The 55,433-nt window shown below is 63.7% G+C and carries 57 protein-coding genes (2 of these 57 running past the window's edge); 34 read left to right on the top strand and 23 right to left on the bottom strand.

What is annotated here, in order from left to right; all coding sequences use genetic code 11:
* The 6 genes in view from Har1129_RS06970 to Har1129_RS06945 are tightly spaced (each overlapping or abutting the next) and all read right to left on the bottom strand, a layout consistent with a single transcriptional unit that may run on beyond the window.
* A protein-coding gene (locus Har1129_RS06970) for a 4Fe-4S dicluster domain-containing protein (protein ID WP_151100005.1) crosses the window boundary here: on the bottom strand, positions 1-285 show its 5' end (the start). The gene continues 789 nt to the left of window position 1, outside the view; only the first 285 of its 1,074 coding nucleotides appear in the window; its start codon is at positions 283-285; its stop codon lies off the left edge, out of view.
* Positions 282-3,140, bottom strand: coding sequence for a molybdopterin-dependent oxidoreductase (locus Har1129_RS06965; RefSeq protein WP_151100004.1), 2,859 nt, complete (start codon positions 3,138-3,140; stop codon positions 282-284). The genes Har1129_RS06970 and Har1129_RS06965 overlap by 4 nt, the downstream gene beginning before the upstream one ends.
* Positions 3,133-3,315: a hypothetical protein gene (locus Har1129_RS06960; protein WP_151100003.1), complete on the bottom strand. Its 183-nt coding sequence runs from the start codon at positions 3,313-3,315 to the stop codon at positions 3,133-3,135. Before Har1129_RS06960 ends, Har1129_RS06965 begins: the two co-directional genes overlap by 8 nt.
* Positions 3,312-4,697 carry a cytochrome bc complex cytochrome b subunit gene (locus tag Har1129_RS06955; RefSeq protein WP_151100002.1) on the bottom strand — a complete coding sequence of 462 codons (1,386 nt, stop codon included), beginning with the start codon at positions 4,695-4,697 and terminating at the stop codon, positions 3,312-3,314. Before Har1129_RS06955 ends, Har1129_RS06960 begins: the two co-directional genes overlap by 4 nt.
* The gene (locus tag Har1129_RS06950; protein WP_151100001.1) at positions 4,697-5,350 is read right to left on the bottom strand and encodes a ubiquinol-cytochrome c reductase iron-sulfur subunit; all 654 of its coding nucleotides are present in this window, start codon (positions 5,348-5,350) and stop codon (positions 4,697-4,699) included. Before Har1129_RS06950 ends, Har1129_RS06955 begins: the two co-directional genes overlap by 1 nt.
* Positions 5,347-5,922, bottom strand: coding sequence for a hypothetical protein (locus Har1129_RS06945; protein WP_151100000.1), 576 nt, complete (start codon positions 5,920-5,922; stop codon positions 5,347-5,349). The genes Har1129_RS06950 and Har1129_RS06945 overlap by 4 nt, the downstream gene beginning before the upstream one ends.
* Before the next feature lie 180 nt (positions 5,923-6,102).
* Here Har1129_RS06945 and Har1129_RS06940 point away from each other — a divergent pair, with 180 nt between their 5' ends.
* The 6 genes from Har1129_RS06940 to Har1129_RS06915 all read left to right on the top strand — a co-directional run bounded on the left by Har1129_RS06940 (position 6,103) and on the right by Har1129_RS06915 (position 9,926).
* Positions 6,103-6,762: a helix-turn-helix domain-containing protein gene (locus Har1129_RS06940; RefSeq protein ID WP_151099999.1), complete on the top strand. Its 660-nt coding sequence runs from the start codon at positions 6,103-6,105 to the stop codon at positions 6,760-6,762.
* Between the two features lie 98 nt (positions 6,763-6,860).
* Entirely contained in the window at positions 6,861-7,178 is a 318-nt protein-coding gene (locus Har1129_RS06935; protein ID WP_151099998.1) for a DUF5783 family protein, read from the top strand.
* Between the two features lie 139 nt (positions 7,179-7,317).
* The gene (locus tag Har1129_RS06930) at positions 7,318-7,806 is read left to right on the top strand and encodes a TRAM domain-containing protein (RefSeq protein ID WP_151099997.1); all 489 of its coding nucleotides are present in this window, start codon (positions 7,318-7,320) and stop codon (positions 7,804-7,806) included.
* Positions 7,807-7,913: 107 nt separating this feature from the next.
* Positions 7,914-8,504, top strand: a complete 591-nt coding sequence (locus Har1129_RS06925) for a molybdenum cofactor biosynthesis protein B (protein ID WP_151099996.1) — start codon at positions 7,914-7,916, stop codon at positions 8,502-8,504.
* Between the two features lie 44 nt (positions 8,505-8,548).
* The gene (gene moaC, locus Har1129_RS06920) at positions 8,549-9,022 is read left to right on the top strand and encodes a cyclic pyranopterin monophosphate synthase MoaC (protein ID WP_151099995.1); all 474 of its coding nucleotides are present in this window, start codon (positions 8,549-8,551) and stop codon (positions 9,020-9,022) included.
* A gap of 73 nt (positions 9,023-9,095) precedes the next feature.
* Complete coding sequence (locus Har1129_RS06915) at positions 9,096-9,926, top strand: molybdopterin synthase (RefSeq protein ID WP_151099994.1); 831 nt, start codon at positions 9,096-9,098, stop codon at positions 9,924-9,926.
* 22 nt (positions 9,927-9,948) lie between these two features.
* Here the strand turns inward: Har1129_RS06915 and Har1129_RS06910 are convergent, their stop codons facing one another.
* Positions 9,949-10,749 (bottom strand): ABC transporter permease, encoded by an 801-nt coding sequence (locus tag Har1129_RS06910; RefSeq protein WP_151099993.1) that lies wholly within the window; start codon positions 10,747-10,749, stop codon positions 9,949-9,951.
* Entirely contained in the window at positions 10,724-11,605 is an 882-nt protein-coding gene (locus Har1129_RS06905; RefSeq protein WP_151099992.1) for an extracellular solute-binding protein, read from the bottom strand. The genes Har1129_RS06910 and Har1129_RS06905 overlap by 26 nt, the downstream gene beginning before the upstream one ends.
* 118 nt (positions 11,606-11,723) lie before the next feature.
* On the opposite strand from Har1129_RS06905, the gene thiC reads away from it, so the two are divergent.
* On the top strand, positions 11,724-13,166 hold the full coding sequence (gene thiC / locus Har1129_RS06900) for a phosphomethylpyrimidine synthase ThiC (protein ID WP_151099991.1): 1,443 nt from the start codon (positions 11,724-11,726) through the stop codon (positions 13,164-13,166).
* Between the two features lie 297 nt (positions 13,167-13,463).
* Positions 13,464-14,288 carry a hypothetical protein gene (locus Har1129_RS06895; protein ID WP_151099990.1) on the top strand — a complete coding sequence of 275 codons (825 nt, stop codon included), beginning with the start codon at positions 13,464-13,466 and terminating at the stop codon, positions 14,286-14,288.
* Between the two features lie 19 nt (positions 14,289-14,307).
* Here the strand turns inward: Har1129_RS06895 and Har1129_RS06890 are convergent, their stop codons facing one another.
* Entirely contained in the window at positions 14,308-14,877 is a 570-nt protein-coding gene (locus Har1129_RS06890) for an NUDIX hydrolase (RefSeq protein WP_151099989.1), read from the bottom strand.
* A 153-nt stretch (positions 14,878-15,030) separates the two neighbouring features.
* Here Har1129_RS06890 and Har1129_RS06885 point away from each other — a divergent pair, with 153 nt between their 5' ends.
* From Har1129_RS06885 to Har1129_RS06860, 6 genes are all read left to right on the top strand, one after another.
* A complete protein-coding gene (locus tag Har1129_RS06885; protein WP_004515500.1) occupies positions 15,031-15,216 on the top strand; it encodes a hypothetical protein in 186 nt (61 codons plus the stop codon).
* Between the two features lie 7 nt (positions 15,217-15,223).
* Positions 15,224-15,649, top strand: a complete 426-nt coding sequence (locus tag Har1129_RS06880; RefSeq protein WP_151099988.1) for an RNA-binding protein — start codon at positions 15,224-15,226, stop codon at positions 15,647-15,649.
* Complete coding sequence (locus Har1129_RS06875; RefSeq protein WP_151099987.1) at positions 15,649-16,356, top strand: RNase P subunit p30 family protein; 708 nt, start codon at positions 15,649-15,651, stop codon at positions 16,354-16,356. Before Har1129_RS06880 ends, Har1129_RS06875 begins: the two co-directional genes overlap by 1 nt.
* A 424-nt stretch (positions 16,357-16,780) precedes the next feature.
* Positions 16,781-17,266, top strand: a complete 486-nt coding sequence (locus Har1129_RS06870) for an Rpp14/Pop5 family protein (RefSeq protein ID WP_151099986.1) — start codon at positions 16,781-16,783, stop codon at positions 17,264-17,266.
* 2 nt (positions 17,267-17,268) lie between these two features.
* Entirely contained in the window at positions 17,269-18,054 is a 786-nt protein-coding gene (gene psmA / locus Har1129_RS06865; protein ID WP_151099985.1) for an archaeal proteasome endopeptidase complex subunit alpha, read from the top strand.
* Between the two features lie 88 nt (positions 18,055-18,142).
* Positions 18,143-18,871, top strand: coding sequence for a ribosome assembly factor SBDS (locus tag Har1129_RS06860; RefSeq protein WP_151099984.1), 729 nt, complete (start codon positions 18,143-18,145; stop codon positions 18,869-18,871).
* A 15-nt stretch (positions 18,872-18,886) separates the two neighbouring features.
* Here Har1129_RS06860 and Har1129_RS06855 read toward each other — a convergent pair whose 3' ends face one another.
* Entirely contained in the window at positions 18,887-19,234 is a 348-nt protein-coding gene (locus Har1129_RS06855; protein WP_151099983.1) for an FUN14 domain-containing protein, read from the bottom strand.
* 204 nt (positions 19,235-19,438) lie between these two features.
* Here Har1129_RS06855 and katG point away from each other — a divergent pair, with 204 nt between their 5' ends.
* Together katG and hflX are read left to right on the top strand one after the other, a co-directional pair.
* Positions 19,439-21,634 carry a catalase/peroxidase HPI gene (gene katG / locus Har1129_RS06850; RefSeq protein ID WP_151099982.1) on the top strand — a complete coding sequence of 732 codons (2,196 nt, stop codon included), beginning with the start codon at positions 19,439-19,441 and terminating at the stop codon, positions 21,632-21,634.
* A 182-nt stretch (positions 21,635-21,816) separates the two neighbouring features.
* Positions 21,817-23,127 (top strand): GTPase HflX, encoded by a 1,311-nt coding sequence (hflX, locus tag Har1129_RS06845; protein ID WP_151099981.1) that lies wholly within the window; start codon positions 21,817-21,819, stop codon positions 23,125-23,127.
* Between the two features lie 9 nt (positions 23,128-23,136).
* Here the strand turns inward: hflX and Har1129_RS06840 are convergent, their stop codons facing one another.
* From Har1129_RS06840 to Har1129_RS06830, 3 genes are read right to left on the bottom strand one after another with little or no spacing between them, the layout of a single operon-like run.
* Entirely contained in the window at positions 23,137-24,579 is a 1,443-nt protein-coding gene (locus Har1129_RS06840) for an NAD(P)H-hydrate dehydratase (protein WP_151099980.1), read from the bottom strand.
* 46 nt (positions 24,580-24,625) lie between these two features.
* Positions 24,626-24,949 carry an acylphosphatase gene (locus Har1129_RS06835; protein WP_151099979.1) on the bottom strand — a complete coding sequence of 108 codons (324 nt, stop codon included), beginning with the start codon at positions 24,947-24,949 and terminating at the stop codon, positions 24,626-24,628.
* Positions 24,950-24,954: 5 nt separating this feature from the next.
* A complete protein-coding gene (locus tag Har1129_RS06830) occupies positions 24,955-25,863 on the bottom strand; it encodes a DNA-3-methyladenine glycosylase (RefSeq protein ID WP_151099978.1) in 909 nt (302 codons plus the stop codon).
* Between the two features lie 249 nt (positions 25,864-26,112).
* Between Har1129_RS06830 and Har1129_RS06825 the strand changes: the two genes are divergently transcribed.
* Positions 26,113-26,586 (top strand): DUF555 domain-containing protein, encoded by a 474-nt coding sequence (locus tag Har1129_RS06825; protein ID WP_151099977.1) that lies wholly within the window; start codon positions 26,113-26,115, stop codon positions 26,584-26,586.
* A 136-nt stretch (positions 26,587-26,722) separates the two neighbouring features.
* Here Har1129_RS06825 and Har1129_RS06820 read toward each other — a convergent pair whose 3' ends face one another.
* Positions 26,723-26,959 (bottom strand): UPF0058 family protein, encoded by a 237-nt coding sequence (locus Har1129_RS06820; protein ID WP_004592453.1) that lies wholly within the window; start codon positions 26,957-26,959, stop codon positions 26,723-26,725.
* Positions 26,960-27,244: 285 nt separating this feature from the next.
* Between Har1129_RS06820 and Har1129_RS06815 the strand changes: the two genes are divergently transcribed.
* The 9 genes from Har1129_RS06815 (at position 27,245) to Har1129_RS06775 (ending at position 37,023) form a co-directional block, all read left to right on the top strand.
* A complete protein-coding gene (locus tag Har1129_RS06815; protein WP_151099976.1) occupies positions 27,245-28,078 on the top strand; it encodes a VOC family protein in 834 nt (277 codons plus the stop codon).
* 166 nt (positions 28,079-28,244) lie between these two features.
* A complete protein-coding gene (locus Har1129_RS06810) occupies positions 28,245-28,883 on the top strand; it encodes an alpha/beta hydrolase (RefSeq protein ID WP_151099975.1) in 639 nt (212 codons plus the stop codon).
* A 109-nt stretch (positions 28,884-28,992) separates the two neighbouring features.
* On the top strand, positions 28,993-30,108 hold the full coding sequence (locus Har1129_RS06805) for a DUF3179 domain-containing protein (protein ID WP_191906192.1): 1,116 nt from the start codon (positions 28,993-28,995) through the stop codon (positions 30,106-30,108).
* On the top strand, positions 30,098-30,700 hold the full coding sequence (locus Har1129_RS06800) for a hypothetical protein (protein WP_151099974.1): 603 nt from the start codon (positions 30,098-30,100) through the stop codon (positions 30,698-30,700). The genes Har1129_RS06805 and Har1129_RS06800 overlap by 11 nt, the downstream gene beginning before the upstream one ends.
* 132 nt (positions 30,701-30,832) lie before the next feature.
* Positions 30,833-32,017, top strand: coding sequence for a VWA domain-containing protein (locus Har1129_RS06795; protein WP_151099973.1), 1,185 nt, complete (start codon positions 30,833-30,835; stop codon positions 32,015-32,017).
* A 56-nt stretch (positions 32,018-32,073) separates the two neighbouring features.
* Positions 32,074-33,312 carry an FHA domain-containing serine/threonine-protein kinase gene (locus Har1129_RS06790; protein ID WP_151099972.1) on the top strand — a complete coding sequence of 413 codons (1,239 nt, stop codon included), beginning with the start codon at positions 32,074-32,076 and terminating at the stop codon, positions 33,310-33,312.
* On the top strand, positions 33,309-34,517 hold the full coding sequence (locus Har1129_RS06785) for a PP2C family serine/threonine-protein phosphatase (RefSeq protein ID WP_151099971.1): 1,209 nt from the start codon (positions 33,309-33,311) through the stop codon (positions 34,515-34,517). The genes Har1129_RS06790 and Har1129_RS06785 overlap by 4 nt, the downstream gene beginning before the upstream one ends.
* A 60-nt stretch (positions 34,518-34,577) precedes the next feature.
* Positions 34,578-35,720, top strand: coding sequence for a zinc ribbon domain-containing protein (locus Har1129_RS06780; protein ID WP_151099970.1), 1,143 nt, complete (start codon positions 34,578-34,580; stop codon positions 35,718-35,720).
* A 40-nt stretch (positions 35,721-35,760) separates the two neighbouring features.
* A complete protein-coding gene (locus Har1129_RS06775; protein WP_151099969.1) occupies positions 35,761-37,023 on the top strand; it encodes a zinc ribbon domain-containing protein in 1,263 nt (420 codons plus the stop codon).
* Between the two features lie 5 nt (positions 37,024-37,028).
* Here the strand turns inward: Har1129_RS06775 and Har1129_RS06770 are convergent, their stop codons facing one another.
* The 4 genes from Har1129_RS06770 to Har1129_RS06755 are packed head-to-tail and all read right to left on the bottom strand — an operon-like array spanning position 37,029 to position 41,089.
* Positions 37,029-37,577, bottom strand: coding sequence for a hypothetical protein (locus tag Har1129_RS06770; RefSeq protein WP_151099968.1), 549 nt, complete (start codon positions 37,575-37,577; stop codon positions 37,029-37,031).
* 23 nt (positions 37,578-37,600) lie between these two features.
* On the bottom strand, positions 37,601-39,289 hold the full coding sequence (locus Har1129_RS06765) for a b(o/a)3-type cytochrome-c oxidase subunit 1 (RefSeq protein WP_151099967.1): 1,689 nt from the start codon (positions 39,287-39,289) through the stop codon (positions 37,601-37,603).
* Positions 39,289-39,858 carry a cytochrome c oxidase subunit II gene (locus tag Har1129_RS06760; protein ID WP_151099966.1) on the bottom strand — a complete coding sequence of 190 codons (570 nt, stop codon included), beginning with the start codon at positions 39,856-39,858 and terminating at the stop codon, positions 39,289-39,291. Before Har1129_RS06760 ends, Har1129_RS06765 begins: the two co-directional genes overlap by 1 nt.
* A gap of 4 nt (positions 39,859-39,862) precedes the next feature.
* Complete coding sequence (locus tag Har1129_RS06755) at positions 39,863-41,089, bottom strand: halocyanin domain-containing protein (RefSeq protein WP_151099965.1); 1,227 nt, start codon at positions 41,087-41,089, stop codon at positions 39,863-39,865.
* Positions 41,090-41,256: 167 nt separating this feature from the next.
* Between Har1129_RS06755 and Har1129_RS20495 the strand changes: the two genes are divergently transcribed.
* The 5 genes from Har1129_RS20495 (at position 41,257) to Har1129_RS06740 (ending at position 45,557) form a co-directional block, all read left to right on the top strand.
* Positions 41,257-41,433, top strand: a complete 177-nt coding sequence (locus Har1129_RS20495) for a hypothetical protein (protein ID WP_191906131.1) — start codon at positions 41,257-41,259, stop codon at positions 41,431-41,433.
* Between the two features lies 1 nt (position 41,434).
* Positions 41,435-42,208, top strand: a complete 774-nt coding sequence (locus Har1129_RS06750) for a sulfite exporter TauE/SafE family protein (protein ID WP_151099964.1) — start codon at positions 41,435-41,437, stop codon at positions 42,206-42,208.
* Entirely contained in the window at positions 42,205-44,586 is a 2,382-nt protein-coding gene (locus Har1129_RS06745) for a cation-translocating P-type ATPase (RefSeq protein ID WP_151102105.1), read from the top strand. The genes Har1129_RS06750 and Har1129_RS06745 overlap by 4 nt, the downstream gene beginning before the upstream one ends.
* 130 nt (positions 44,587-44,716) lie before the next feature.
* Positions 44,717-44,887: a hypothetical protein gene (locus Har1129_RS20490; RefSeq protein ID WP_191906132.1), complete on the top strand. Its 171-nt coding sequence runs from the start codon at positions 44,717-44,719 to the stop codon at positions 44,885-44,887.
* A 358-nt stretch (positions 44,888-45,245) separates the two neighbouring features.
* Positions 45,246-45,557 (top strand): hypothetical protein, encoded by a 312-nt coding sequence (locus Har1129_RS06740; protein WP_151102104.1) that lies wholly within the window; start codon positions 45,246-45,248, stop codon positions 45,555-45,557.
* 147 nt (positions 45,558-45,704) lie between these two features.
* Here Har1129_RS06740 and Har1129_RS06735 read toward each other — a convergent pair whose 3' ends face one another.
* Positions 45,705-47,462 (bottom strand): DNA mismatch repair protein, encoded by a 1,758-nt coding sequence (locus Har1129_RS06735; protein WP_151099963.1) that lies wholly within the window; start codon positions 47,460-47,462, stop codon positions 45,705-45,707.
* A 35-nt stretch (positions 47,463-47,497) separates the two neighbouring features.
* Positions 47,498-48,106: a zinc ribbon domain-containing protein gene (locus tag Har1129_RS06730; RefSeq protein ID WP_151099962.1), complete on the bottom strand. Its 609-nt coding sequence runs from the start codon at positions 48,104-48,106 to the stop codon at positions 47,498-47,500.
* Between the two features lie 200 nt (positions 48,107-48,306).
* Between Har1129_RS06730 and Har1129_RS06725 the strand changes: the two genes are divergently transcribed.
* Together Har1129_RS06725 and Har1129_RS06720 are read left to right on the top strand one after the other, a co-directional pair.
* Positions 48,307-49,443: a PAS domain-containing protein gene (locus Har1129_RS06725; RefSeq protein WP_151099961.1), complete on the top strand. Its 1,137-nt coding sequence runs from the start codon at positions 48,307-48,309 to the stop codon at positions 49,441-49,443.
* A gap of 174 nt (positions 49,444-49,617) precedes the next feature.
* Positions 49,618-50,355 carry a sporulation protein gene (locus Har1129_RS06720; protein WP_151099960.1) on the top strand — a complete coding sequence of 246 codons (738 nt, stop codon included), beginning with the start codon at positions 49,618-49,620 and terminating at the stop codon, positions 50,353-50,355.
* A 23-nt stretch (positions 50,356-50,378) separates the two neighbouring features.
* Here the strand turns inward: Har1129_RS06720 and Har1129_RS06715 are convergent, their stop codons facing one another.
* Complete coding sequence (locus Har1129_RS06715) at positions 50,379-53,213, bottom strand: DEAD/DEAH box helicase (protein ID WP_151099959.1); 2,835 nt, start codon at positions 53,211-53,213, stop codon at positions 50,379-50,381.
* A 174-nt stretch (positions 53,214-53,387) separates the two neighbouring features.
* Here Har1129_RS06715 and Har1129_RS06710 point away from each other — a divergent pair, with 174 nt between their 5' ends.
* On the top strand, positions 53,388-54,236 hold the full coding sequence (locus Har1129_RS06710) for a class 1 fructose-bisphosphatase (protein WP_151099958.1): 849 nt from the start codon (positions 53,388-53,390) through the stop codon (positions 54,234-54,236).
* A gap of 19 nt (positions 54,237-54,255) precedes the next feature.
* On the opposite strand, the gene Har1129_RS06705 is transcribed toward Har1129_RS06710, so the two are convergent.
* Positions 54,256-55,005, bottom strand: coding sequence for a metallophosphoesterase (locus tag Har1129_RS06705; RefSeq protein ID WP_151099957.1), 750 nt, complete (start codon positions 55,003-55,005; stop codon positions 54,256-54,258).
* Positions 55,006-55,091: 86 nt separating this feature from the next.
* Positions 55,092-55,433: the 3' portion of a hypothetical protein gene (locus Har1129_RS06700; protein ID WP_151099956.1), read on the bottom strand. 1,389 nt of this gene lie beyond the right edge of the window; 342 of the gene's 1,731 nt are visible here — the last part of the coding sequence; its start codon lies off the right edge, out of view; its stop codon occupies positions 55,092-55,094.

Genomic DNA, 55,433 nt, shown 5'->3' with positions numbered 1-55,433 from the left:
GGGAATTTCGCCGGGCGAGCGCTCTTTGTGTTCGCCCGACTCCCAGCCGCCGCCGGAGTCCTCCCAGCCGCGGGGATAGCCCTCGCCGGGCTTGGTCTCGACGTTGTTCCAGTACATATACTCCGACCCGCCGTCCTCCGTCCAGAGGTTCTTGCAGGCGATCGTACACGTCTGGCAGCCGATGCATTTGTTCAGGTCCATCACCATCGCGACCTGATGGTCAACGCCGTCCGCGACGTTGACCAGCGTGTCCTCGTCTTGCTCGTCCTGTTGGTCAGTACTCATTCGCTGTCACCTCCGCTCGGTCGAACGTCGACGCGCACGTCGCTGTTGACCCCCGTCGGCCCCCAGTAGTTCGGGAAGAAGTGCAGGTGCTCCCCGGTGTCCTCGGGGTACTGCACCAACTGCGTCGGCTTCATGTACATCGGGACGAGCGTGTTGAAGTTGTCCCGGTCGGGGTACTGGAACTTCTCCCAAGAGAAGAAATGCCGGACAGTCCCCGGTTCGCCCGAGGGGTAGATTTTGGCCTGCACCTCGACGGCCCCGAGGTCGTTGTACACCTCGACGGTGTCACCGTCCTCGATGCCGCGCTCTTCGGCGTCCTCGGGATTGATGTACACCACCGGCTCGCCGCGTTGGAGCCTGAGCATCTTGGTGTCATCACGCCACGTCGAGTGGATGGACCACCGGCCGTGAGGCGTATTGTACGACAGTGGGTAGTCACCGCCGGTGTTCTCGGGGCCCTCCTTGTGGGTTGGCAGTTCCTCGCCGAGTTCGAGATACCAGTCGTGGTCGATGTAGTACTGCTGGCGACCGGTGAACGTCGGCCAAGGGTTCTTGTCGTGGACGTAGTCCTGCCACGGGACGTAGGCCTCGCCGTCCTTGATATCCGAACTCCAGTGGTCGCCAGCTTCGAGGAACCGCTGTGGCTGCTCGTCGATGTCGTCGAAGGTTATCTGCTCGTCGCTGCCCTCGGGGTTGGTCTCCTCGGAGTGTTCGAGGATGAACTCCGCCGCGGCTTTGTCTTCGACGAGGCCTTCCTCTTCGCCGGTTTCCCAGTCACGGACGTAGTCGTCGTAGATGGTGGTGAGGTCGATGGTCCGGTCGAATTTCCGGTCCTCGACCGGCTCGACGCCGCGTTCCCGGGCGCGCTCCTGTATCTTCTCGGCGAGCAGGCGGAATATCTCCCAGTCGGTCTTGGCCTCGCCGAGTGGTTCGACGGCCGGCGTGAACGGGTGCACGTAGGTGTGCATGTCCGTCTCCGAGAGGTCGTGTTTCTCGTAATGGCTGGCCGCCGGCAGGACGATGTCTGAGTACATCGCGGTCGAGTCCATCCGGAAGTTGATGTCGACCACGAGGTCGAGCTTGGGCCACAGTTGCTCCTCGACGGCGACGTTGCCCTTTGCTTGGTTGAAGTAGTTGCCACGCCAGACGAACATCGTAGACGGGTCCGGCCGGCTCCCGTCCTCGCGCTCACTGGGGTAGACCGGCATCCAGCCCTCGTCGATGGACTCGCGTATCTTCTCGGCGGTGTCCGGGTCGGTGTTGTCGAGGATGCCCGCGTGGAAGTAGGTCCACAGCGTCGTCGGCACGCCGCGGACGTTCCCGGTCGGGAACGACAGGACCTTCCAGCCGTGGAACGACCAGATCTTCTCTTGGCCGACGTAGTGGTCCAGTCCGGTTCCGGGGTCGCCGAGATTGCCCGTCAGCGTCACGAGCAACTGGATGGCGCGGTTGCCCAGGTCGTTGTGGTACCAGTCGTTGACGCCCTTGCCATGGATGATTTTGGCGGCGTCAGCCTCGGCGAACTCGCGGGCGACACGCTGGTAGGTGTTCTCGCCGACGCCGGTCTCCTCGTGGACGACCGCCGGCGTGTACTGACTGAGCTCGTCGGTCAGGTTCTCCCAGACCGACCGGACCGCGACGCTGCCTTCGTCGGTGTCGACACTCCGGTCGACGCTCAACTGCGGGTCGAAGTCGAGTTCGATGCTCACCGAGTGGTCGTGCTGCCCGTCACGCTCGCCCAGCGAACCGGGCGCGCGACGGAGATTGCCGTCGGCGTCGACCATGACGAACACTTTCTCGGGGTCGTCGGCGTCCTCGGCGAGGCCGACCTCGCTCGCCCGGAGGAACTTCCCGGTGTCTTCCCGGACGAGAAGCGGCATATCGGTCTGCTCTTTGAGGTGTTCCTCGTCGTGCAGCCCCTCGTCGACGATGGTCTGGGCCATGCCCAGCGCGAGCGCGGTGTCGCTGCCGCCGTGGGGTGAGAGCCACTCGTCGGTGTGAATCGCCGTCTGGGAGTAATCCGTGAAGATACCGACCCGTTTCGCGCCCTCGTAGCCGGCGTCGAGGAAGTACTTCGCGTCCGGGATGCGCGTGACGTTGATGTTCGACCCCCAAGCGATGATGTAATCCGAGTTGTGCCAGTCGGCGGATTCGGCGTTGTCCGTCTGGGTACCCCACGTAATCGGCTGGCCCGGCGGCAGGTCCGAGTACCAGTCATAGAAGCTATGGGAGACGCCGCCGAGCAGATTGACGAGTCGAGAGCCGCTGGCGAAGCTCACCGGGCTCATCGCCGGAATCGGCGTGAATCCCGAGATAGCGTCGTAGCGGCCCGCCTGCACCTCGTCGATGACGTGGTCGGCGATTTCGGTGAGCGCCTCGTCCCAACTGATCCGCTCCCACTGGCCCTCGCCGCGCTCGCCGGTGCGCCGAAGCGGGTGGAGAACGCGCTGGTCGGCGTTGACGTAGTCCGTGTAGCAGGCCCCCTTCTGACAGCCCCGTGGATTGGGGTCCGGAAGGCTCTCGTCGAAGGTCGGGTAGTCGCCGGCCTGTTCCTCGCGCCAGACTTGGCCGTCCTTGACGTAGACGTTCCACGAGCAGGAGCCGGTGCAGTTGACGCTGTGGGTCGAGCGGGCGACGGAGTCCCAGTCCCACTCGTCGCGGTAGAGGTCCTCCCAGTCCCGATACGGATACGACCCGATGGGGTCGTCGACCGCTTCGAGGCCGTCCATGCCGTTGTCGGCGAATGACAGCCCCGTCGCGCCCAGCAGTGACGCCGCTCCGAGGCCGCGCACGAAGTCGCGGCGACTGATTCCAGCACTGTCCGCCTCGTCGTCGGTCAGGTCGTTTCTACTCATTGGTGATGAACACTGTCGCAGTCGCACAGGCAGTGCCGACCACGGCTAGTGCGATGCCGGCCAGCGTGCTGCCGCCGACGTCGAGGCCGGCGGCGACTAGCACGAGGCCGACCAGCTTGCTCGTCGTATCCAACAGGCGATACTGTCGCTCGGTCAGTTCGACGCTCGTAGTCATTCTCCGGCCTCCTGTTCCCCGTCGGTCGTGTCTGTTCCGCCGTCCGCAGCTACGTCTCCCTCCTGCGCCGGCGTCGGCTCACCGTCGCGCAACAGCAGGTACGTGATACCGCCGAAGATTGGCGGGACGACGAGCAGCGCGGCCGTCAGGATGGGATTGACGACGCCCGTCGTCGTTCCCAGCACCTGATCGGCGAGGATGTTGTTCATCCCCGCAATCGAGGCGATCATGATGAACGCGACGGCGGCCACGCCGACGCCGGTCTGCCAGGGCCTATCCAGCGGGTCTGCGGTGAAGTGGATCGGGTCTGTCCGGTCGATGAACGGCCAGACGGCGACGGCGGCAAACACCAGTCCCGGGAGGACGATGCCGCCGACGAACTCGCCGTTGATGTGGGCCGGGCCGATGTTGAAGCTGATCTGTGGCAGGAGCTTCAGGAAGCCGTACACCCACATCAGGAACCAGTCCGGCATGATGAGTTCCGGCGTGGCCGCGGGGTCGTTCGGGCCGTACTCGGCGACGTTGTGGACCGGGAGCAGGCCCGAAAGCGCCGACAGCGTCGCTGCCGTGACGAAGAACACGACGGCCGAAACCGCGGTCTGGTTCGGGAACGCAGGCAGGCCGATGATGACGCTGTCGTCGTCCTCGTCGACGGACTGGCGGCCGGCGGTCACGTCCCCATCTCGCGGGGCCTCAGTGTGTTTCTGCCGGATGAGTATCGCCATGTGGACGGCCAACCCCACGGCGATGGCCGCCGGTATCACGAGGACGTGCAGGAAGTACAGCCGCGGGATGGTGGCGCTTGAGGGGAACTCACCCCCGAACACCACTTGGCCGAGGAAATCACCTGCCAGCGGGATTGATATTGTGAGGTTGTACCCGATGCTCGTGGCCGTGGCGGCGAACTCGTCGAATGGCAAAGCGTAGCCGGTGTAGGCCGCGCCCATCGCCAGCGCCGCGAGCCCGGTTCCCACTATCCAGTTTGGCTCCCGCGGGTTCCGGTACGCACCGGTGAAAAACACCCGTAACATGTGCAACCCGATTGAGGCGACAAAGAGGTGAGCCGCCCAGTGGTGGAGCCGGCGGATGAACATCCCGAAGGGCACGTCGTAGGTGATGTGCAGTACCGAGACGAACGCTTCGGGCATCTCCTCGCCTTGGAACTTCTGGACACTGCCCTCGTACTCCACGTCAGAGGTCGAGGGCTCGAAGAAGAACCCGAGGAAGATTCCCGATAGAATCAGGAGGAGGAAACAGAACAGCGCCACCTCGCCCAGCAGGAACGAGTCCTCGGCCGGGAACGCCTTGCCGAGGAACTTCTGGCCGTTCTCCAGATCCAGCCGGGTGTCGAACCAGTCGTAGACGGCTTTCGAGCGGGACATCATTCACCTCCGGGGCCGACTGGCCCCTCGAAGTCACCGGTGGCGACGAGCTGGCCGTCGCTAGTCATCGTAATCGGGAGTTGCGGTAGCGCCCGTCCCGGCGGGCCGCCGCTGACCGCCGCCCCTTCCAGAACGTTGAATTTCCCGAAGTGACACGGACAGACGACGAGGTCTTCCTCCCGGTCCGAGACCATACAGCCGGCGTGGGTACACACCTTCGAGAAGGCAGCGTAGCCGCTGACAGTGAACCCCTCCGCGATGTCGCTGCCGTAGTCGGACTCGGCGTAGCGCACCAGCAGCGTCGGGGCGTCCTCGATGCCGGGCCGGGGCTCCGGGAACACGGTCATATGCTCGCCCTCGGAGAGCCGTCCCTCCGTGATGCGCTCGCCCTCGCTGTCGACGAGGTGGATCCCGTCGGAGTACACCGGCCCCTCGTATCCTCGCTCGAAGACCTGTGTGGTGCTGGCAAGCGGTGCGGTGAGGCTGGCAACGGCAGTCAGGCCGCCGACGGTCGCGAGGAACTTCGCGAAGTCACGGCGGCGGAGTTCCGCGCGAGCGTCCCCATACAGCGTCGGGGACTTTCCGGTGTCCCCGTCACACGAGCAGTCGTCGCCCTGTTCCTCGTCGTCATCGGGTTTCGGATACTCTATCATTTGTGCCCCCTGAGTTCCGCGACTTCGACGTGTGGCATGAACCAAGCGTAGTACGCGACCGTCGAGAGCGCGAGCGAGAGGAACATCCCGGTCGCGTACAGCCCGAAGTACTGGGTGCGGGCAAGCGTGAGGTACTCGCCGGTGAACAGCGCCGCGAAGACGATAGAGAGGACCGTCAGCCCGCTCATGGCGACGAGTCCTTCGATGGCGTCTGAGGCGTCGTGGTACTCGACGACCCAGCGGTGCTCCGTGTCGAGCCACGGTAGCGAGACGCTGCCGCCGTCAGTGACCGGTTCGGCCTCGTCGGGCGGCCGGACCGCCCTGTTCATGAACTGGTGGGCGGCCGTCAGCACACCCACGAGACCGAACAGGGCGACCCAGACGACGACACCGACTTGGCTCGGTGACAGCTTGTTCGGCGTCTCTACTATGCTATCGAGCGGGCGGATGTCGCTGACGCTTTCGTCGATAGCGATTTCTTCCGACGGTGGCTCGCCGTGCAAGGCGACGTACCACATCGGCAGCAACACCGCTGTTATCAACAGACCGATGAGTATCGTGTTGCGTCTCATAATCTTGTAATATCTCGGTTCGCGGGCGATTCAAGCGGCCGCGCCACGTCGCTGTGTTCGGGGTTTGACCCAGAACCCCGATGAACTGGTAGCCCGACATCTTAGGCCCATTATATGGCGGTTTTTTATACGAACATGTTCGCAATCCCTTTTTTATGTAAGCCAAGTCATCCGTGAGACATGTCGGGCCGAATGCTCGCCGAGATCGAAGTGTTCGGTCCTCGGTCCTGTCAGGTACAGCCACACGCTGACGAGGACTGGTCAGTGGCGTCGGTCTCTCGGAGCGCAACGAGTGGCGGTGCCGACCGTGTCGTCGAAGAATTCACTCTCAAAGGCGGTGATGAGCCGCCGAGAGCGCTACAGACCGACTCCTCGAATGTGGACCGTGTCTTCGCGTACGACCAGCGACACGTCTTCCAACTGTCTCGGGCGGCCGAACAGGGCTGTGTCTGTGAACGTATCGAAGCGGCCGGCTGTGTTGTCCAGAAGTTCACGGCGGATACCGAATCCGTCGTCGTCACGTTTCTCGTCGAGGATATGCCGACCCTGCGGGAGATTGTTGCCGACCTCCAGTCGGAAGGCGAGACGGTCAAACTTCGGCGACTGCTCGAAGATACGTCTACAGAGACAGACCGGCCGGTCGTGCTCGACCGCGCGAAACTGACCGGCCGCCAGCGCGAGGTGCTGACCCGTGCCCACGAGATGGGGTACTTCGAGCACCCGCGCGACGCGACTGCTGGCGACGTGGCCGATGCGCTTGACATCTCCACCTCGACGTTTACCGAGCACCTCGCCGCCGCCCAGCGGAAACTCCTCGACGACCTGCTTGACGCCCGGTGAGACGGACCTGATTACGACTGAGACCGGGTCGATGACCGCCGGGCTGGCCGTCCGCCAGTCACAGAACCCTTTACTCTCGCCCCGGCGACACTGCATCTATGACCGAGTTCGACGCCGAGAAGTTCGACGAGAAATACGTCCACTACTTCGAGGAACTCGAAACGGCGTACTCGAACGCCTATCAGGAACTGCACGGCCAGTACGATTCTGAGGTCCTTCGCGGAATTGACAGACAGATTCTCAGCGAGAGCGAGCCGGTGTACGAGGGTGACGGGACGTTCAGCATCCGGTTACCCGACGACACTGCGGCGCGTGCGCAGTCCTTGCCGGGCGATCAAGAGACGTTCGACACAGTGCTGTCGGCGTTCACTGACGCCATCGAGCGCGAACTCCGTCGGCTGTTCGAGTTCGAGTAGTCGCCGCTTTCTGCTCGATGGCGCACTCAGTAGTGGAGGGGCACCGCCTGTTTGCCACCCCTATCAGTAGCGGTCGGACCGGCGAATCAAAAACACCAGAATCAATGCAGTTCCGGTGCTAGCTAAACCAATTATACGCATGGCGACCGACTCAGATCTTCACTGTCTCTTTACCGCACCCGTCGAGGAGCAGAACGACTCATACGTGATCGAGATTCCGAAACAAGAGGTCGAACTGGGAACGCTAGCCCCCGAGACACTGTACCGGATCGCACTGTTCCAGTCGGCGGCTGAAGCACCCACACCCCGGTCACAGTCCCAATCCGGGCCTGAGTCTCAGTCCAGTTCCGAATCCGGGCCAGAGCCGCAGTCCGACTCCCGCTCCGACGAGTCGCGCAGGGAACCGGAGTTCGCACCGTCATCCCCGCCCGTTACCGAGGGCGAGACGCGCGTGGTCGAAATCGACAATATCGGCGACAAGGGTGACGGTGTCGCGCGTATCGACGGCGGGTACGTCGTCATCGTCTCCGACGCGGATGTCGGCGAGCGCCTCCGCGTCGAGATGGATCAGGTCCGCGAGAACGTCGCCTTCGCGGAGGTCGTCGAACGTCTCCCGTACTACGAGTAAGCCGCCGGTTCTGTCGACTCGCTCCTGCCTTCGCACTCTGCCGGAATTGGTCTAACCGCCGGCCTCGCAGCCGAGGCTATATTTCGTCGCCGCCAGTCATTCCCGGTATGGGACACGAACACGACGACTCGACCAGCCATGACGAGGCGGATCACAGCCATGGAGAGCATGGACATGACAGTGACCACGGCCACGGTCACGGCGAGGACGACCATCACGCCCACGACGCTGAAGTGGTCGACATAGGGGTCCTCACTGTCTCGACCTCGCGAACGCTGGCGGACGACCCGGCGGGCGACATCATCACCGCGGCCTGCGAAGACGCGGGACACAGAATCGCTGAGCGTCGCCTCGTCGCCGACGAGATGGACGCTATCGAGGATGCCGTCGCCGCCCTGCTGGACGACGGTGTCGATGTGGTTCTGACGACCGGCGGGACTGGTCTCACACCCGACGATGTGACCGTCGACGCCATCGAACCGCTGTTCGACCGCCCGATTCCCGGGTTCGGCGAACTGTTCCGCTGGCGCTCCTACGAGGAGGTCGGGCCGATGGCGATGGCCTCGCGCGCGACCGCCGGCGTCGTCGACGACCGTCTGGTGTTCTGTCTACCCGGGAGCGAGAACGCTGCCCGTACCGGTGTGGAGGAACTGGTCGCGCCGGCAGTGGGCCACCTGCTGGGGCTCGTTCGCCGATAATCCGGACCCGCACGGTTTTGGGCCAGCGTCAGCTACGCTAGACCATGCCCGAGGAGTTCACGCACGTCGACGAGGCGGGGGATGCACAGATGGTCGATGTCGGCGACAAGGCCGAGAGCCAGCGCCGTGCAGTCGCACGTGGTCAGATTCGTCTCACTGAATCCACGCTGGCGGCCATCGACGCCGACGAGGTGGAGAAAGGCGATGTGCTGACGACGGCCCGCATCGGCGCGATTCAGGCGGTGAAACACACGTGGGAAACGGTGCCGATGTGCCATCAGATCCCCATCACGAACGTCGAAGTCGAGTTCACCGTCGGCGAGGAGGCCGTCGAAATCACAGTTGCAGTCGAGACGGTCGGCAAGACCGGGTGCGAGATGGAGGCGCTGGAGGGTGTAACGACCGGCCTTAACGTCGTCTGGGACATGGTGAAGGCAAACGAGAAAGACGAAAACGGCGAGTACCCCGCGACGGCTATCGAGGATATCCGCGTGGTCGAGAAGACGGTCGACCGCTGAGGAAGGGCTGTTGACAGTGTCTGTGCCGCTGCTATGAAAAAGGTCTATCTACGTTGCCCTGCTACTGGCGTGCATGCAAGTCCTCGGTATCGTCGGCCACTCCGAGTCGGGGAAGACCACGCTGGTCGAGCGGCTGACCCAGCGGCTCTCCGAGAGCGGACGTGTCGCGACGGTCAAACACTGCACGCACGCGCCGGACGTCGACACCGCCGGGAAGGACACGGCCCGCCACCGCGACGCTGGGGCGGCCGAGACGGTTGCGCTCACCGACGATGGCGAGTGGTACGCGACGGGCCAGTCGCGGACGCTGGAGGAGACGCTGGACGCCCTTGCGCCCGACTACGACTACGCGCTCGTCGAGGGGTACTCGGACGCGAGCATCCCGAAGGTCGTCCTCGGCGACCGCGAGGTCGCCGACCCCGTCGTCCATCGCGCGCCCCACGGCGCGGACGCTGCCCTCGATGAAATCATCACCGCGATGGAGGAGCGGGACCCGTACATCACGCTGGAAACGCTCGTGGCGGAGGTAAAGCGGGACCCGGACGAGGTCTACTCCGGCGCAATCGCGACTTTCACCGGGCGCGTCCGCGCACAGGAGGGGCCGGAGGACCCGCCGACGGAACTGCTGGAGTTCGAGCGCTACGACGAGGTCGCCGCGGAAAAAATGGCTGCGCTCCGGCGGGACCTCGAAGCCCGCGATGGCGTCTACGCGGTCCGCTTGCACCACAAGACCGGCGTGGTCGAGGCCGGCGAGGACATCGTTTTCGTCGTTATTCTGGCCGGTCACCGGGGCGAGGCGTTCCGTGCAGTCGAAGACGGAATCAACCGTCTGAAAGAGGAGGTCCCGCTGTTCAAGAAAGAGGTCACTGTCGACGAGGAGTTCTGGGCCCACGAGCGGTCCTAGTACTCGTTTCCGACACCGGCCGCTATCGCCACGGCGTCGCCCGGAGCGCGTGGACTATCAGTAGCGTCCCGAGCGCGACGCTGAGCAGGACCACTGCCACGGGGAGTGCCGCGTCCAGCCCGTCCGAGATGAACGAGGCCCAGATCTGGACGGGCAGCGTCCGCGGGTAGTACGCCAGCATCATCGTCGCGCCGAACTCGCCCATCGCACGGGCGAACGTCAGCACGAGGCCGGCGAGCAGGCCGGGCTTCGCGAGTGGAACCGTCACTGTGCGCATCGTTCCGACCCAGTCACGTCCGAGCGACCGTGACGCCTCTTCGAGGTGGTCGTCGATGCCATCGAAGGCGGCCTTGGCGGTGACGACGAAGAACGGCGACGCGACGAACGTCTGGGCGGCGACGACGCCAAGCAGCGACCGCGTCAGCGCCAGATCGGTGAGGCCGCCGAGCCCGTTCGGGCCGACGACGGTCAACAGCAACATCCCGCTGACGACTGGCGGGAGGACGAGCGGCAGCACGACGGCACCCATCGCGGCGGTCGCCAGCGCCCCGGTGTTCTTCGAGAGCCAGTAGGCCAGTGGGAGGCCAAACACGACGGCGAGGGTCGTACTGCCGAACGCGGCGACGAGGGAGGTGATCGCGGCGTTGATGATGTACGGCTCCGTCAGGCTGGTCAGCAGCGCCGCTGGGGAGTACGTGAGCACGAGCACCGCTACCGGAACGACGAAATACAGGAGCAACACCGCTCCCAGTACAGGGACGAGCTCGCGAACGCCGACCGTGTGGCCGGCTCTGGTTTCACCGCGTGACAGTACTCGGGACATCTCCCACTAGTCGAGGATACGTCTGGCGGACGGTAAATCCGTGTGGTGCGAGCCAGTCACCGGACAGGACTGCCTCGAAGGCTGTACGTGTTGCTTCTTGCTCATCACGGCGGACGGCTCCGTACTCGATTGGGCTGCCAGTGATTGCCGCGCCGTTTGGCAGTGCATAGCTGGTGGACTGGTACTGTTCCGCGTGCGCGGGGTCCCCAAGGTGTATCTCTGGCGGAAACTCTCGGAAGGGGTAGTCCCGCTCGATAGCCATGCTCCGGTAGACGAACGCGGCATCGACAGCACCCGTCTCGAACTGCGCGAGCAGTTGCGTCTCCGGATAGGTCTGGTCCGGCGAGAGGACCGCGTCGCTCAGGCCCGGTTCGTCGTAGTAGCCGGCAGCCAGTTCGAGCACGAACAGTGTCCGGTAGCCGAGCGGGTCGAGCGTCGGGTCGGTTCGGCCCATGGAAACACTGCCAGTCCGGAGTGGACCGTACCACGGTTCCGCGTCGGCGACGCGTGCCCCGCCGTCAGTCTCCGGGTTGTACGCCAGCACCATCTCGTTACTGGCGACCACAGCGTGCCAAACGGTGTCCATGACTCGGTCGAACAGCGTCGGATCCGCCAGCGCGACGATGGCTGGGTCGCGCTTCCCGTCGGCGACCAGACGTGCGGCCTGAACAGAGCCGCGGGCCTCGACAGCGATTTCGACGTCTGTCTGAGTCTGGAGCGTCTCACTGGCGGCGTTCTGCAAACTCCCCGCGACTAGGATGTCAACCCGGTCCTGACCGAACGCCCCACAGCCTGCCGTCACAGCGATACCACTCCCCAGCGCTGTGAGTACTGCGCGGCGGGTCCGGCAGGCCATTGTTCGTCTATTCCCCGTTCGCGTACATCGGTGTTGGGGTCGGTCCCAGTATTGACAGGGTCTCTTTACCGCGACCGCTCACCGCAGATTTATAATCCAGTAGTATAACCTAGTGATTATGACGCAGCTAGCAGCGGCCCGGAACGGGACTATCACCGACGAGATGGAGCGAATCGCCGAGCGCGAGAGCGTCGACCCCGAATTCGTCCGGCAGCAAGTCGGCGACGGACAGGCGGTGATTCCTGCAAACGTCGGCCACGACTCACTCGACCCGATGATTATCGGCCGGGAGTTTGCGACAAAGGTCAACGCAAACATCGGCAACAGCGAGGAGACAAGCGATATCGAGGGCGAACTGGAGAAGCTCCACACCGCCGTCCACTACGGCGCGGACACGGTGATGGACCTCTCGACGGGGAGTAATCTCGACGAGATCCGGTCAGCCAACGTCGAGCATTCGCCGGTCCCCATTGGAACAGTTCCCATCTACGAGGCGGTCAAGCGCGCCGGTGACGCGAGCGAGATCACCCACGAACTGCTGCTGGACGTCATCGAGAAGCAGGCGAAACAGGGCGTCGACTACATGACAATTCACGCCGGCGTCCGGATGGAACACCTGCCGCTGACTGACGGCCGGAAGACGGGTATCGTCTCCCGCGGCGGTTCTATCCTCGCCCAGTGGATGGAGGAAAACGGGATGGAAAACCCACTGTACACGAAATTCGAGGCCATTTGTGAGATATTCCGCGAGTACGACGTGACCTTTAGCCTCGGCGACGGCCTCCGTCCGGGCTGTCTCGCTGATGCCGGCGACGACGCGCAGTTCGCCGAACTGGACACGCTCGGAGAACTCACGCGAACCGCTCAGGACCACGACGTACAGGTGATGGTCGAAGGACCGGGCCATGTTCCGATGGATCAGGTCGCCGAGCAAGTCGAACGCCAGCAAGCGGTCTGTGACGGCGCGCCGTTCTACGTCCTCGGCCCGCTCGTGACCGACGTTGCGCCGGGCTATGACCATATCACGAGCGCCATCGGTGCGACGGAGGCAGGGCGTGCCGGTGCGGCGATGCTCTGCTACGTGACTCCGAAGGAACATCTGGGCCTCCCGGAGAAATCCGACGTGCGGGACGGACTCGCAGCCTACCGAATCGCGGCCCACGCTGCCGACGTGGCAAACGGGCGTGAGGGCGCACGGGACTGGGACGACGCCCTCTCGGAAGCCCGGTATGCCTTCGACTGGCGCGAGCAGTTCGATCTGGCGCTGGACCCCGACCGCGCCCGCGAGTACCACGATCAGACGCTCCCCGGCGACAACTACAAGGAGGCACGCTTTTGCTCGATGTGTGGCGCTGAGTTCTGTTCGATGCGCATCGATCAGGACGCACGCGAAGATGGTGACATGGACACAATCGAGGCCGACGCTGACGACCGGACTGCCCTCGAAGACTCGTCGGCGGCGGAAGTAAACCGGCCGCCCGTCGGAACTCACGACGAGGCTGATATCCCCGGCCCTGACGCCGATACCGAATCTGGAACAGGAGGGCGTGCCGACGATTAGCACGGCGATAGTTCTTTATAATCGGTGTTCGTCTATTGAAACGATGTCAAAGAAAGTCATCGCCCTCGTTGCGGTCATGGCGCTTGCCCTCGTGTACGTCGTCAAGCGGTAAAGCTGCGTGAATCGGCTGTATCGCCCGCTGAATCTACTACCGGCCGCCCTTCCCACTGGTCCTCAACGACATTGTATTGGGTTGGGTCTCATGATAGCCGGTAGTATTCTCTCGGCTTCTGCACTGTCAGCGGCAGCGCCGTCGCTTTCCGAACCCTTACCCGGCGAACCGCCGTACCAGCGTGTATGTACGGCGTCGTCACCCGTAACGAGGAGGAGACGGAGTGGTCCGAGTTCGACCGGGCGTTCTACGAGGTCAAGGACGTGACCGGCCGCGCTGTCGAACCGATTGCCGGCGCGGTGAACATGGTGTCCTGTTTCGGCGACAACGCGGTCGAGAGCGAGGAAGAACTGCTCGCGTTCGACGACGAGGGGACGCCGGCGACACGAAACCAGCCGTACTTCGACTGGACGTACGTCTGCCCGACTCACGACCGCTACCGCGAGGGCCTGCTCGACATCATCGAGGAGGCGGCCGCGGTCAACGAGGACGTTCGCCTCGACGATATCGGGTTCCCCCGGGACGAGTACTGCCACTGCGACCGGTGCGAGCAGCGCTTCGCCGACAGCGAGTTCGAGGACTGGTCGGCTTGGCGCACGAACGTCATCACGGAGTTCGTCGCTGAAGCACGCGAGCGCGTGCCCGGTGAGATGTACCTCACGCTGTATCCAGACCCCTACCCCGGCCACCTCGAAGCCCGCTCGGGCGTCGCCGTCGACGAAATTTCCGAGTACGTCGACGAGTTCGTCGTCCCCATCTACGACATGGCCTACTCGACGACGTACTGGCTAGAGATTCTGGCGAAAGGCTGGCAAGATCGACTCTCGACCCCGTTCAGCATCGAACTGTACGCCGTCGACGTGGACGTCGACGACCTCTCGAAGGCCGTCGAGGTAGCCGATGAGTACGCCGAGACCGTGCTGTTCGGTTACGACGCGAGCAACGCCCGTGCGACCATCCGGCGGATGAACGCCGACGCTCGCGAGGGGCAGTCGTTCGGGCCGGAGTAACGCACTCAAGTCCGGCGGATCACGCCCCGCTGCCGAACCGCTGTCCGCGCCACTGCAGAATCTCCTCGCGGTCGCGCGTATCGGTCGGTAGCTCGTCGAACCACCGGGCTTCGCTGATTTCGTGGTCCGGGTCGTTGACGGCGATGTCGGTCGTCTCCGCTCGGGCCTCGTACACCGGCAGCACTCCCCATGCCATGTTGCCGTCGCAGTAGAACTCGACCCGTCCGAGCATCCCCAGCCCATCGATGGTCGCTTCGATGCCACTCTCCTCCCCAAGTTCTCGGAGTGCGGCCTCCTGAAACGATTCGCTGGCGTCGAGCTCGCCGCCGGGGAGCACCCACATATCGACGCCTTCGTGGCGGACGAGCAGGAGTTCACCGGTGGGTCGGTAGGCGAGTGTGTGCGCGCCGTATGGCGCGCCGTGGTCCCGGGCGACAGTCGCCACGTCCCGAAACCGATTTCGCGGGACATTTCGATGGCGCGTGAACTCGACGTAGCCGCTGTGTTGCTCCCGGAGGTCGTGATACGTCTGCTCGGCGGTCTGGCACGCGCCGTCGGCGAGAAACCACAGGTCGTCGACGCTCGTCATCTGTTCGAACGCTGTGTGAGCGCCCGCCGTGAGGGCGACGAGTATCCGGGGACCCCTGCCGTGCTGCTCATGGCAAGCCGTTGGCGCGAGGTGCCTATAAGCCTTCGACACCGAATCAGTCCCTTTTTGACGAGCCACCGAGTACCGCTCGGTATGGCATTCGAAGAGGACGACAGCGTTATTCTCCACGACGAGCACAGCGACTACGACGGCGAGGAAGGCACAATCACACAGGTCGTCGAAACGATGTTCGGCGACGCCAACTACACGGTTTCCTTCGAGGACGGACAGGAACAGGGCGTCCCCGAGGACAACCTCGAAGCCGCCGAGGACGAGTAGGGCCTCGATGTCGTCGGTTCCGTTCCACTACGTCGACCTCCGGACATTCTGCTACGCGACAGAGGACGACAAGCGTGTCGAGCAAGCGCTCCGGACGTTCCTTCCCGAGGACTACCCTATCGAGCGCGCACAGAGTGAGGGGCACTACGGCGACCGGATCATTGTCTTCTCGGCCCGTGTCGAGAACGCGGACGACGTCCGCCATGTGCTCACGCAGGTCGCGTCAGCGCCGGATATCGACGCGGTGCGTGCGGAACTGGACGACCGGGTCGACGACAACTGTTCGTTTTTCCTCACCTTCGACAAACAGACCGCGTTCGGCGGGAGCGTGGAACGCGGCGACGGCATCACGCTCCGGGCGAAAGTCGAAGCCTATCCCGCAAAGCGGGAGAAGGCTGTCGAGAACGCCCGCGAACTCTTAGAGGAGTTGTGATGTACGAGGCCGTCTACGCCCACCCCGACGGCGACAGCACCGTCGCCCGGCACGCGCTGACGGCCGCCGACGCTGGCTACGACGGCATCGTCGTCAGGAACCACGGCGACGAACAGGCGGACTACGACGCCGACGCCATCAGCGACGCCTACGAGGTTGATGTCGCGGCCGGCATCGAGGTCCGGGCGAACGACCCCTCACGGGCCAGCGGCTTCGTCGGGAACTACCGCAGCGACCGAACGGTCATCGTCGTCCACGGCGGTGACCGCCGCATCAACCGGTTCGCTGTCGAGCAACCGACGGTCGACGTGCTCGCCCACCCGATGCGTGATGACGGCGATTTCAACCACGTGCTGGCGAATGCGGCGGCCGACAACGGCGTCCGCGTCGAGTTCGATTTCGGCCCGGTGCTTCGCGAGTCCGGCGGGAGCCGCGTCCGGGCCATCAAGGAACTCCGGAAGCTACGGGAACTGGTCGAGAACGCTGGAGCCCCCTTTGTCGTCTCGGCCTCGCCGAGCAACCATCTCCAGATTCGCACGCCACGGGAGCTCGTCGCTGTCGGGGAGACTATCGGCTTCGACGCCGACACCGTCCGCGAGGGGCTGGCAGAGTGGGGACGAGTCGTAGAGCGCAACCGCGAACGCCAGAGCGACGCCGTCATCGAGCCGGGCGTTCGGTTGGAAGATGACGACGAAGACCCTGAGTAGCGAGAACAGGGCTGTTACAGCACACAGAACCGACATTAGCGTGTGGCTTGACAAAGTGTGTGCAACGATTTAGTTTGTTCTGTAGTGAACTGACTGGTCGATAGACCTGCGTATTCATCACCCCCCAGTATTTATATCTGGATAGCCCATACGTGCCTTTCAGCAGCATGTACCCCATTCTACAAATTGGGTTTGAAGGGTCTGGAAGCCCGGTCGACTTCCTTCTGGCCGTGGTAATCTGGGTCGGTGTTTTCGTCGTCGTCCTCATTCTCGGCAAGTTAGTTAATTCCCTTGTTTGATTTGAATATTATTGACATCTGGTAAAGGTGGGTTGATAGATTCCACCTCTGTACTTATCAGTGATACCAGAAACTGCCAGTAGTCACACCACACCGCTCATTGTCCTTCGCGCCAACGACCATGCATGAAACACCTCCCGAAGCATCTCCGGCCTCGGTGGCGCTATCTCGCCGTCGGTATCGAGACGTGGCCAACCGCGTCACTCGACCGTCGGGCGTTCCAGCGGGCGGTGTGGTACGCCGCCCAGAATCTACTGGGCGACACCGGCAGCGCCGAAACGGATATGACCGTCCTCCAGTTCCACGACGGCGACGGCACGGCCGAGGCTATCGTCCGGACCAGACGCGGCAAGACGGACGCGGCGCGGGCCGCGCTGGCCTGCGTTGACAGCATTGACGACGACGAGGTTCGGGTCCGTGTCCGGGGGATTAGCGGCACGGTGCGCGCCTGTGAAGAAAAGTATATACGCGGGCCGCCGGAAGCCACTGAACAGAGACACGTCGTGTTCGAGAACGCAGACCGGAGCGCTACTGTTCGGCCTCCGCGCTACGATGTCGAAGCGGCCTCCGACGGTGCGTTCGTCGGCGCGACAGCACTCGATTTCCGATAACTATGCAGGGACAAAACCAACAGCAGGCCTACGACCGCGGGATCACTATCTTCTCGCCGGACGGACGCCTTTACCAGGTCGAGTACGCCCGCGAAGCGGTCAAACGCGGCACAGCAAGCATCGGCGTCAGAACGAGCGACGGCGTCGTTCTCGCCGTGGACAAGCGCATCCGGTCGCCGCTGATGGAGCGCTCCTCAGTCGAGAAAATTCACAAGGCCGACGACCACATCGGTATCGCCTCGGCCGGCCACGTCGCCGACGCCCGACAGCTCATCGACTTCGCCCGCCGACAGGCGCAGGTGAACCAACTGCGCTACGGCGAGCCGGTCGGCGTCGAGACCCTCACCAAGGAAATCACCGACTACATCCAGCAGTACACGCAGGTCGGCGGCGCACGCCCGTTCGGCGTCGCGCTCATCATCGGCGGCATCGTCAACGGCGAGCCGCGCCTGTTCGAGACCGACCCCTCCGGGACGCCCTACGAGTGGAAGGCCCTCGCTGTCGGGGCCGACCGCGGCGATATCCGGGACTACCTCGAAGAGCACTACGACGAGGGGATGGACCTCGACGAGGGCGTCGACCTCGCACTGGCCGCCCTCGCGTCGGTCAACGAGGACGGACTGACGCCGGAAGGCATCGGCGTCGCCACGGTCGACGTCGAAACCGAGACCTTTGGCCAGCTGACCGACGAGGAGAAGGAAGCCCACCTCGCGGAGGCCGACTTGCTCGACACCGGCGAAGACGAGGTCGAGGAAGACGAGGACGACGAAGACACCGAAGAAGAGTAACCCTTCCGACGACCCTCGCGGGCGACTCGACTCTTTTCGATTCGACCACGCAGTAAGGCCTTTAACTGGTCCACTGCTACCGACGGGTATGATATCGCTTGACGAGGCGGTGACGGCGCGCCTCGAATCTCACGGCCAACGGTTCGAGGTACTGGTGGATCCGGACGCTGCGCTAGCGATAAAACGTGATGACTTCGATGGCGACCTCGAGGACGTTATCGCTGCGGAGGACGTGTTTGAGGACGCCTCGCGGGGGGACCGACCACCCGAGAATATGCTCACAGAGGTGTTTGACACGACTGATCCGATGACCATCATCCCCGAAGTCATCAAGCAAGGGGAGATTCAGATCACGGCCGACCAGCGCCGCGAGATGCAGGAGCAAAAGCACAAACAGCTCATCCAGCGGATCACGCGCAACGCGGTCAACCCACAGATGGATGACGCGCCACATCCGCCCGAACGCATCGAATCGGCCCTCGAAGAGACGGATTTCAGGGTCGATCCGATGGAGCCTGTCGAGGCGCAAGTCGACGACGCGCTTGATGCGCTCCGGCCGGTTATCCCCATCCGGTTCGACGAGGTCACCGTCGCGGTGCAGGTCCCCGCGGACTACGCCGGGAGCGCGCAGGCACAGATACGACAGTTCGGCGACCTCGAACGCGAGGAGTGGCAGTCCGACGGCTCGTGGGTCGGCGTTATGACGTTCCCGGCCGGCCTCCAGAACGACTTTTATGACGTTGTAAACGAACACACCAGCGGCCACGCGGAAACCCAGATAATCAAAGACGAAGACGACATCAGTACACGCGGCTGACGCCGCGGCGTCGCGTTACCCCTTCTTGAACCCGACTAGGAAGCCGGCAGTGAAGCCAGCACTGACCGGTAGCGCCGAAAGCAGCGACATAACCCACGACGGCGGTTGCGTCGCCGCCGCGTTCCCGGCGGTGCCAGTCGCGTTCTGCGCGGCCCCGCCTATTGCGTCCCAGTTCACCTGCAGGATGCCGCGTGTCTCAAGGAATTTGAACAGTGCCAACTCGATGCCGACGATGACGGCAATGAGCTTTGCGACCTTCTTCGCGGCGAACCCGATGATTCCGCCGATAAGGCCGCCGCCACCGAATTCGAGGCCCATCTGCTGGAGGCCCAACCCATTTAGTTGGAGTACGAAATCACCCATACCGCGTACCTGACCGCCTGCTTTTAAATCCTTTGTGCTCCGCTTGACGCTTTCCCTTTTATACACCGCTTCTGCCACAGGGACGGGGCACCGTTCCCTCCCGGGTGTCCCAAAGAATTCAGGGGAATATTTTTCACACGATGCTATTTCTTTACTCATATCCAAAGATTTGTATGCTACCGACGAATCTTACTTACTGTTAAGATGGCAGAAACACCGAATTCCGATACCAGCGGCGCCGCAGGCAGACGTTCAAAGCGACCGAAATCGAATCAGGACTGGTGGCCAAACAAGCTGAACTTGGATATTCTCGACCAGAACGCGCGGGACGTCGGTCCGATGGAAGCCGACTTCGATTACGCGGAGGAGTTCCAGAAGCTCGATCTCGAAGCGGTGAAGTCGGACCTCGAAGAGCTGATGACGTCATCGCAGGACTGGTGGCCGGCCGACTACGGCCACTACGGCCCGCTGTTCATCCGCATGGCTTGGCACAGCGCCGGGACGTACCGGACCGCCGACGGTCGCGGCGGCGCAGCTGGCGGTCGACAGCGCTTTGCACCGATCAATAGCTGGCCCGATAACGCGAACCTCGACAAGGCACGACGGCTGCTCCTGCCGATCAAGCAGAAGTACGGCCGCAAGATCTCTTGGGCCGACCTGATGATTCTCGCAGGGAACGTCGCCATCGAGTCGATGGGATTCAAGACGTTCGGCTACGCCGGTGGCCGCGAGGACGCTTTCGAGGAGGATAAGGCTGTCAACTGGGGGCCGGAAGACGAAATGGACACCCAGGAGCGCTTCGACGAGCCCGGCGAAATCGAAGAAGGGCTCGGTGCCTCCGTGATGGGCCTCATCTACGTGAACCCGGAAGGGCCGGACGGCAACCCGGACCCGGAGGCGTCGGCGAAGAACATCCGGCAGACGTTCGACCGCATGGCGATGAACGACAAGGAGACGGCCGCTCTCATCGCTGGCGGACACACCTTCGGGAAAGTCCACGGTGCTGACGACCCCGACGAAAACCTCGGTCCCGAGCCGGAAGCCGCCCCTATCGAGCAGCAGGGCCTCGGCTGGCAGAACAAGAACGGGAACAGCAAAGGCGGCGAGATGATTACGAGCGGTATCGAAGGCCCGTGGACCCAGTCGCCGACCGAGTGGGACATGGGGTATATCAACAATCTGCTCGACTACGAATGGGAGCCAGAGAAGGGCCCCGGCGGCGCGTGGCAGTGGGCACCCACGAGCGAGGAGCTGAAAAACAGCGTGCCGGACGCACACGACTCATCGGAGACGCAAACGCCGATGATGCTCACGACGGACATCGCTCTGAAGCGCGATCCGGACTACCGAGAGGTCATGGAAACCTTCCAAGAGAACCCGATGGAGTTCGGGATGAACTTCGCGAAGGCGTGGTACAAGCTGACCCACCGCGACATGGGGCCGCCGGAGCGGTTCCTCGGTCCGGAGGTTCCCGACGAGGAGATGATCTGGCAGGACCCGCTTCCGGACGCCGACTACGACCTGATCGGGGACGCGGAGATCGCCGAACTCAAGGAAGAAATTCTCGACTCGGATCTCTCCGTCACCCAGCTCGTCAAGACTGCGTGGGCGTCGGCATCGACCTACCGCGACAGCGACAAGCGCGGCGGCGCAAACGGCGCTCGCCTCCGACTCGAACCCCAGAAGAACTGGGAGGTCAACGAGCCGGAGCAACTGGAGACGGTTCTGGGGACACTCGAAACCATTCAGGCGGAGTTCAACGACTCGCGTTCCGACGGGACGCAGGTCTCGCTTGCCGACCTGATCGTGCTGGGCGGCAACGCGGCCGTCGAGCAGGCGGCAGCGAACGCCGGCTACGACGTCGAGATTCCGTTCGAACCCGGGCGCGTGGATGCCGGGCCGGAAGACACCGACGCCGCCTCCTTCGACGCCCTCAAGCCGAAGGTCGACGGAGCCCGAAACTACATTCAGGACGATATCACGCGACCGGCGGAGGAAGTGCTGGTCGACAACGCGGACCTCCTGAACCTGACGGCGTCGGAACTGACAGCCCTGATCGGCGGGATGCGCTCGCTCGGGGCGACCCATCAGGACACCGACCTCGGCGTCTTCACTGACGAACCGGAGACGCTGACAAACGACTTCTTCGTGAACCTGCTCGACATGGGGACGGAGTGGGAGCCAGCGGCGGACGCCGAACACGTCTACAAGGGTCTCGACCGTGACACCGGCGAGGTCAAGTGGGAAGCCACACGCATCGACCTCATCTTCGGTTCGAACGACCGGCTTCGCGCAATTTCGGAAGTCTATGGCTCTGCCGACGCAGAAGAGAAGCTCGTCCACGACTTCGTCGACACGTGGAGCAAGGTCATGAAGCTCGACCGCTTCGACCTCGAATAGGCGGATTGCACGCCACCGCTTCGGTGGCTGTATCTCAAGTATCGCGCGAACGCTTCCACGTCAGCAGGCGACCGTCGCCACCTCGCAGTCTCTGCCATTTTCCCGCCCCACCGCCGGCGCACCGGATGACGGTAAGAGCCGCCCGGGGGGTTAAATAATCGGACACCGTATCTCCGTAACGAGTGACGGCGACACACACCACGGAACGAGCGGTCATCGCGAAGCGCGTCGACAGTGGCACCGCCGACACGGCGGAAATCCGGGACCTCGCTCGGGCGGCCGGCTACGATGTCGTCGGCGAGGTAACCCAGACCAGAACGGAGGACCCGGCGTACCACCTCGGCGAGGGGAAGGTGACACGGTTGAGCAACGCGGTTGCCCGCGAAGAGGCCGCTGTCGTCATCTTCGACAACCAGCTCGGCCCGTACCAGACGTACAACATCGGGAACGAACTCCCCGAGCGGGTCCGCGTCATCGACCGATTCCGGCTCATTCTCGAAATCTTCGGCCAGCGGGCCCAGACCCGGAAGGCCCAGCTACAGGTCGAACTTGCGGAGCTTCGCTACGAACTCCCGCGCGCCGAGGCAAAGGCGAGTCTGGCCAAACGCGACGAGCGCCCGGGGTTCATGGGCCTCGGCGAGTACGACGAGTCCCGCGAAGAGGACATCAAAAAGCAGATCGCCAACATCCGGGACGAACTGGAATCCATCGAGGAGACCGAGCGACACCGCCGGGAACAGCGCCGGGAGTCCGGGTTCGATCTCGTCGCTCTCGCCGGCTACACTAACGCCGGGAAGTCGACGCTCTTGCGCCGCCTCGCCGACGACCTCGACGTCGACGAGAACGACGATTTACATCCCGACTTGGACACGACGGCCGAGAGCGAGGACCGTCTGTTCACGACGCTCGGGACGACCACCCGACGCGCGGAGGTCGGCAAACGCGAGGTGCTGGTCACCGACACTGTCGGGTTCATTCAGGACCTTCCGCACTGGCTCGTCGAATCGTTCAAATCCACGCTCGGCTCGGTGTATCACGCCGATCTGGTCTTGCTCGTCGTCGACATCTCCGAATCGGTCGAGGAGATCCGGGAGAAACTGGTGACGAGCCACGACACGCTGTACGAGCGCAACGAGGCCCCCATCGTCACGGTGCTTAACAAGACCGACATGGTGGACGATGAGGAGATACGCCGGAAGAAGGATGCCCTTTCCTCGCTGGCGCCGAACCCCGTTGCCGTCAGCGCCAAACAGGGGCTCAACATCGACGATCTGGCGGACCGCATCGACCACGAACTGCCGGACTACGAGCGTGAACGGCTCGTGCTTCCGATGACCGACGACACGATGAGCCTCGTCTCGTGGATTCACGACCACGCTAGCGTCGACACGGTCGATTACGGCGACCAAGTCGTCATCGAGTTCGAGGCGCGGCCAGCCATCATTGAACAGTCCCGGTCGAAAGCCGGGGAACTGGTCGGCGCGTCAGCCTGACTGCAGGCGCTACGTGTCCGTTTCTCGCTGCCACAGTACGCTCGGTATCTCTTCTAGCAAGTCTGTCGCGACCAGTCCGTAGCCGCGGTCCTCAACGACACGGTCGCCGACTGTTCCGACAGTGTAGGCGGCGATGGCGGCCGCGTCGAGTGGGTCCTGCACGCAGGCGAGCGCGCCAGTCACACCTGCGAGCACGTCGCCGGTTCCGCCGACCGTCATCCCCGGGTTGCCCGTCCGGCCGACGCGGGTCCGCTCGCCGTCCGAGACGATGTCGTAGGGGCCTTTGACCAGCAGCGTCTGGCCGACCTCCGCTGCGAAGGACTCGATGAGGTCCGCTCGTCTCCGCCAGTCCTCGGCGGTCTCGCCGCCCATCCCTCGGAGTTCGCCCTGATGGGGCGTACAGACGAGTTCGGCGTCCGTCTCGATGTCCGGGACTACCGACAGCGCGTCGGCGTCGACGACCGCTGTCCCCTCGAAGCCGGACAGCAGGTCCCCGACCGCCTCCAAGGTCGCGTCGGCGTCGCCCAGTCCCGGTCCGACCACGAGCGTGTCGTGGTCGGCCGCCAGCTCGGCAAGGCGGTCGATGTGCGGCGGCGCGAGGTGGTCCCCGTCGAACGGTCGCAGGATAAGGTTCTCGCTGTAGGATTGGATTTCACGGGCCACGACGGCCGGGCAGGCGACCCGGACGAGGTCGGCCCCACCTCTGAGCGCAGCTTGGGCCGACAGCGCCGGTGCGCCGGTGTAAGGACCGCCGCCGACGACCAGAACCTCGCCGTTGTCGCCCTTGTGGCTCGCGGGGTCCCGTTCGAGGCGGGTGAGGTCGCCCCGCTCGACGAACAGTTCCGCTGCGTCAGGGATGCCGATGTCGGCTACGGTGACCGGTACGCCGAGGTCCGGCAGGCCGGGCTTGGTATCGTGGAACGTAATCACATGGTCGGCCTCGACTGCGCTGTCGGCCAACCCCCCGGTCTCTGCGTCGAGGCCCGATGGAACGTCCACAGAGAGGACGGTCGCGTCGCTCTCGTTCATCGTCGCTGCCGCCGTCGCCTCCGGTTCCCGCAAGTCGCCGGCGATACCTGTGCCAAGCATCGCGTCGACGATGACATCGGGAGTACCGAGGTCGAACGCTGAGGAATCTGTGACCGTCTCCGTCGGATACTCGGCATGCTGGAGCGCGTCCCAGTTCTCTCTGGCAATCGTCGTCGAGATGGCGTCCGGGCGGCCAAGCAAAACGACCCGGAGGTCGAAGTCGTCCAGAAAGCGGGCGGTGACGAGCGCGTCCCCGCCGTTGTTCCCCCGTCCGGCAACGATGGTGACCTGATCGCCGGGTTCCGAGAGGGAACGGACTGCCCGGGCGACGGCGTGGCCGGACGACTCCATCAACTGTTTGCGCGGGACGCCGAGCGCGGCGGCGTTCTCGTCGACGACACCCATTTCGGAGCCGGTGAGCATACCTGCGGGTTCGCCCGCCAGTGAAGTAATTCTACGGGACAGCGGCCTACCAGCGGACCTCGAACCCCTCGTTGTCTTCAGGGTCCTCGTACTCGACCTCGACGTCGGTCACGTCTGCACGCTCGCTCCCCTCGTGACAGAACTCGATCATCGCGTCAACGTCGGCTTCGGGCCCCTCGAACACCGCTTCGACGCGGCCGTCGTCGAGGTTACGGACCCACCCGTCGACGCCCTGTTTCTGTGCGCGTTCCCGCGTGGTCGCTCTGTAATAGACGCCCTGAACACGACCGGAGACGAACACGTGTGCTCGCGTGCGAGCCATAGCCGAAGGTTTGCCGGCGGACTCCGTTATACTGTCGCCTTCTGTCATCCGAGTCAGGTCTCGTCGCTGCCCGTTCGGAGGTAATGGAACAGATACGTCTGCGTGTAGCCAGCGTATTCGCCACCGAGCGCGGCCCGGATGGCCCGCGACGTGTCGGCGTAGTTCCCCCGCTCACACTCAGGGTAGTACTCCTCGATTGTCGTTCGAATCCATGTGTCGAGCGGGACCGCTTCGAGGTAGTCAAGCGAGAACAGCAACACGCAGTCCGCGACCTTGTCGCCGACGCCGACGAAGCGGGTGAGGGACTCTCTGGCGTCTTCGTAGTCGAGACCGACGGCCGCTTCTGGGTCAGCCTCCCCGTTCGCGACCATCTCGGCGGTGCGCTGGACGTACGGGGCACGATAGCCCAGTCCGAGGTCACGGAGGCGTTCTTCGGTCGTGTCGGCCAACGCCGTCGGCGTCGGATAGGCGTTGTAGGTCCGTCCGTCGAACTCGACCGTCTCGCCGAACGCGTCACGGAGCGCCTGCTGCATGCTGTGAATCCGGGACACACGCATCTGGGCCGAACAGATGAACGAAATGAGGGACCCAAACGGGGGATCTTGCACCAGTCGCATCCCCCAGAACGTCTCGTAGGCAGACTGGACCACGTCGTCGTCCGGTGCCGTCGTCCTGATGGCTGGGAGGTCATCATCGAGGCGAAGCAAGCGTCTGAGTTCCCGTTCGGCGTCGACTGTCGACTCCCATTCGAGCACCGCATCTCGCTGCCGGACGCGGATGACCGCTGGTGACCCGTCGTGGCGGATTGTGGTCCAGTACCACGCGTCGCCGCCGGTCGCCCCGTCACGCTGGTACATCTCGCCGTCCTCTCGGTCCCAGAGGTAGGACTGCCCGCTCTCGACAGTTGCCTGCAAGTCGATACCGCCGGCCAGCGACTCGACATCGATGACGCCCTGTTCCATTGTCTGTGTGTACGGACCCGGAGGTAATGACGTTACGAGTTCCGCTCGCAGTGCCTTGGCACGCCGAGCAGTAATCCGGGAACCGACGCTCTCTCAGAGCACTGTGTCTCGTCGTCGTGATGCTTTGTAGCGCTTACCTGTGTCCTGCTCGATTGGATGTTCCGTCTCTCTGCACCACGATATACGAGGAGGATGATAAGCACTCTCTCAGGGCTAACCTTCATTATATTGGAAAACAAACATACTAGCATGAATTGCCGAGTTGTCGTTGAGGCTGCAGTCCCAGTGTACGACGTAGCATCCGCAGACGAGGCAGTTCGCATTGCCATCTCGAAGACGGGGGAAATGCTGAACCCCGACCTCAATTACGTCGAGATTAACATGGGAGATCGGCACTGTCCGCACTGCGGTGAGACCCTAGAGCCGGCTTTTCTCGCAGCCGACGAGAGTCTCGTCGCGCTCGAACTAGAGATGACAGTGTTCAACGTCGAGCGGGACGAACACGCCGCGCGGATCGCCCGTAAGGAAATCGGGCAACGCCTTGAGAACATCCCGCTCGATGTGCTCGAAATCGAGGAGATTCCGGAGGAGTCCGACGAGACGACAGAAGATGAGTCCTCGTCAACGGAGTCGGCAGCCGAGGCCGACGACTTGTCGTCGGACCAGTCTGCGGATGAATCCGATGACGTGTTACCCGAGTTCGAGGAGTTAATCGACGAGTAAACACACTCCCGAGCGGCGGAAGTCTGTCTGTATACCTCTCTTATCTGTCAGGTTAATCACGTCTGTCTGACGAGCAGTACACCACCACTAATGGCATTACTCGTTGGGAGAACTGCGTAGAAGCTACGGAGAACCGTTAGTCCGCGGCGGCAGAAACAGGCTCTTTGGTTTCGTCAGCCATCTCAGAAGCAATACCGTCAGCAATCGCAAAGACAGCGGCCTTGTGGTCTGTTTTCGACTTGTGAATCGATGTCGGCTTGACACCAAGTTCCTCGTATTCGTCGTGGTCCACTTCTGTCCCGGATTCGGCTTCGTAGTGGTTCTGTACCTGTGCAAGCAGGCCGTGAAGGTGGATGAGCTCCTGCTTTTTCATATTCAACCCAAGGTAACAACTCGAAGGTTATAGTACTACTCTGATGAAGGTTAACACACGCCTCTACTAGTAATACGTAATAGTTTATGTATAATTCCCCGCGCGGCGTATATTGTGTATATTTTGCGCTAAATTTTACTATTTCTCCAAAGCCCCCGTCTAGTGCTAGCAGGGATCTATCTCTCGATATTAGGTTACGCCGAGTCAAACACGGTCGACGCACACTCATTGCCGGCTTCTGCGACTGTCACCCAGAATTATGGACTGTCTACCCCTACTCTCGGTATGGACCAAGCGCCCCTCTCATCGGAAACCGAGATCGGCCGGGTGGCACTGACTGTTGCTGACTTACCACCGGCTGTCGATTTCTACCGTGATGTTGTCGGTCTCCATGTTCTGGACTCAGGCGATGATCGAGTGATCCTCGGTACGGGTGGTCAGGAGCTTCTGGTTCTGAACTATCAGCCAGACGCACCGGCGAGGGATGCTTCAGAGACCGGGCTGTATCACGTCGCGTTTCGCGTCCCCTCACGAGCGGCGCTGGGTGACGCACTCCAGCGTATCAACTCTAAGTGGACACTCGCTGGCGCTTCGGATCACGGCGTCAGCGAGGCGCTGTATCTGTCGGACCCGGCCGGTAACGGCGTCGAAATTTATCGTGACTTCCCCCGGGCGTCGTGGGAGGAGACGCCGTCGGGTCACGTCGAAATGGTGACGGACCCTCTCGATACGCAGGCAGTCGCGGCTGCTGGTGCTGGTAAACAGTCGCTACCCGCTGGGTCCGACGTAGGACACGTCCATCTGGAAGTCTCGTCAGTGGAGAGGGCCAAGTCGTTCTACGCCGACGCACTCGGATTGCGGGTCAGGGCTACGTACGACGGTGCCGTGTTTCTGGCGGCTGGTGACTACCACCACCATATCGGAGTCAACGTCTGGCAGCAGCGGTCCAAGCCCCACGTCGGACAAGGACTGGCGTGGTTCGAGATTCGACTCCCTGACGAAGCAACCCTCGATGCGGTGTGCAAGCGACTCCGTCGGTCTGACTACGCTGTCTCCGAAACTGATACCGGTCTCACAGTGCGCGACAGCGACGACATCGAACTCCGCTTGCGGCCCTGAACACGGAATATTTCGACCGATTGACCGATGTTCCCAGTCAAGTGTCTTCGCGCGCTATCTGTACTATGTACACGACACGGTGGGTAGCTTCCGAAGTCGGCCAACCGGGAACAGAAACCGATTGCACAGGCGCGACAGGACCCAGCCACCAATCGGGAGGCGAACGATGAGCGGCCCCCATCAGGACCAGCAGCGCGCGATCGCGGGAACCGCGCTCTCGGAGGCGAGTGCAGCGGCGGTGCTGGTCCACGGCCGGGGTGCGACTGCCCGGAGCATCATCCAGATGGGGGCGGAGTTCCAGCAGGACGGGCTGGCACTGCTTGCCCCGCAGGCCGCGCGCAACACATGGTATCCCAACTCCTTCCTCTCGCCGGTCGAGCAGAACGAACCCGGCCGGACATCGGGACTGCAGGCTATCGAGGACGCCGTCACCGAGGCCAACGAAGCCGGGATTCCGACCGACCGCGTGCTCGTTCTGGGCTTCTCCCAAGGGGCCTGTCTCGCGAGTGAGTTCGTCGCCCGCAATCCACACCGCTACGGCGGTCTCGTGGCCCTCAGTGGCGGCCTCATCGGCGAGGCTATCGACGAAAGCGAGTACGAGGGCGACATCGAGGAAACACCGGTGTTTCTGGGCTGCAGCGATGTCGACCCGCATATCCCCGAAGAGCGCGTACACGTCACGGCTTCGGTCTTCGAGCAACTGAACGGGGACGTGGAGGAACGAATCTACGAGGGGATGGGGCACGGCGTGAACGAGGACGAACTGGAGTACGTCTCGTCGCTGGTCGCCACCCTCGTCAATTAGGCGACTCGACAGGGTAGCCTGTGCACCGAAATCCCCTCGATGAGTGTCCGAACAGGGAGTTACCGCCGCCTCACCGCGAGACTTAGTAATTGGAATGGTTACACATGGCATGGACCTTTCCCGCCGCCGGCTTCTCGCGACGGTTGGTGCCGGTGTGATACTCGGCGGTGCAGGCTGCGCGGGAGATGACGGTTCACATTCTGGGTCAACTGCGGCAGCCGGGTCCGATGTCGGCACTGAGACGCCACCGGCAGCCACTGCCCAAAGCGACGGACCGAAGCCCCCGATAGCTGATAGCCGTCTGCATCTGGACTACGAACTCGGGATGCTCGAAGAGAACGTCGTCAGCGGCGGCGTCCCCAAAGACGGCATTCCGGCTATCGACGACCCGACGTTCGCTGACACACCTCCAGAAATACTGGCTCCGGACGACCCAGTATTCGGCGTGGTCCGCGACGGGGCGGCGAAAGCCTATCCACAGTACATTCTCGTCCATCATGAAATCGTGAACGACACCATCGCCGGCGACTCTATCGCTGTGACATACTGTCCGCTGACGGGCACCGCTCAGGGGTTCGAGCGTGGATCGGTGGAGTTCGGTGTCTCCGGTCGACTGGTGAATTCGAACTTGACGATGTACGACCGGGGCACCGATAGTTGGTGGCCACAGATGTTGGCGACGGCAATTAGGGGCCCACTAACTGGCGAATCGTTGCGAGAATTTCGGGTCTTTTGGACGACATGGAGCCGCTGGTCCAGTGCCTACCCAGAGACGAATGTGCTCACCGAAGACACGGGCTTCTCGCGTCGCTACGGCGTTGATCCCTACGGCCAGTATAACGAGAAGCGCGGCTACTATTCGAGTACGCGGACGCTGTTTGAACCCCTGCAAGGCGACGGTCGCGCTCACCCGAAGGCCGTCGTCGTCGGAACTCGGACGGAAAGCGGGGCGCTTGCATTCGATAAGGAAACGCTGCTGAGCCACCGCGTGCTGACCGGTCGAATTGACGATACACCGTATGTCGCCGTCGCTGATACCGACTTAGCGACCGGCTACGTGTACGCGAACCCGGAGTCAACGACGGTCGAGGCGTCGGCCGACGGCTATACGGTTGACGGGACGGTATATGATGCCGATTTGCTCCCGCTGGACCGTTCGCTGTCCTTCGACGCGATGTGGTTCGCTTGGGCCGGCTTCTATCCGGAGGGAGGATATGTCAACTGACAGTCCGACCGGCAGGGCAGGCGTGGCTGCCAGCATCCACCGCTTGTTTCGGAACACTGTGGGTGCGGTCAGCGGGGCGCTCACCCGCCGCGACGGACAGGCGATCTTGGTTCTGTCGGGACTCGCGTACTTCCTGCTGTATCTCGCTGGGCTCAGACATCTCGGCCTCGGCCCATCGGCCTACGAGGTTTCTGTTGTCAGTAACCCGTTTACCCGTGCGTTCCGGCAGGTCGGGCCGTTTCAGTGGGAACCGATTGGCTTAGTCGTTGTCGGCCCGGTTGAACTGCTCGTCTCACCGCTGAACATGCTACTCGGTGGTGTTCTGGCGCTGTTGATCGGACTCAACCTTGCCGTTTCTGTCGTCGCATGGCGTGGTCCGACGGCCTGCCGCCTCGGTCCGGGAGCCGGGGTCGCGTCGGGACTGCCGGGACTACTCTCCGGGTTCGCCTGCTGTGGGCCCACTATCCTACTCGTTGTCGGCGTTCAGGCAAGCGCTGGACTGCTCTTGGTGTTCCAGTGGCTCCTCCCTCTAAGTGTCGTCGCACTGCTCGGAACCCTTCTCTGGGTCGGTAGTCGAGTCGAGCCAGCGTGACTGGCATCATAAATAGTGCCTACTACTGGGGACGGATAGTAGCTAGAGACTACCGGGTCAGATAGTGGCTGGAACTTTTTTCCCTCGATCTGAGGGAAACATATAACTACTCCGTACGACCCATCTACCAGTATGACCGCTACTGTCGTGAGCGAGGTCAACCGACCCTACGTGCCGACGGGCGGGGCGAAACTGACCGCTGAGATCGAAGTCGAGCCCGGACGGCTGGAGGAATCACCCACGCGACAGATTGCCCTCTGCATCGACGCCAGTGGGTCGATGGCCGGCGACGACATCGAGCAGGCCCGCGCTGGCGCTGAATGGGTGTTCGGACTCCTCGACGAGGACGATTACATCTCGATCATCGCCTTCGACAACGAGGTCACGACGGTACTTGCGCCGACGCGGTGGGGAACCATTTCACGCGAAACGGCAGTGAACGCGGTCGCTGACATCTCCGCCGGTGGGGGCACTGACATGTACAGTGGCCTGCTGGAAGCGAAGGCATCCCTGCAGGATTTACCGACCGACGACAACACTGCTCGGCGGGTCCTGCTCCTCTCTGACGGGAAGGACAACTCTCACGACCCGGAAGCGTTCGGGACGCTAGCACGCGAAATCGACACCGAGGGGATCAGAATCAAGGCAGCCGGCATCGGGAGCGACTACCGCGAGGAGACGATCCGGACGCTCGGTACCGTTGCCCGCGGCGAGTGGACACATCTGGACGCCGCCGGTGACATCGAGTCGTTCTTCGGCGACGCAGTCGAGGAGGCCGGGACCGTTGTCGCTCCCGACGCCCGTCTCGAACTTGACGTGGCCGACGGCGTCGAGGTGAGCGAAGTGTACCGCTCGCTCCCACAGACGCAGTCCGTGGATCCCAACTGGGAGGACAACACGGCCGTCGTGCCGCTGCCCGACCTGCTCGACCGGGAGACCCAGCGGGTCGTGCTGAAGATACACGCACCGCCCAATGACCCCCAAGACGCTGTGTCTCTGGCGGATGTCTCGCTGTCTGCCGGCGGCGAGACGACGCGGGAATCAATCACCGTCGACTACACCGACGATGAGGCGAAACTGGCCGAACACAACGAACAGGTCGACGTGGACCACCGGCAGACCGTTATCAAGACGGAACTCGGCAAGGGCAATGTCGCCGAAGCACAGACGCAACTGGAGCGAATGACGCGTATCCACGGCGAGGACACCGAGGCTGTCCAGACAGCAGAGCGGGAGACGCGTATCGTGATGGAGGGTGGGCGCAAGGAGCAGAACAAGGCGACGAAAATCGTCACTGACGAGGGAATCCAGAAGTGACCGTCCCAACCTGCAGTGTCGGCAGGGCCGCTACTGGCCGGAGAAACGGGTGATTCATGAACTGGGAACCTGAGAGCGGTGATGTCATCGCCGGCCAGTACGAACTCGAAGAGTTCCTCGGTAAGGGGGGATTCGCGAAGGCGTTCCGCGCACGGGACACCGAGACGGGTGAGGCGGTCGCCGTCAAATACCCGAACTACACTGAGTCCCAGAACGACCCCGATATCATCGAAGAGTACTTCAAAAAGGAGGTCGGCTCGCTGGAGCGAATCCGCCGGGCTGGTGGCCACGAGAACGTGATGGACTACTACGATCAGGTCACGGAACGTGACGTTCCGTTTCTGGTCGTCCAGCTCATCGTCGACGGGATCGAGCTCGACGAGGTCATCGACCAGCACGGGCCAATCGACGACAGTGAGCAGGTCCGCCAGATCGGCATCGACCTCTGTGACGCGATGGGCTTCCTCCACGAGAACGAGATCGTCTACCGGGACCTGAAACCGGAGAACGTGATGCTCACACCCGATATCACGCCCACACTCATCGATTTCAACACGGCAACGGGCTTCGATGCCACCGAGGATCCGTCCTCCGGGAACACCGGGACGACGATTCTGGGGCCGTTCAAGCCCCGCGAAGTCGCCGAAGCTAGCCGAACCGACGTTCGGCAGGGACCGTGGTCGGACGTGTACTCTATCGGGAAGATACTCCTGTTCCTGCTCAAGGGGAGCGTCCCGAAGAAAGACGGCGTGAATCCACAGGCGTTCGGGGCCGATTGCGACGATTATCTGGCTGAAATCGTCGAACGGGCCACGCAGTCGCATTACCGCGACCGATACCGGAACGCGACGGTCCTCAAGGAGGTACTTGAGCGGCGTGATCCAACGCCGCCCGCGACGGCGTCAGTGACGTACATTCAGGCGGACAGGCAGTTCACCGTCGAACCGGGCGATACTATCGGGCGACAGGGCGCGAGCGGTCCCCCAGCATCGATAACCATCGAAGACCCACAGGGTGAGTACATCTCGTCGGTGCAAGTACAGTTCGACATCGAGGACGGCGAGTGGTCTCTCCACGACCGGAGTCTCAACGGGACGTTCGTCCAGAAAGGGGCCGGCTGGCAGCGGGTCCTCTCCGCGCCCGGACGTAACCGTCTGCGCTCCGAGGGCGAGGACCCGACCGACAGGCACGGCAACGTTCCCCCCGAGTCGGTCACACTCACTGACGGCGATCTGGTGTCGCTGGTCCACCCGACCTACGGGGTCACGTTCGAGTTCCATCCGGAGGAGTCATGAGATACAGCACGAACTACGACATCGGCGACAGGAAGCGAGGACAGGGTATCAACGAGGACAGCGTCTCTCTGACGGTGTTCGAGGAGGGGCATCGCGATGGTTACCGGGGGCAGGATAGACCGCAGTCGCAGAACCCGGCCACGGCAGACGGTGACGAGACAGCGAACGCGACAGACGAATCATCCGATACCGGGCCGGCGGCTGACGCCGGTGACGACAGGGACCCTTCTGACGCTGACGACGCGGATACGCCCGACACTGACAGCAACAGACAGCCGATGAACCGTTCGGCCGGCGTGTTCGTGGTCGCCGACGGTGCTGGCGGACACGATGCCGGCGACATCGCGTCGTACATCACGACGACTGTCGTGGCCGAACACCTTGCTCCCGTGGCGATTCGAACGGCCCGGAGCTATCCCGGCGGCTTCGATGTCGATGTAGCCCGTGACGTGCTTCCGGATCCGCCCGGCGAGCGGGAGCTCGAAACCGCCGTGGCAGAGGCGATTACAGCAGCTCACCGCGAGATCATCCGGTACGCAAACGAGACCGGGACCCAATCCTATACGACGGTCGTCGCGGGGATATACGCCGACGGCAAACTCCATTACGGCTGGGTCGGTGATAGCCGGGCCTACGTCGTCAACAGTGCCCGCGAGACGATTTCGCCGCTGACCAGAGACCACGCGGTCGTTCAGGAGTGGGTCGACAGCGACGAAATCGACCCCGTCGAGGCCCACGTCCACCCCAACGGGAACGAAATCACCCGCGCGCTGGGCGGGTCCGGCTACGAGGACCCCGACGAGGCGACTGTCGGGGTGGACACGCGAACGGTCAGACTGTACGCGGAAGACACGGTGTTGGCGACCAGCGACGGTCTCATTGACGCACAGACCGACGCGCCGGACCTGTACGAGGAATACGTCGATTCGGACCACGCCGACTCGGTAGCCGAGCGCATCCGCGAAGCGGTGGTCACCGATGACGAGATCCGTGACGTGGTCCTCGATGCAGCGTCCCTCGACGCGGCAAGTCAGGAGTTCGTGTCCTTGGCGAACGACCGGGGCGGGAAGGACAATATCTCCGTTCTACTGTTCGCTGACAGTGCGCTCCCGGAAACGCCGGAAGACGGCGGGATGCCAGTTCGAGATATCGACCCTGACATCGACATTTCCGAACGAGATACCGTTATTATGACAGATGAGTAGAAGGAAATTTTCGTGGGACAAGTATTTTATTTCTCGATTCTGTAGAGCCTAACGAAACCCATGCCTGAATCCGACCGCACGGTAAAATGCCCCATATGCGACGAGAACTTCGATCCGACAGTCGCGGGCGGATGGTGCACAAACCCGGACTGTGGTGAGTGGCAACACACTGACGAAAGCGCCGCTGATTTTGACACCGGCAATGGGGTGCCGGACGACGCCGACCTGATACCGGAAGGAACGGACGAGCCGGGGTCGGCGGATGGTCAGCCGAGAGGGACTAGCGACGAAGCCGAGACCCCAGCTGAGTCCACCGTCGACGATGATAGCGACGACGAAGCAGCGGTCGATGCGGTCTCAGACACTGGGGCAGTCGAGGCCGGAGAAGAGAGGATGGGGACGGCAGAGACGGCGGCGGAACACGAAACTACAGCTGACACCGAGGCCGAAAACGGAACTGAGCCGAACGCTGGGGAGGAGCCCGACGAACCGGATGATGTCCCGGATCAGGCCAGTAGTGACTCCGATGGGGATACCGAGACATCCGACGAAACCCCCGAGGCAGACGACGATACGGCGACGATTACCTGCCCGGACTGTGATCAGGAACTCGACGCCGACGCAAATTTCTGTGTTTCCTGCGGTGCCGACGTACAGGACATCACACCGGGAGACGACGGGTCGCTTGACGCGTGCCCGTCCTGTGACACCGCTGTCGATGACGATGCCAGTTTCTGTGTCAACTGTGGGGAGGACTTGGACGCGCATCGCGGCGAGAGCGACACGTCGACGGCTGACTCGGCAGGGTCGTCGACCACTGACGAGACAGCGAGTGAGTCAGCAGCCACGGGCAACGCCGTCGACACACTCGCGTCACAGTCCACCGACGACGCGACGGTCCCGGACAAACTCGTTCTTTCGGTCGAGGGTCGTGACATCACTGTCGAAGACGGGGACCGCATCGGCCGGGAAATCCGGGCGGCGCTACTGGACGCCGGCCGACCGGAAGACGAGGCGGTTCGGATCCACCGGGAACACGTCCGGTTCGACCGTCAACCGGATGGGTACTATTTGGTTGACCTCGGGGACAACCCGACGCGGCTGAACGAGACCCAACTGAAGAAAGGCGACCGGGAACCGATCCAACTGGGCGATGAACTCGAACTATCCGGTGTCATCACGATGACAATTCTGGCGGCGTGACCACCCACAGTTAAGCGGTCGGTCGGGAAACATCAGGCTGATGCAGCGTGGTCGACTGGGGTTGGAACTCCGCGAATCCGCCGCACTATTACGAGCTGAATCTTGGCTGTTTGTCGGTGTGGGCATAGCATGGCTCGTCTACAGTGGCTGGGTACTCGCGACGGGACTGCTGTTGACGCAGGTCCCGGGACTCGAACGTACTGTTCCCGTGACACTTGCTGGCCAAACTGTCTCGCTGCGTACTGTGCTCGCCGCGGGTCTCTGGCTCCTCAGTCCCTCACTGGCGACCGTCGTGCTCGTCAACCGACGGCTTCGGAACAGCTACGGCAACCTTGTTGAGGCGTATCGGCTGGACCATCCGAGCCTGTTGCTCGTTCTCCCCGGCACTGTCCTCCTCGGCTGCCTGCTGGGAAGTCTCATTCTCGGCCAGCAGCGCCTGCTCACGGTGGTTGCATTCTTCGGAACAGTGCATCTGGTTGTCCGGACCGTCGCCTACGGACACCGCGTGTACACACTTTCAGTCCCTCCACTTCTGTCGCTGCTGGTGTGTGTGAGTGCGGTCTCTCTCAGTACTGGATGGGTGCTCCAGATGGGCACCGCATCCGGCGTTTCGTCGGCGCTCTCCCCGTGGCTGGCGCGGGCCGGCGTCGGTCCCATAGCTGAGACAGCGCTCCAGTTGCTGGGCGTCCGGCCGTCCCAAGCCACAGCTCTCTTCATCGCGGTCCCCGGCGTGCTGGCGAGCGCGTACCTCTTCGTTCAATTGCTCGCTGGAACCGTCGTCAGAATCCGCGCACCGCTTTCGAACCCGCACCGCCGTCCAGACCAGCGGTTCCCGATCATGCCACCAGTTGGGGTAGTGCAAAACGGCGACGAGAGTTCAGCCACCGAACGGGCTGTCGACGCCACACCGGATTCCGGTGAACAGACTGAGGACGGGACTGCCGCCGAAGATGTTGACAGCGACGCAGAGCCACCGGGGCACACCGGGACACGCGTGTTCTCGCCCGACGAGGCCCCCACGACGGAACCGCCCGCTCACGAATCGGTACAGGACACCGCGCAGCTGTCGGACGATGCTGCACAACCGGAGACGGCGGCCACCGACAGTGGTACAGATACGGAATCGGAGACGGGCGATACAAATGAGCCTGCCTCGGCGACCGATGAAGCGTGGATGGACGATACGTCCGTCTTCACGCCGGGCGACCGCAACAGCGGACAGTCGTACTGTAGCGAGTGCGGCGAGTCGCTCCCGCCCGACGCTGACACCTGCCCGTCTTGTGGCGACCCCGTCGACGGGTGAGGCGGTCAGCGGTTCGAAACGGGGATATCACCGAGCGCAACGGTGTATTGTGTCGATTGCGTTTCCGACTCATCCGGATACACGAACACCGTTACAGAAACGGTGTCCGGACGTTCGCCGGGGGGAAGCAGCCACGACTTGGTCACGTCGTCAGCTTGTCCCGCCGGTAGCTTCCCAGTGCTTGCGGCTTCCGCAACCGTCTCTCCGCTGCGGGTCGTGACGCTGTCGAGTCGAACTGCCGCGGGATCTGACCCGGTGTTCGTCACGTTCACCGCGAGCGTGAATCGCCACCCCTCGTCCGCAGTGACGACAGATGCCGAATCGATGCGGGCTGCGACTGCGGAGGAGTCGAGAATCGGGTCGCCGACGCCGACACCGGCCGACTCCGCAGTCGGCGTTTCGGGGACCGCCTCGTCCCCGGCGTCACCGATCAAGTGGTGCCCCATCATACTCCCGAAGGTAACGACTTCGATGAGGATCGGGATGCCGATTCCGGCGATGATGAGGAGTCGTAGCAGCGTTTTCTGCTCCGGACCGTCGACGTCGTCGAACATGATGAAAGCGTAGTGAAGTGGTGTTAGACCGGGATCGGCGGGCTACCGGGCGCGAACAGGCCGTCAGCGACCATGCTGGCAAGTGGCGGCCCGTAGGCGATGACGATGAGCAGCAGGGCAATCGCCGTCCAGAGCTTGTAGTTGTCCAGAATCCGTGGGCTGTGGTCCGCGCCGGACAGCGGCTCCGGGATGTTGCCGTTGACCGACAGCGTCCCGCCACGGCGAGCGAGCAGGGTGTCGGCCATGACGATGAGGAACATCGCCGCGCCGACGAACAGCAGGAAGCCGCCGATAGCTATCTGGATTCGCATTTCACCGACCGTTCCGGCGACGCCCTCGAAGGCGAACTCGTCGTACGTCGGCTCGGCAGTCCGTCGTGGAATGCCGGCGAGGCCCGCACGGTGCATTGCGTTCGACATCACTGCCATGCCCACGAACCAGACGTATGGCTGGAGCACAGCGATACTGCGCTGCCGGAGTTTCTTCCCGGTAATCTGTGGGACCAGCCAGTAGCTGATAGCCATCGCCGTCAGCGCGAACGCAGTCCCGACGGTGAGATGGAAGTGGCCGGGCACCCAGATGGTGTTGTGGATGAGGTAGTTGATGTTCATCCCGGCGTTGATCATGCCGGAGAAGCCTCCCGCGGCGAACATCAGGCCGGCGAGCATACAGCCGGCGAAGGCCGGCTTGCCCCACGGCAGATTCCGAAGCCAAGAGAGGTAGCCCTTTGCACCCCGCTGGCGAGCGCCGTGTTCAACTGAGGCGACCACGGTGAACGCGGTCAACAGCGAGGGCAACAGCAAGAACATCGTGTTCGTCATCGCGATGAATTTATATCCCGATGGGATGCCGGGGTCGGTGTACTGGTGGTGGAAACCGACTGGAGTCGACAGCAGCAGGAAGGCGACGAAGACCACGCGGGCCAGCGGGTCACTGAACAGTCGTCCGCCGGCCAACTTCGGCAGAATAGTGTACCAGACGAGGTACGCCGGCATGAGCCAGAAGTACACGACCGGGTGGCCGAAGTACCAGAACAGCGTCCGCGTCAGCAGTGGGTCGACGTTCTGGATGAGTCCGAGCGACCACGGGATGAGGAAGGCGACGACTTCAACGGCGACGCCGATGGTGGAGACGTACCACATCAGCATCGTCGTCAGAACCATGAACGTCTGCAACGGAATACGTTCGTCTGGGTTCTCCGAGCGCCAGTCCCACAGGGACTTGAAGTACGCGAGGCCGGCGACCCACGAGCCGACGATGATGAGCGCAGCGCCGATGTAGAACGCCGGATGTGCCTTCATCGGTGCGTAGAAGGTAAACAGCACGTCGGCTTCGAGGTCGTGACCCAGAATCGTTGGGGAGCCGACAATGCCGCCGATGATGGACACGGCCGCGAGCACTGTCCCCGTGAGCATTATCCAGAAGGCCGACCAAGAGATGCGCTGTGGCAGCTCCCGTTCGAGACTGTTGGCGACAGCCCATGCGAACAGTCCCGCGATGAAGAACGTGGTAAACACAAGCGCCAGCAGGACGCCGTGGCCCGTCAGAATCGTGTAGTAGTCGGCCGAACTGACGAAGCCCCGGAACACGCCGGTTCGATGGAGCGCCTGAATGACGCCGAACAACGCACCGATTCCGAGGGCGACGAACGACACGAGGAACTCGCTACGGACGAGCTTCGACGTTTTCGGATAGGAGTCGACGAACACCATTACTGATCCGCCTCCTGTTGGGCCTGTGCATCATCTTCGGGTTGTTCGATATTCTCTTGCTGCATATCGTACTCCTCCGGCGGGACGACTTCGACGGAACCGCCCATCGTGTGATGGGCCGCCCCGCAGTATTCGTGACAGATAAGCCCGTAGGTGCCGGGCTCGTTGAACCGGGCCGAGACTTCCGAGACCTGCCCCGGAATGACCATCGTGTTGATGTTGGTCTCGACAACGGAGAAACCGTGTACCACGTCGGCACTGGTTACTCTGAACGTGACGTTCGCCCCCGCGGGCACACGGACCGGTGTGTCCCCGCTGCCGGGCACGAACTGGAACTGCCGGGCGACGACGTACACGACGTACTGACCGTCCTCTTTGACGACGCCGGGGTCGTCAAATGGGGTTCCAGTGTTACCGTTCTGTACCGCCTGTGCGCTGATCTGTCCGCCCGAATCGTCGACCATTCCGACACCGACGCCGACCGAACCGTAGGCGATGGTGGCGATGAATCCGACGATGAGCAGTATCGCTGCACCGAGCCAGACTTTTTCGAATCTATGAACCTGCATGGTATCACCCGATTATTGAGACACGGCCGAGGAACTCGACGAAGTACATGAACACCCACAGCAGGCCGATCAACACGAAGTAGAAGGCGACCAGCGCCGCCGTTCCCTTCGGGTCGTACTCGTCGTGGCCCAGCTCGACAGCCGGTTCCGTTTCCGCAGCCTCTTCAACCGGCTCCGGGCCGGTCGCCCGCTGTAGCTCGCCACCCCCACCCGTCTGTGGCGGTCGCCCGTTCTGGCGGCGTCGCATCGCGACTGCGAACAACAGCGGCGAGAAGAACGCCAACAGGACCGAGCCTGAAAGGAGCCACTGCGGGCCGGAGAGCTCGATACCGCCGCCCTCCTGTCCGCCGCCGCTGCCACCGCTGCCACCGAGCGGGCCGCCGACAACGACGGCGCCTTTCATGCCGAGCGTTTTGTGGGGTGTACAGACGTACTTGTACACGCCCATCTCTTCGAAGGTATGGCTGTAGGTGGTCCCGGATTCGCTGACGGGGTCGCCCGAGTCGAGCGGCCCGTCGCCGTCCGAAACGACGTTGTGGCCGCCGCCTTCACCGGTCCATGTCCACGTCACTTCGGTCCCGGGTGTTACCCGGACTGCCGGCGGGTCGAAGGCGAACGCGCCGTTGTTGCCCTGTGCGCCGACTGATATCTCGACGCTGTCGGCATCGGTTCTGTCGACCGTCGTTCCGTTGTAGTTCGAAACGTCGTCGAACCAGCCGCCGTAGTCCGGGTTTGCGGGTGGTCCCTGTTGCTGTTGGCCGCCGGAACCCCCGTCGCCGGAGCTACCGCCGCCGGGCCGAACGACGATTGCGCCTTTCATGCCGAGCGTTTTGTGGGGTGTACAGACGTACTTGAACAGCCCCTCTGACTCGAAGGTGTGGCTGTAGGTCGTTCCGGCCTCGCTGACCGGGCTGCCTGAGTCAAGCGGCCCGTCGCCGTCCGAAACGACGTTGTGGCCGCCGCCTTCGCCGTTCCATTCCCAGACAACCTCTGTGCCCGGGTTGACCATTACTGCCGGCGGGTCGAAGGCGAACGCGCCGTTGTTGCCCTGCGCGCCGACGGTGATTGTAACAGAGTCTTGACCTCGCTTGTCGACGGTTCCATCGTAGTTCGAGACGTCGTCGAACCAGCCGCCGTAGTCCGGTTCCTCTTGTGCTGTCGCCGTGCCGGTCGCGGCCAGCGCCGCTGTCCCGGCCGCGGCACCGACGAACTGTCGCCGACTCAGCGCCATCGTCGCACCCCCACCGCGTCGTGCGAATCCGGCAGCTGACTGCTTCTGGCTTCGTGCCGTACCATATCTGGGAGAATAGCAGATTACCTAAAAAAACCCCTGATGGTGTTTTCAGCCGGCAGGAACGACCCGTTTCTTTTTATAATCCCTCTAACGTACGGCCAGACATGTCTGCGTCAAGCCCTCGGCTCGTAACGTTGCTGGCGCTGCTCGGACTCGCACCTGTCGCGTACTACATGCAGGGAACCGGACGCTCCATCGTTGCACTCTCGCTGGTCAGCGTCATCATCATTGCCGGCAGTCTGTTCTGGATGACACAACCAACAGAGTCGCGTACCGTCTGATATGCAGTTCGGGACGGCGGGGCTGAGCTCCGGTGAAACGGCCGGCCTCGCGGCGTTCGTCGGACTGGGCCTCGTCGGCAGCGTCCACTGCCTCGGAATGTGCGGACCGTTAGTCACCACCTACGCCGACAGACTTGACGACGGCGGGCCGGTGTCCGGCCACGAGATACGCCAGCACGCGCTGTTTAACGCCGGCCGGACGCTGAGCTATGCGGTCGTCGGGACGGTACTTGGCGCTGCTGGCAGCGTTCTGTACGACGTCGCCGGTCTGGCACGCCTCGGGACCGTCGTCCGGGGAGCCGTCGGGGTTTTCGTCGGTCTCGCGATCATCACCGTCGGTCTCGGGTATCTTTCGCGTGGTCGCGCCGTTGACGTGGCTCGGTCGCTGCCGCTGGTCGGTGACCTGTTCCAGCGCCTCTCCGCGTCGCTCGTCGAGCGGGTCGACCGGTGGGTCGACGGTCCGGGAATGGTCGCGCTGGGCGCGATGCACGGCCTGCTCCCCTGCCCGCTGCTCTATCCGGCGTTCCTGTACGCGTTCGCGACTGGCTCCGCGTTCACCGGCGGCCTCTCGTTGGCCGCGCTCGGCCTCGGGACGTTTCCGCTGGTGTTCGCCTACGGGACCGCCTTCGGGACGCTCTCGCCGGGCCATCGCGCGACGCTACACCGGGTGCTTGGTATCGTTTTCATCGCGCTCGCGCTCGTCCCGCTGTCGAACGGGCTAGCGGCGTTCGGTATCGCCATCCCGAAACCACCCCTGCCGATGCCATGGATGTGACCACCTGCACGCTCTGTGACCTGCCGGTTGACGCGCCCGTCAGCGACGACGCCGTCGAGGGGACGTTCTGCTGTCGGGGCTGTCTGGAAGTCGCGCGGACGCTCGACGACCCGGCGACGGAGACCCGCGACGCGGCCGACACCGGACCCGACCCGGACGAGGCCGACGGCGAGACGGCCTTTCTCTCCGTTGAGGGAATGCACTGTGCGACCTGCGAGACGTTTCTGGAAGCGCGGGCCACGGACCACGAGGGCGTCGCTGCCGCGGCCGCCAGTTACCCGACGGGGACGATGAAACTCACCTACGACGCCGACGCGCTCTCTGAGTCGGACCTCGCGGACGCGGTGGCCGGCACCGGCTACGACGCCAGTCTGCAGGCCACGGAGACCGACGACGAGTACGAACTGGAGGGGCGTCTCATCGTTGGCGGTTTCTTCGGGATGATGACGATGCTGTGGTACATTCTCTTTCTCTATCCCGCCTACCTCGGCGTCGACCCGTCGCTGTTGCTGTTCGACCCGAGCGGGCAAGCGGGGGATTACCTGCTGTGGAACATGGCTGTGATGACTGGCGTCGTGGTCGGCTACACCGGATGGCCGCTGCTTCGCGGGGCGTACGTCAGCCTCCGTGCCGGCCGGCCGAACATGGATTTGCTGGTGGCGATGGCCGCCGTGACTGCCTTCCTGTACAGCGTCGTCGCTGTCATCTTGGGACAGACAGAGGTGTACTTCGACGTGGCGACGGTCATCGTCATGGCCGTCTCAGTCGGCGACTACTATCAGGACCGGGTCCGGCGGGCCGCGCTGGACCGCCTCACGGAGTTCACGACCCAGCGGGCCGATAGCGCACGCCGACGAACCGACGGGGGCCACGAGGAAGTCGACGTTGGCGCGCTGTCGGCCGGCGACGAAGTCGTCGTCCGCTCCGGCGAGCGAATCCCCGTCGACGGGACCGTCGTCGAGGGGACCGCTGCCGTTGATGAATCGCTCGTGACTGGCGAATCGCTTGCCGTCCGAAAAACGGACGACGACGAAGTCATCGGCGGGTCGCTGGTTACGCAGGGCGGCGTCGTCGTTCGCGTCGGGCCGGACGCCGAGAGCACCGTCGACCGCCTCACGAACCTGCTGTGGGAGGTCCAGAGCACCCGCGGCGGCGTTCAGCGTCTCGTCGACCGCATTGCCGCCGTCTTCGTCCCGCTGGTGGTCGTGCTGGCCGTTCTTGCCACCGGCGCGCATCTGGCCGCTGGGGCAACACCTACGGATGCGATGCTGACCGGCTTGGCAGTGCTCGTGGTCTCCTGTCCCTGTGCGCTGGGACTGGCGACGCCACTGGCGACCGCGGCGGGCATCCGTCGGGCGCTGGACGGCGGGACCGTCGTCACCGGCGATGCGGTGTTCGAAACGGCGACCGACGCAGACGTGGTGGCCTTCGACAAGACGGGCACGCTGACGACCGGCGAGATGGAACTGCTGGAGCGGGCCGACGAGCGGGCGATGGCTCGCGCGGCTGCGGTCGAGCAGTTCGCGGACCATCCCGTCGCCGAGGCGGTGACCGACGCCATCCCGGTTCCCGACGCCGCCGTCTCCGGGTTCGAACAACACCCGGGGCGGGGCGTCAGCGCCACGGTCGATGGGGACCGCGTCGCTGTCGGGTCACCGGCACTGTTCGACGACCTCGGCCTCGACGTGCCGGCCGACCTCCGGAGTCGGTGTGAGCGCGCGACCGCGAACGGCTGCATCCCCGCGCTCGTCGGTTGGGACGGCGCGGCGCGGGACGCCCTCGTCGCGGGCGACAGGCTCCGCCCGAACTGGGAGTCGGTCGTCTCGACGCTCGCCCGCGACCGCGATGTCGTCGTCATCACCGGCGACGGTCCCGAGGCCGCCGCACCGTTCGAGCGCCACGACGGCGTCGACGAGGTGTTCGCCGGCGTTCCACCGGAGGCGAAAGCCGAAGTCGTCGAGCGACTGCAGTCCCGCGGGACCGTCGCGATGGTCGGCGACGGGAGCAACGACGCCCCCGCGCTCGCGGCCGCTGACCTCGGCATCGCCATGGCCTCGGGCACGTCGCTGGCCGCCGACGCGGCCGACGCGGTCGTCACGTCGGACGACCTACGGGCCGTCCCAGACGTGTTCGCGGTGACGGCCGCGACCCGCACCCGGGTCCGCCAGAACCTCGCATGGGCGTTCTGTTACAACGCCGTGGCGCTCCCGCTGGCGCTGTTCGGCGTCCTGAACCCGTTGTTTGCGGCGCTAGCGATGACGGCCAGTAGCCTGCTCGTCGTCGGGAACTCGACGCGGGCGCTGGCGGGCACCGCGTCACACAGCGAGGCGAGCGCTGAGGGACCGGCGACGCCACAGCAACCGACGGCGGCCGACTGACACCGTGCTGTCGTTCGATACCGCGCCAGTGATTACTGAATCGCTTGATATTTGGTACCACGTCTGAAACAGATTTAATATATCACCGGTTCTGGTCGTAGATACGTCGCTTTCACCGACGTGGTGACCCATGACCTACGCAATCCCCGTTCCCGCGCCAACGTCGTTCGCTCGCTGGCTGTACAGCGGGCGGTCGGCCATCGAACGTAGCCTCGACGCTACGGTCGAGTATGCACCCCTTATCGGGGGACGGGCCGCCGCGGACACCCGCTCGGTGAAGATTCCGCCCGTGGCACCATAGACTGGTTCGCCGCCGTGGGACCGGCGTCCCACTCACGGACGCCGCACTGCGGCGGCGATTCGGCACGGCTCACTGTCGAGCGATGGGGCTTTCCCTCCCGCTCGGCGGCTCCGTCTGATAGGTCTGCACCGCCCAGTGTGGCCTGTCGGTGTGCCGTCACTCGCCCCTGAGCCTGTACTGTCTCGTGTTGCTATCTCGCTGTCCAGCCCTCGGGTTCTCCATCCTTCTGGTGTGGGAATCCTGTACCGGCCCTTCCGGGCCGGACGTACGCGCCCGCCACACCTCGCGCAGCCCCCGACCGACGCGACTCGACCGGTGAGTGCCCTCCGGGCCCGGTTCGACTCCGGCCGTCGGCGTTATGTCGCTGCAGGCGACTCCCCCGACCGAGGTATCGGCCGACGTATCACTGCGCGTCCCGCGTGGCGGGTCCGAGACCCTCGAAGCCGGTGTCGCCGGTGTCCTCGCGGCCGTCGACGGCGTCGAAGACGTGGCCGTCGACCGCGTGACGAGCGTGCGGCCGACTTGGACCGACATCCGGGTCGACGCCGACGTGTCGCTGACGCTGCGGGTCAACGACGAACGGAACACTGCCGACGGCCGCACTGAACTCCTGCAGGATGGGTTCGGCGTGATGGCGGTCAACCGCGTCGACGTGGCCGGTGACGCGTGAGCGCGGCCCTCCAACTAATCTATTCCCAGCCTTCCCGAAACCAGTAACTAGAGCTGGGTATCCGCTCGGCGCAGGTCCCCAACTGCGTGACAACGTCGCCGAGGCAGTCGACCGCGAAGCACAGCCAAACGCCGGCACGGCGTAACGCTACTCGTCGGTCCAGAGCGCGTCCGAGAGCGTCCGCTGGACCGCTTCCTCGCCGACGGCCGTGGCGAGCGTTTCGAACCCGTTGCGCTCGACGGGGTCGCTCGCGTTGGCGACGAGTCGGGAGACGATGAACTCCGGCGTCGATTTCCCGACGGTCCCGAAGCGGGGCTGATAGTCGACCTGCAGGTCGAGGTCCTGATTGAGTCCCTCGGCGAAGATGCCGTCGACGCGGGCCTCGGTGGGCAGGGGTTCGAGGTCGTCCGCGAGGTGCGTGACGAACACGCCCAGTGCGTCGCGGTCGACGGTCAGCGTCACCAGCCCGTGCAGCAGGTCGGCGGCGGAGCCGGGTTCGGTGATGGCCTCGAACTCGTCGACGAGCATCAGCGTCCGGTCGCTCTCGGTCAGTGGCGGCACGACCGAGCGCAGCGTCGATTCGAGGACGCCGGCGTTGAACGAGGCGTGCCGGCGGTGGAACACGACGGTGTCGACGATGCCCACTTCGGCGGCCTCTGCGGGGACCGGAAGCCCCATCTGTGCGAGCAGTTGCACCTGACACAGCGTCTCCAGCAGAGTCGTCTTCCCGCCGGAGTTCGCGCCGGTCAGGACAGCCACCCGGTCGCCGCTCGGTGGTTGGTTCGCCCGGTCGAGATCAAGCGTGTGGTCGCCGATAGCGTAGGTGACTGGCTGGACGCTCTCCACCTCGGCGATGGTGAGGTTCCTGGCACGCTTCACCGCGATGGTTTTGCGATCCTCGACGAAGGTGGGCCGCGTGAGATCGAACGCAATGGCGAAGCGGGCAAGTGACACGGAAAACGCGATGTCGTCTACCGCTTCGATTGCGGCGTCGATGTCCTCGCGGGCATCGGCGAGGTCGTCCTCGAGTCGGCCGGCGACCGCGTCCTCTCGCTCCTGTACATCGCTTCGCAGCGTACTTCGGAGTTCTCTGAGCGCTACGTCGACGAAGTCTCGCGCGTCGGTCGCCTCGCGTGGCATCGCGTCCCGAACTCTGGCGGCGTCGATGCCAGTCTCGCTCGTGACGTGCCGGACCAGCGCGTCCTGAAACTCGTCGGGCCGTCGTGCACCTTCCTGAACGGCCTCGACGACCTCCATCGACGCCGCTGCGAGGTCTTCGATCTGCCCGAGTTGGTCGCGCAGGCGGTCAAGTTCCTCGTCAGCGCCTTCGCCGACGGCGTCACCGTCGCCCGCGAGGCCGGCGAGTGCTGCCCGGCCGGCCGACAGCGTCTCGCCGTCGAGGGCCGCAAGCGGTTCGAATACGCCGCGTTCGATGCCGGTGTCTCGAAGCGCGAGCGCCACGTCGACTGCGGCCAGTTCGCCCCCGTCGGCGTCGTACGCGTCGAACGCATCGAGGACGGCCCGCTGATCGTCTTCGGAGATGCCGGCCCACGTGTCCCGTGCTTCGAGCACGTCGTCCAGCCGCTCGTCCATCGCCTCGCGGGTCGGCAGCGGCGTCAGCACTCGGATGCTATCGGCCGCAGCCGCCGTGACCGCGTATTCCTCGGCGAGGTCGAGCAGTTCCTTGTACACGTCGCGGGTGTCTCTGGTGGCGAGCAGGTCCATCGACTCGGCTCCGGTTGCTCGCCGGAGGATGCGCGTTGCGCGCCCCCGGGAGAGGCCAGCCGTGGTTAGCGCTCGTGTATCCGCCGACTCGATGGCCTCGATAGCCCGCTCGACGCCCAGCTCCGCGGTGAGCAGTTCGGACGTCTTCGGGCCGATGCCCCAGTACTCCTCCAGTCGCATGGACGGGTGGATGCGGGCGGCCCGCTTAGGCGTTTTCAGTTATCGGGCTCGTCGTCGTCGATACCGAAGCGGTCGTGCAGCGGCCCCGGCTCCCCGCGCGCTTGCCGGTCGGCTCGCCGAGCCGCGCGGCGCGCGATGAGCGCCCCCAGCGCTGCTGGAATCGCAAGGCCGAGCGACACGAGTGCAGTCTCCTGCGAGACGACTGATGGACCATCCGACAGGAGGACTTCGTAGCCGACTGCGAGCACGACCACAGCCACGCCGGCGACGACGAGATACAGCCCCCGGGCCAGTACCTCGCTGGGGTTGCGCAGCCGCGAGAGATACGCGGCCGGGCCGAGCCAGCCGGCCAGCAGGACGCCGGCGGTAACGGAAAGCGAGAGATTGCCGACGAGGATGACAACGGCATACAGCACGAGCGGCGCAATGGCGATGCCAAGCGAGAGCCCGGTGAGCGTGACCGCCCACGTCGGCGCACCGGAATCCATCGACTCAAGCGTCTCGGTCAGACGCTCATCAAGCATCTCCGTCTGTTCGTCGGTAAGTAGCGACGCGTCACAGTGTGGACAAGCCATCGCTGTCGGCTCCAGCGGCTCGCCACACTCCGGGCAGGTGGGGTCCGACGCGTCGCGCCACTCGGTCATACGTCCCGTTGCAGGCCAAGCGGTTTGAGTGACCCGGCTAACTCATGTCCCAACTATCAGAAGCGGCTGAACAGTTCGGGGGATAGCTACGTTGCAGCGCGACCTGCTGGCTAAATTACTGCATCTGCAGCGACTCTCCCGATGTCGCGTTCGAGCTGAACCATGGAAAGAAATAATCCATTCCGCCCCTGTGAGTGTATATGGGGGACGTTGGCATTTTACATGTAGATGATGACCAGGGATTCGCGCAACTAACGGCCGAGTTGCTCGAACGAAAAGATGACCGGTTCACCGTCGAGACTGCCACAAGTGCCGCCGAGGGGCTCCAATCTCTCGACGGCTCTCTCCCTGACTGCATCGTTTCTGACTTTGAAATGCCCGAAATGGATGGGCTTGAGTTTCTGCGGGCTGTCCGAGAAAAACATTCGAAACTGCCGTTCATTCTATTCACCGGACGGGGAAGCGAAGCAGTCGCCAGTGACGCCATCTCCGCCGGTGCGACCGACTACCTGCAGAAACAATCCGGGACCGAGCAGTACGAGCTCTTGGCCAACCGAATCGATAATGTTGTCGCGCAGTATCGCTCGGAAAAACAACTGCAGGAGACTAAAGAAGAGTACGCCGCTGTCTTCGAGAACACGCGGAACGGACTCCTCCTCGTCGATGTCGAAGAAGGCGGGTTCAGATTCCGACGATGTAACTCACGGGTGCTTGAGTTCACCGGACTTGCAGAGTCGGAACTCATCGGCAAAACCCCGCTGGAGGCGCTTGGCTACGAGAACGGCAGGGCAGTCGCCGGCGCGTATCGGAAATGCGTCGCCACCCGAGAGACAATTGAGTACACGGTGACGCTCACCCATCCGGTTGGCGAAGTCGTCCATGTGGTCAGTGCCACGCCGATTATTCAGGACGACGAAGTCGAGCAGCTCGTCATCGCCTTTACTGATATCACCGAGCGACACAACCGCGAACAGGAACTGCTGGAGGAGCGTACAGTCATGCAGCATGCGCTCGATGCGCTGGAGGACCCACTGTTCGTCATTGGTGCAGAGGGTCGCGTCGAGCACTGCAACGAGCGAGCAGGTGCGGTCACAGGCCACACCGGGCAGGCAGCCGAAGGGATGCTGCTCACCGACCTGTTTCCCGAAGCCGAGCGGGAGGCGATCACCGACGCGGTTGACCGGTCTATCAGTCACGGTCGGGCCACCGTCACGGCCGATCTACGCACCGACGATGGTCACCGCCGTACGTATGAGTTCCACGGCCGCTGTTTGACCGACTTGGACGGCAACACGGCCGGCGTCGTCATGATCGGGCAGACTCTGTCCGACGACTGATCGGTATGCTTCTCTCACAAATCGACAGCTCAGAGGCTGTGTAGTGGTGAGACCGTCCAACTGGACCTTCCCTCCTGCGCTCAGACGTATTCGCATGCCCACGCCTCCGCGATTCTTTCGCCAGTGGTCTCCCCTGAACTTTATACTATATGACGGTCGAATTGCACACTACCAATGAAAGACGTGCTCTCCAGAATCGGTATCGGGTCGGCCACAGTAGACACAGTGCTGCCGACAGAGACCGTCAGAGCCGGTGACTCTGTCCATGCCGAGATTCGCGTCGAGGGCGGATCGACGGATCAGGAAATCGACGCCGTCTATTTCGCGCTGGAAACGGAATACAAGTCCGACGAGGGATATAAGGACGCTATCATCGACCAGTGGCAACTCACCGAGCCGTTCACTATCGAGGCGGGTGAGGAACGTCGCTTCGAGACCACTATCGATATTCCCCGGAAGACGCCGGTAACCACGCGCTCGACCGCTGTCGAAATCGAGACGGGTCTCGATATCTCAATGGCGGTTGACCCCGGCGACGAGGATTACATCGAGGTCGAACCGACACACCGCACGCAGGCGGTGTTCGACGCGCTCGATTCGCTCGGCTTTACGCTTCATTCCTCGGCCTGTGAAGCGACGGCCGGGAGCCTGTTCACCACTTCGGCGAACTTCGTTCAGGAGTTCGAGTTCCGGCCCCAGCGCGGCGAGTTCTCCGGCCGGGTCGACGAGGTCGAAATCATCCCGGTGTTCGACGACGATGGGCTCACAGTGTACGTGGAGGTCGACCGCAGTGCCGGACTGCTCTCGGAGATGACTGACGCTGACGAGCGACACACGAAACTTACGATAGAAGCCCCTGACCCTGACACTATCGAGTCACAGCTCGGAGAGGCAATTCGGGAACTGAGTTAGTTCTCTGGCGTGCTTTGCCGCCCTCAGCCCCAAAAGGACTGTGTCCGCGCGTACTCTCGCTCCTGCCGGAGGATATCGCGGTAGAACTCGTCTTCGTCCTCTCGGAGGCGGTTGATGATGCGGGCGGCGTTGTGCGGCCCGACGCCGCGGGCGGCCAGCGCGACTACCGCCCGCTTCCCGTGGCTCTGGACCAACGAGCCCGAGCGATAGGCCCGCTCGGTCATCTTCTCCTGCTCCTCGTCCTTGGTGTCGGTCCGAACCGCCGAGACGACTTCTTCGGCCCAAGGATTCAGCGCGGCGATGCGAGTCGATCCACACTGCGGACACGACGGCTGGTCGCGCACCCGCTTGACCTGCTGTTTCCGGTCCCAGTCCTTACAGTGCAGGCACATGAGGATGACGCGGTCGCTCTGAATCCGCTCCTTGACGGTCTTGATGACGCTGGCGTCGGCGTTCTCCGGCGAGAGGAGTTCCCGCCCGGAGGAACTGCCGCCGGTCCCGATGGGCGTGTGCTCGCCCACCGTTTCGAGGGCTACGTCACCGCTCTGGATGTCCCGGAGGAGGTCGGCTGTCGCCTCGATGGCGAGGTCTTCGTGGCGCACCTCGCGCAGGGCCTCATCGTACATCGGCGTGTCCTCCAGCGCGGCCAGCAGACGGTCGCGGCCGAAGTCAGTCGAGCCACGGCCGCGCCAGCGTTTGAGCGAGCCGAACTTCGTCGCGACCTGTGCGAGTTTGAACTTCAGCGCGTCGGCGTTCTTGAGGCTGAGTTCGATCAGCGCCGGGAGGTGGTCGGGGTCAGTGTCCTCGATGACCTCGATGACGTCGCCGGCGGTGATACGCCGTGGGACCTCCAGCGTAATCCGGTAGGGGTCGACGTCCATCGCGACCGACGAGCCAGCCCGCTGGCCGAGCAGCGCCGAGAGGACTCGTCCCAGTGTCTCGTTGATCTTGTGGCCGTAGCAGGCGTTGACGATGACCTCCCGGCCGTGGAACTCCACCACGACCGTCGTGTCGTCGGGAATCGGTCCCTCGTGCTTCTCGACCTGCGAAAGGCCGTCAGCGACGGTCTCTGGCCCGGCGGCGTAGCGAGTCGCCACATCTCTGGCGACCGCATCCGTTTCCGCACCGTCCTGTAACTGTCGGCCAGCCACGCGGCGGAGTTCGCCGACCTCCGCGGCGACGGCCCTCGGGACCGGAATTTCCTGACCGACCCACGATGGGACCTCGCCGGCGGGGTCCTCGATAGGCGAGACAGTCACGACCTCCTCCTCTTCGTCGATGTTCGTGATGCGCCACATCTCCCCGCGCTGGACGAACACCTCGCCGGGCGTGGCGAAGTTGACGACGAACTTCTCGTCGAGGGTTCCGACCTGCTGGCCCGAAGCCACGTCTTCCACGTCGTAGGTGGCCTCGTCTGGGATCATCGAGAGGTTCTGATAGAAGTACTGCCACGTGCCGCGGCGCTTCTCCAGTGTGTCTTTCCCTTCGTCGAGCCAGATGACGTTGTTCGCCGCGAGTTCCTCGATCACTTGCTTGAACTGGGCCTCGTCGAGATCTCGGAACGGGTACGCCCGGGTCAGTATCTCGAAGGCCCGCATCGCCCGGATTTCGCCGGTGTCCATCACCAGCCCGGCGATTTGGTTGGCGACCGTGTCGAGGCTCCCGTCGTGGATTTCTGCCGGCTCGACATCGCCAGCTTCGGCCTGTCTCGCTATCGCCAGCGCCTCCAGCGTGTCGTCGGTGTCGGTGGTGACGACTGTGCCCGAAGACACGAGGTCGCGGCGGTGGCCGGCACGGCCGACCCGCTGGACGAGGCGGGACACCTGCCGGGGGCTGCCGTACTGGACGACGTGGTCGACGTGGCCCACGTCGATGCCCAGTTCCATCGAAGACGTACACAGCAGCGCGTCGAGGTCGCCGGCCTTGAAGCGGTCCTCCACGTCGATCCGCGCTTCTTTCGACAGCGAGCCGTGGTGGACGCCGAGGTCGGTCCCGAGTTCCTTGAACCGCGAGCCCAGTGCCTCGGCGGTCTGGCGGGTGTTGACGAACAGCAGAACGGACTCGTGGTCGTCTATCAGGTCCGCGATGTAGCGGACGTGGCTCGCGGTGCTGGCGTCGGTGACAAGCGCGCTCGACAGTTCCTCGTCGCGGTCGGTGATCTGGGGACGGACCACCTCGATGTCGAGCCGGCTGCCGATGTCCACCTCTCTGATGGCACACGTCCGGCCACCGGTGAGAAACCGGCCGACCTCGTGGGGGTCGCCGACGGTCGCCGAGAGGCCGATCCGCTGGAATTGCCCGGACAGCTCCCGGAGCCGTTCGAGGCCGACTGTCAGCTGTGCGCCGCGCTTGGCCGCGGCGAGTTCGTGAACCTCGTCGATGACGATATGTTCCACGTCTTCGAGCGCCGTCCGGAGCTTCGACCCGGTGAGCATCGCTTGCAGCGTCTCGGGCGTGGTCACGAGCACGTCAGGCGGGTCGTTGGCCTGCTTCTGGCGCTGGTAGTCCGTCGTGTCGCCGTGGCGAACGTCCACCTCCAGCCCTAGCGTCTCCCCCCACCAGTCGAGTCGCTGGCGCATATCGCGGTTGAGCGCCCGAAGCGGCGTGATGTACAGCGCGCCGATGCCAAAGCGGTCCTCAGATTCGGCCAGCGCGTCGAAGACCGGCAACATCGCCGTCTCCGTCTTTCCTGTTCCGGTGGGGGCGACCACCAGCGCGTCCTGCCCGTCGGCTAAGGCCGGAATCGCCTTCCGCTGGGGGTCGGTCGGTGTCGTGAAGCCACGCTCGGAGAGCGCACTGCGGACGGCTGGTCCGAGCGCAGTGAAGGCGTCATCGCCGCGAGCGACCCCGTCAGTCATCGCCTCTCACTAGCGACTACACCGGGTTAAACACGTTGTGTCACCCCCTCTCGTACGCCGTCGGTAATCAGAGCCTGCGAGCGTTGTGAGGGAGACGGGTACAGCCTTATGTCGCTGCCCCGGAATATGTGGAACTATGACTGACGCCTGTGCAACTGCGGCCGGTGATGGCCTGTGAACACGCTCGATGAGATCGAACGGGCGGTGAAGGATACGGCGCATTATGTCAGCGGCAATCTGGCGAACTACGCCAACAGATCGGCCGGCGAGAACCCAAGCGGGGAGCAACAGGTCGGTGGTGACGTGTGGGCCGACGACCTGTTTTTCGACGCCCTCGCGTATATCGACGGTATCGGCGCATATGCGAGCGAGGAGCGTAGCGACGTGGTCGACTGTGGTGAGGGCTACAGCATCGCTATCGATCCGCTCGATGGCTCCTCGAACCTCGCCTCGAACAACTCCGTAGGGACGATAATCGGAGTCTACGACGCTGAGCTGCCCGCGGCAGGCCGGGAAATGGTCGCGTCGCTGATGGTGCTGTACGGCCCATACACGACGCTGACTATTGCACGGTCCGACCGCGAGGTCGTTCAGGAACACCTCCTCCGAGACGGTCACAGCGAGCGCTGGGGGCAGTTCGAACTGCCGGCGGAGGCGACGGTGGTCGGATTAGCGGGCAAGACCGGCGAGCGAAGCGATGCATTCAATGATATCGCGCAGTCGTTCGAGCGGGACCTGAAGCTCCGTTACGGCGGCGCGACCGTCGCCGATCTGGCTCAGGTGCTCGAGTATGGCGGGCTGTTCGGCTATCCCGAGACGACGGGGTATCCAAACGGCAAGCTTCGAGTCCACTTCGAATCAGCGCCGCTCGCGTACCTCGTCGAGGCGGCCGGCGGGGCTTCCAGCGACGGCTCCCAGTCCTTGCTTGACGTCGAACCGGACGGCATCCACGACCGGACGCCCACGTTCCTCGGTAATACCGAACTGGTCGACGAGCTCGAAACGGCGCTCTCGGAAGTCTAGGCGGAGACGGACATCCGGGTCAGACCTGCCGGTAGGCCCCCAACCGCGTGCCATCGAGCAGGAACGCCTCGACATCTGTCATGCCCTCTGGCAGGAACGGAGCCAGAAATTCCTGCCCGTCGACGTTGACCCACGTCCCCCCGGAGCGGTCGTTAAACGCCGGGAAGACGACGATATCCGGTGTGTCCTCGACCGGCTGGTCGAACTGCTCGGCGAAGGGGCCGGCAACGAGCGAGCCGCGGAGCCAAGCCCGCTCCTTCTGAGTGCCGCCGACACTGTCTTCCAACCGGACGACCGGATGTTCGTGGCCGACACAGACGACATCGGCGTCGAGCACGTCCGGCGAAGGCCAAGTGTGGCCATGGGCGAACCCGACAGCACCGATACGGGTGCCATGTCCCGGCGTCACCTCGATATCGGCGTTGAGGTCAGACAGGACCGGCTCCAGACTGCCGTCGTGGTTCCCTTTCACCAGTGTCACAGGCACATCGAGGGTGTCGAACAGTGCTTGGAATTCCGCCCGTTCGTCCTCGAAGGGGTCGCCGATGGCGTGGCCCAGATCGCCGACGACCACTAGCCGGTCGGCCCGGGCGCGGTCCAGACACTCCAGCAGTCGTTCACGGCGGTCCTCGGCGGCCGACTGGAGTTCAACGCCCTCGTATCTGAGCCCCGCCTCGATGCCAGCGTGGTAGTCGGCCACCGCCAGCAGTCGCTCCCCGTCGGTGTCAACGGTAGCCGCTGGAACGTCGGGAAGCGGTTCGACACGCATCGCTCCTGTGTTGGCTGTCTGGCGAGAAAAGCACCGCGGCTCGGTTCCCGGTCGCTCTCGGAACCGGCTGTGAACCGCTGTTCGTGTTATATCGGCGTGAGCTTGCCGTCGTCGGGCTCGTAACACCGACCGCCCATCAGGGCGTCCTGAATGGCGTTGTCCACCGCGTCGGCGTCAGCCCCGTAGCGGTCGACGACCGCCGCCAGCAGTTCCTCGCGGTCGGCGCCGCTGCCGTCGTCGAGTTCGTCCATGACCTCCATGACGGCGTCTTCGATATCAACGTCCTCAGCGGGCGCGTCGTCACCGGCGGACTCGCCAGCGGTCGTCTCGTCGGCTCCGGCATCGGTCGCGGTGTCTGGGGTTTCTGCCGGGGCGTCGGTGGTGGCCGCATCGGCAGTCGGCTCGGGGGACTCGTCGCCGGCGGGTGC

Source organism: Haloarcula sp. CBA1129 (assembly GCF_008729015.1).
Lineage (GTDB): Archaea > Halobacteriota > Halobacteria > Halobacteriales > Haloarculaceae > Haloarcula.
This window is presented reverse-complemented; position numbering and strand designations above follow the sequence as displayed.

What these genes read in the sequence shown, in the direction of transcription:
- Har1129_RS06740 (WP_151102104.1), top strand. Translation starts at nt 45,246, where the DNA reads ATGTCGCTGCAGGCGACTCCCCCGACCGAGGTATCGGCCGACGTATCA.
- Har1129_RS06755 (WP_151099965.1), bottom strand. Translation starts at nt 41,089, where the DNA reads ATGGCGCTGAGTCGGCGACAGTTCGTCGGTGCCGCGGCCGGGACAGCG.
- Har1129_RS06890 (WP_151099989.1), bottom strand. Translation starts at nt 14,877, where the DNA reads ATGACGAGCGTCGACGACCTGTGGTTTCTCGCCGACGGCGCGTGCCAG.
- Har1129_RS06810 (WP_151099975.1), top strand. Translation starts at nt 28,245, where the DNA reads ATGAGCGGCCCCCATCAGGACCAGCAGCGCGCGATCGCGGGAACCGCG.
- psmA (WP_151099985.1), top strand. Translation starts at nt 17,269, where the DNA reads ATGCAGGGACAAAACCAACAGCAGGCCTACGACCGCGGGATCACTATC.
- Har1129_RS20495 (WP_191906131.1), top strand. Translation starts at nt 41,257, where the DNA reads ATGTCTGCGTCAAGCCCTCGGCTCGTAACGTTGCTGGCGCTGCTCGGA.
- Har1129_RS06770 (WP_151099968.1), bottom strand. Translation starts at nt 37,577, where the DNA reads ATGTTCGACGACGTCGACGGTCCGGAGCAGAAAACGCTGCTACGACTC.
- thiC (WP_151099991.1), top strand. Translation starts at nt 11,724, where the DNA reads ATGACGCAGCTAGCAGCGGCCCGGAACGGGACTATCACCGACGAGATG.
- Har1129_RS06860 (WP_151099984.1), top strand. Translation starts at nt 18,143, where the DNA reads ATGATATCGCTTGACGAGGCGGTGACGGCGCGCCTCGAATCTCACGGC.
- Har1129_RS06795 (WP_151099973.1), top strand. Translation starts at nt 30,833, where the DNA reads ATGACCGCTACTGTCGTGAGCGAGGTCAACCGACCCTACGTGCCGACG.
- Har1129_RS06760 (WP_151099966.1), bottom strand. Translation starts at nt 39,858, where the DNA reads ATGCAGGTTCATAGATTCGAAAAAGTCTGGCTCGGTGCAGCGATACTG.
- Har1129_RS06790 (WP_151099972.1), top strand. Translation starts at nt 32,074, where the DNA reads ATGAACTGGGAACCTGAGAGCGGTGATGTCATCGCCGGCCAGTACGAA.
- Har1129_RS06840 (WP_151099980.1), bottom strand. Translation starts at nt 24,579, where the DNA reads ATGCTCACCGGCTCCGAAATGGGTGTCGTCGACGAGAACGCCGCCGCG.
- katG (WP_151099982.1), top strand. Translation starts at nt 19,439, where the DNA reads ATGGCAGAAACACCGAATTCCGATACCAGCGGCGCCGCAGGCAGACGT.
- Har1129_RS06830 (WP_151099978.1), bottom strand. Translation starts at nt 25,863, where the DNA reads ATGGAACAGGGCGTCATCGATGTCGAGTCGCTGGCCGGCGGTATCGAC.
- Har1129_RS06935 (WP_151099998.1), top strand. Translation starts at nt 6,861, where the DNA reads ATGACCGAGTTCGACGCCGAGAAGTTCGACGAGAAATACGTCCACTAC.
- Har1129_RS06930 (WP_151099997.1), top strand. Translation starts at nt 7,318, where the DNA reads ATGGCGACCGACTCAGATCTTCACTGTCTCTTTACCGCACCCGTCGAG.
- Har1129_RS06715 (WP_151099959.1), bottom strand. Translation starts at nt 53,213, where the DNA reads ATGACTGACGGGGTCGCTCGCGGCGATGACGCCTTCACTGCGCTCGGA.
- Har1129_RS06870 (WP_151099986.1), top strand. Translation starts at nt 16,781, where the DNA reads ATGAAACACCTCCCGAAGCATCTCCGGCCTCGGTGGCGCTATCTCGCC.
- Har1129_RS06825 (WP_151099977.1), top strand. Translation starts at nt 26,113, where the DNA reads ATGAATTGCCGAGTTGTCGTTGAGGCTGCAGTCCCAGTGTACGACGTA.
- Har1129_RS06895 (WP_151099990.1), top strand. Translation starts at nt 13,464, where the DNA reads ATGTACGGCGTCGTCACCCGTAACGAGGAGGAGACGGAGTGGTCCGAG.
- Har1129_RS06905 (WP_151099992.1), bottom strand. Translation starts at nt 11,605, where the DNA reads ATGGCCTGCCGGACCCGCCGCGCAGTACTCACAGCGCTGGGGAGTGGT.
- Har1129_RS06800 (WP_151099974.1), top strand. Translation starts at nt 30,098, where the DNA reads ATGTCAACTGACAGTCCGACCGGCAGGGCAGGCGTGGCTGCCAGCATC.
- Har1129_RS06725 (WP_151099961.1), top strand. Translation starts at nt 48,307, where the DNA reads ATGGGGGACGTTGGCATTTTACATGTAGATGATGACCAGGGATTCGCG.
- Har1129_RS06805 (WP_191906192.1), top strand. Translation starts at nt 28,993, where the DNA reads ATGGACCTTTCCCGCCGCCGGCTTCTCGCGACGGTTGGTGCCGGTGTG.
- Har1129_RS06960 (WP_151100003.1), bottom strand. Translation starts at nt 3,315, where the DNA reads ATGACTACGAGCGTCGAACTGACCGAGCGACAGTATCGCCTGTTGGAT.
- Har1129_RS06820 (WP_004592453.1), bottom strand. Translation starts at nt 26,959, where the DNA reads ATGAAAAAGCAGGAGCTCATCCACCTTCACGGCCTGCTTGCACAGGTA.
- Har1129_RS06965 (WP_151100004.1), bottom strand. Translation starts at nt 3,140, where the DNA reads ATGAGTAGAAACGACCTGACCGACGACGAGGCGGACAGTGCTGGAATC.
- Har1129_RS06765 (WP_151099967.1), bottom strand. Translation starts at nt 39,289, where the DNA reads ATGGTGTTCGTCGACTCCTATCCGAAAACGTCGAAGCTCGTCCGTAGC.
- Har1129_RS06950 (WP_151100001.1), bottom strand. Translation starts at nt 5,350, where the DNA reads ATGATAGAGTATCCGAAACCCGATGACGACGAGGAACAGGGCGACGAC.
- Har1129_RS06835 (WP_151099979.1), bottom strand. Translation starts at nt 24,949, where the DNA reads ATGACAGAAGGCGACAGTATAACGGAGTCCGCCGGCAAACCTTCGGCT.
- Har1129_RS06815 (WP_151099976.1), top strand. Translation starts at nt 27,245, where the DNA reads ATGGACCAAGCGCCCCTCTCATCGGAAACCGAGATCGGCCGGGTGGCA.
- Har1129_RS20490 (WP_191906132.1), top strand. Translation starts at nt 44,717, where the DNA reads ATGACCTACGCAATCCCCGTTCCCGCGCCAACGTCGTTCGCTCGCTGG.
- Har1129_RS06750 (WP_151099964.1), top strand. Translation starts at nt 41,435, where the DNA reads ATGCAGTTCGGGACGGCGGGGCTGAGCTCCGGTGAAACGGCCGGCCTC.
- Har1129_RS06925 (WP_151099996.1), top strand. Translation starts at nt 7,914, where the DNA reads ATGGGACACGAACACGACGACTCGACCAGCCATGACGAGGCGGATCAC.
- Har1129_RS06945 (WP_151100000.1), bottom strand. Translation starts at nt 5,922, where the DNA reads ATGAGACGCAACACGATACTCATCGGTCTGTTGATAACAGCGGTGTTG.
- Har1129_RS06880 (WP_151099988.1), top strand. Translation starts at nt 15,224, where the DNA reads ATGTCGTCGGTTCCGTTCCACTACGTCGACCTCCGGACATTCTGCTAC.
- Har1129_RS06955 (WP_151100002.1), bottom strand. Translation starts at nt 4,697, where the DNA reads ATGTCCCGCTCGAAAGCCGTCTACGACTGGTTCGACACCCGGCTGGAT.
- Har1129_RS06775 (WP_151099969.1), top strand. Translation starts at nt 35,761, where the DNA reads ATGCAGCGTGGTCGACTGGGGTTGGAACTCCGCGAATCCGCCGCACTA.
- Har1129_RS06780 (WP_151099970.1), top strand. Translation starts at nt 34,578, where the DNA reads ATGCCTGAATCCGACCGCACGGTAAAATGCCCCATATGCGACGAGAAC.
- Har1129_RS06705 (WP_151099957.1), bottom strand. Translation starts at nt 55,005, where the DNA reads ATGCGTGTCGAACCGCTTCCCGACGTTCCAGCGGCTACCGTTGACACC.
- Har1129_RS06720 (WP_151099960.1), top strand. Translation starts at nt 49,618, where the DNA reads ATGAAAGACGTGCTCTCCAGAATCGGTATCGGGTCGGCCACAGTAGAC.
- Har1129_RS06730 (WP_151099962.1), bottom strand. Translation starts at nt 48,106, where the DNA reads ATGACCGAGTGGCGCGACGCGTCGGACCCCACCTGCCCGGAGTGTGGC.
- Har1129_RS06885 (WP_004515500.1), top strand. Translation starts at nt 15,031, where the DNA reads ATGGCATTCGAAGAGGACGACAGCGTTATTCTCCACGACGAGCACAGC.
- moaC (WP_151099995.1), top strand. Translation starts at nt 8,549, where the DNA reads ATGCCCGAGGAGTTCACGCACGTCGACGAGGCGGGGGATGCACAGATG.
- Har1129_RS06875 (WP_151099987.1), top strand. Translation starts at nt 15,649, where the DNA reads ATGTACGAGGCCGTCTACGCCCACCCCGACGGCGACAGCACCGTCGCC.
- Har1129_RS06855 (WP_151099983.1), bottom strand. Translation starts at nt 19,234, where the DNA reads ATGGGTGATTTCGTACTCCAACTAAATGGGTTGGGCCTCCAGCAGATG.
- Har1129_RS06910 (WP_151099993.1), bottom strand. Translation starts at nt 10,749, where the DNA reads ATGTCCCGAGTACTGTCACGCGGTGAAACCAGAGCCGGCCACACGGTC.
- Har1129_RS06915 (WP_151099994.1), top strand. Translation starts at nt 9,096, where the DNA reads ATGCAAGTCCTCGGTATCGTCGGCCACTCCGAGTCGGGGAAGACCACG.
- Har1129_RS06940 (WP_151099999.1), top strand. Translation starts at nt 6,103, where the DNA reads ATGTCGGGCCGAATGCTCGCCGAGATCGAAGTGTTCGGTCCTCGGTCC.
- Har1129_RS06785 (WP_151099971.1), top strand. Translation starts at nt 33,309, where the DNA reads ATGAGATACAGCACGAACTACGACATCGGCGACAGGAAGCGAGGACAG.
- Har1129_RS06735 (WP_151099963.1), bottom strand. Translation starts at nt 47,462, where the DNA reads ATGCGACTGGAGGAGTACTGGGGCATCGGCCCGAAGACGTCCGAACTG.